The following is a 57,671-nucleotide window of genomic DNA, read 5'->3' on the forward strand; positions in this document are numbered from 1 at the left end:
TGCTTTAGCAAAGCCTTAATAGTTTCTGCAGTAATTAATGGAGTATCCCCGCAAACAACGATTGTAGTTCCCTGAAGATTAGCAAGTGATTCTTCTGCCTGTAAAACTGCATGAGCCGTACCTAATTGCTCAGCTTGTAATGCGTATTCACTTCGATTGCCAAGCTCACTTTTTACAATTTCAGCACCGTGGCCTACGATTGTAACAATCTTCTCTACTCCTACTTTTTCCATGTTATCAATAACATGCTCTACCATTGGCTTACCACATACAGGATGTAATACTTTATATAGACTAGACTTCATACGAGTGCCTTTACCGGCTGCTAAAACAACCGCATAGGTATTTGTCATTTGATATTTCCCTCCAGTGGGCTAATTTCCTCTTTTGACTATATAGGAAATGAGGGTTTTTTTCAAGGAATTCTCTTGACAAATACATGACAAAACAAGTAATATATATATTTTTTATCCTATTCTATTAATAATTAAACAACTTTTTCCACAGCTTTGGATATTAATAGGCGTATAATACATGAAGAAATGAATCTTACATCGGGGAATAATATCAGATAATGATAGGTAAGGGATAATTGTTTTGATAGGTTAAATGATGAAGGCTAGCAGAAGAGCTTTATTGTAGTTAAAAAATAATAACGAGGATTATATTGGCAGCTTTTCAACAATATTAAAAAGCTGCCTATCTAATTTCGACAGATAATTTTACGTCATAAGCTTCCTTTAGGAGATAAACACCTTAATGATTCAGCATCTTATCATAATGCTTCTGCCGTTGCTTCTTCTACTTCAGGAACTGCATCATCGCTTAAATGATAGGCATACAACACCGCATCCTGGATTTTAGATCGAGTGCCCACGTTAATGGGATGAGCTATATCTCGAAATTCTCCTTCAGGTGTTCGCTTACTTGGCATGGCTACAAACAATCCTGCATTTCCCTCAATAACTCTAATGTCATGGACTACAAACTCATTGTCCAGTGTGATGGAAGCGATCGCTCTCATACGACCATCGGTTAATACTTTGCGTAATCTTACATCTGTGACTTCCATGTAATTTCTCCTTCCCCCTAGTTGCAAATATCTATATTAACTTACTATTCCACAAAAATTTAAAATTTCCTTCTTAGTTTGGGAATATTTTTAATATTTTATAGATTATAATAATATTTATGTAATACGGCCAGTTCTGTTTATTCATACAAAAAAACACATGGTTTCCGAGGAAAACATGTGTTTTACTATTAAACAACTGCTATTACTTCAATTTCTACTTTTACATCCTTAGGTAGGCGTGCTACTTCTACTGCTGAGCGAGCTGGTTTATGTTCACCAAAATGTTTTTCATAAGCTAGGTTAAACTCTGCAAAGTCATTCATATCCTTCAAAAATACTAAGGTTTTGACTACTTGAGTCAAGGAGGACCCAGCTTCTGTTAAAACAGCATCTAGATTAGCAAATACTTGCTCAGTCTGTTCTGTAATAGATCCCTCTACTACCTTACCTTCAGGTGTTAAAGGAATTTGTCCAGAACTATAAAACATCCCGTTTACTACCATACCTTGTACATATGGACCAATTGCAGCCGGTGCATTATTTGTTGATACTATTTTCATCATTGTTGTCTCCCCTCTAAAAAATAATTTCCCTCTGTTAAAGCGATGGTTCCGTCTTTTTCATTTACTTCATGCAATTTAACTAAGGACAAGTAGTCCTTAACTAGTTGATCTCCTTCATGCTCCGCCTCTACTAGAACGGCAATCCCTGCAAGCTCACAATTAAATTCTTCTAACAGGCTCTTCATCCCGTTAATTGTCCCACCGACTTTCATAAAGTCATCGGTAATAAGAACGCGTTGCCCTTTTTCCATGCTTCTCTTAGATAGAACCATTGTTTGAATCCTTCTAGCAGAACCAGAAACATAATTGATGCTGACAGTCGGTCCTTCCGTAACCTTACTATCTCTTCTAACTACGACTACAGGCACGTTTAAGTGTCTAGCTATAGCATGTGCGATAGGAATACCTTTAGTTGCGACTGTCATAATAGCATCGATTTTTTCGTTCGCAAATGCAGATGCAAAGACTTTTCCTATCTTATTCATAAGAGCAGGTTCGCCTAATAAATCTGTCATGTATAAATAACCGCCTGGTAGAAGGCGCTCTGCTTTCGACAACTGAACCATCAGTTCTTGAGCAACCTTTTTCACATCTTCTTCGGTCATCGTAGGGATAAATTTTACTCCGCCTGCTGCACCGGGTATGGTGACTAGCAAACCTTTACCTCTTTCCTCAAATGTTTCTTTAACTATCGTCAAGTCTTCGCTAATAGAAGACTTGGCAGATTGGTATAAGGAAGCAAAAAAAGTCAAAGGGATTAATTTATGAGGATGTTCCATTAAATATTGAGTCATATCAACTAGTCGTTCGCTTCTTTTCCATTTCATCTTATCACCTCTAATCACGAATGTTTTATAGAAAACTTAACACAATTATACGTGTTTAAGCAAGAAATTCTCTATCTCCCATTAGTCTTACTGCATAAACTTCGTCGCAAAATCCTCTTAGTCCGTTATATACTCTCTGAACTCTAGATTCTTGGTTAACAAGACCAAAGACGGTTGGACCGCTTCCACTCATCAATACTGCATCTGCACCAAAACGTTGCATTTGCTCCTTTAGGTTTGCCACCTCAGGATAGAGCTTTAAGGTGACATCCTCTAAAACATTACCTAAGGAGTTACACATTAATTCATAATCTTTTTCCTGTATAGCCTTCAACATCTGCGTCGTTTTAGGATGAACAATCTGATCCACTTTTAGGTTTCCATATACATCAGCTGTTGATACACCTAGTGTCGGCTTAGCTAATATCACCCAACAGTTAGCTGGCGTTGGAAGCTCTTGAATCTTTTCTCCTCGGCCTGTTGCCAAAGCAGTTCCTCCATATACACAAAATGCTACGTCTGATCCTATTTTTGTTCCGATTTGAGCTAGCTCGTCCAATGTAAGGTTTAACTCCCAAAGTATATTTAAACCCTTCAAGGTAGCTGCTGCATCGCTGCTACCACCAGCAAGACCAGCTGCTACTGGTATATTCTTTTCAATTTTAATAGAGACACCAGATTTCACCTTATACATTTCCTTCAGTACCTTTGCCGCTTGATAGGCAAGGTTACGATGATCATTTGGAACAAAGCGGTCTACTGAAATAATATGTATGATTCCATCGTCTCTCAATTCAAGCCCAATTCGGTCTGCCAAATCAACCGTGGTCATAATCATTTCCACTTCATGAAAACCATCGGGGCGTTTATGTAATACATCGAGTGTTAAATTTATCTTAGCAGGTGCTTTTACGTAGTACATCCCATCTGCTCCTTTTCCTACTTATGCTGTTCCCTATTTTACCATAGTACTACCTTTTTGAAAAAAATGAGAACAATCAAAAAGAAAAGGCTAATAATTCGCCTTTTCTTTGCTAGTTGTACGTTATTTTTGGATATCGTGCTCGGTAAGATTTATTTACTTTGGTTGTTCATTTGTTGTTCAGCCATTTCAATTGCGCGTTTCACCATATTACCTGCATCACGGGATTTAATCCCACCCCAGCCTTCAGTTTTAACTACATCATAAAATCCAAGATCTTTTGCAATCTCTTCTTTTAATTCTTTAGACATAATTCCTCTTCTAGCCATATTGGTGAATCCTCCTAATAACAACTAGCAATATTAGTATGTCCGATATAAAGAAAAAAACTCCCTTCCCATTCAATCGAATGAGGAAAGAAGTTTTTGTCATATAAAAATGTAAAAATAAAAGTTCTAAACAATCATTTTACTACAATTGAATTATTTGCTTCGTCATAAATAGTGATTTCTACTGCTTCTGTCAAAATGTCTGCATAACTATAAGATACACGTTCAAAAGAATTTTCATCTTGATCCAAATCGATTACGAATACAGCATGATATGTTTCTCTTAGTACACCTGCTCGTTCGATTGTCTTCTTACGTCCTCCGTTTGCTTTTAACTGCAAACGTTTCCCTAAATGATGATCTAATGACTTTTTAATATCAGCTAAAGTTTTTGGCATTCCGCTTACACCTCACTGATTACAATATTAACACATATCCATTTTTTTGTCAAACAAAACATTTTATCAACATAAGCATACTCTTGTCAACGTTTTTATTATTAGTTTAGGATACTTTTATTTATTAACATTACTAATATTGTAACAAGTAAATTTAATGGAAATTAGGATATAGTTCATCTGCCAATCGCCCAAATTCTTCAATACTTAATGTTTCTCCTCTGCGAGTAGGGTTAACCCCCACTTTTTCTAACGCTTGCACGATTAATTCCTTTTTTTCCTTGCCATTTGGCAGAGAAGATTGAAGGTTATTAATAATCGTTTTTCTGCGTTGAACAAAGGAGCCTCTTGAAACTTTAAACAAGAAGTCCTCATCAATAACTTGGACTGGCGGTGTTTCATGGCGAGTTAGCTTTATGACCGCAGAATCAACGTTAGGCTGTGGCATAAATACTGCCTTTGGAACAGTCATCGCTACTTCTGCTTTCATGTAATATTGAATGGCAATTGATAAGGATCCGTATGCTTTGGTACCCGGTGAAGCGGTAATTCGATCTGCCACCTCCTTTTGCATCATCACAACCATTCCCCGAATAGGTAAGCGATCCATTAACAGCTTTAGTAAAATAGGGGTTGTTACATAGTATGGCAAATTAGCTACAACCATGACATCCTTATAATCAGACAGTTTCTCTTCAAACATTTGTAGCACATTTGCTTCAAGAATATCCCCATGAATGATTTCTACGTTATTATATGGTGACAGTGTGTCATCTAAGACTGGTAAAAGACGTTGGTCTATCTCAAATGCAACTACTTTTCCTGCCTCTCTTGCCAAGTGCTCTGTTAAGGCACCAATACCAGGTCCTATTTCAATAGCTGCTGATTCTTTCGTTAAATTAGCATGACTTACAATATTTCTAAGAATATTAGGGTCTATTAAGAAATTTTGCCCTAAGCTCTTCTTAAATGAAAATCCATATTTTTTAAGTATCTCTTGTGTGCGAACCGGGGTCGCTATATCTTTTTGTGTCATTCCTTGTTGTCCTCCAAATCGAGTTGCAGAATAGCTGCTTCAAGCTGCTCCCTGTGTATTTGAAAAATAGATAGCCTTTTTTGTAGCTGCTTTCCATTGGTATAGCCAATTTTTAAAAAATCACCCAGTCTTGTTCTCCGTTCCTTGGCTTTGGGGTGCCCAATTAACCTTCCTTCTATTAACACCTCTAAAGGTATTGAAATATGAGTTTCCGAGTCAGTTTTTGGGGTATAAATATCACTAAGAGCTTGTTGAATATCTTCATCCTTGGCATGTTCAATTCCCAGGCTCTTACCGTTTTTCGCTATCGTTTTTTCCTTCGATAAAAAAGCGTGCTTCACACCAGGTATTTGCTCTTCTATAATTGCACGAATTCTTCTTCCAGGATAATCTGGGTCAGTAAATACTATGACTCCTCTTTTTTCCTGTGCGTGCTGAATTTTCATTAGTGTCTCTTTAGAAATGGCTGACCCATTGGTTTCTATAGTATCAGCATCTACTGCTCTTTTTATAGCAGTCGTATCATCTTTTCCTTCTACGACAATAATTTCATTTATACGCAAGCATTTTCCCTCTTTTCTGCTTCTATGCTAGCCTCTATCATAACGCAAAAAAGCTCTCCCTATCAACGAGAGGGAAAGCTATACGGAAAATTTATATACATATGTTATTGCAAGCTAGCACATAGTACACCCGATAATTCATACTATGCTAACCACTTACATTCCAATTTGTATTATTTTAAAACTTTTACACGTACTTTTTTGCGACCAAAATCATAGGCTTGCGATTTGGAAGCCATAAATAGATCTATTTTGTTTCCTTTTATAGCTCCACCAGTATCTCCAGCTATTGCATAACCATAGCCTTCAACCCACACCTTAGATCCAAGTGGAATGACACTAGGATCTACCGCCACAACTTTCACGTCTGGATTTGCTTTTAGGTTAATACCAGTAGCAGTTACTCCTGTACAGCCATTACAGCTAGCCGTGTATGCTGTAGCTGTAACATAAAACTCGCTTCCTCCAGATGGGGCTGCTGAGGTATTAGTACCACGCGATACGTTGGCACTGACAGTCATCACTTTAGTTCCCACAGAAACAACCTTTTTCTTAGGCTCTTTTGTTACCTTTTCACTTACTATGTTACGAGAAACTTCCACTCCGTTTTCTTTAATAACCTCATAAGTGCGCGCAATAGATCCTTTTTCGCCTGTTTCAACTACTTTTTCTTTTCCTTTTAGAAGAGAATCGTCTTTCTTTGTAACTACTGCAAAGTTTGTTTCTTCCTCAACTACATCGGTGACCTTTTCTACTCTCACTATTTGTATTGCAGAATTAGGAAGTATAATTTCATCCATTTTCTGTTCTACACGGTCCAATTCATTCAATGGAATCTTATGTTTTTTTAAAAAGTCAGCGACCGTAGTCGAAGTGGACCATAATTTTTTCTCTTCCTTGCCATCTATAAGCGTTACTTCATATGCTTTCTCAATTGCAATTCGATTATCGGGTCCCACCTCTGCATCTGCAGCAGGGGTAATCGCATCATGTTCGGTGTATGGAACATTTGCCTTTGCTAGTACTTCTGAAACTAAATCATCAGTAGTCTGGACAGTTTGAATTTTACCATCTACCGTAATTTCTATTTGTCTTGCCTGCTCCCACTCAATCTCTAAATTATTTTTGATTGAAGTGTTCACTGAGGGATGTAAAAAATCATCGTTAGTGATTACTAGATTATTTTCATCTAGCAGCTCACCAACTGTATTGGCATGTGTTGTTATTTCTTGTTGTTCTCCGTTAACTGTTAAAGCAACAGTTTTCTTTGTTCCTTCGTATAAAACGAACGAAACTACTGCAAAAAACAATAGTAAAGATGCTATCGTTACTAGTGTTTTCTTGCTCCTCAATGAATGAAAGAACAGGTTTTTCATGGTTTTATCTTGCATGAAAAACGCCTCCTTGTTCACTCGTGTGATTATATAGAGTACTTTTAAGCTTGTCAACACTTTAGGTTTTTACCAATTTTTACATAACTGTGCGTATACCAATTGAAAATTACAGATAAATTTTAGTCTTCGATGTGGAAAAACCTCTTGGCATTACGGGTTGTTGCTTCAGCTACTTCTTCAACCGAGATACCCTTCAATCGTGCAATTTCTTCCGCTACTAGGGCAACAAGTGCCGGTTCATTTCTTTTACCTCTATGTGGATGTGGGGCCAAATAAGGAGCATCCGTTTCGATTAACAAATGATCTAAAGAAATTTCAGTTGCCACCTCTTTTGGCTTTTTGGCATTTTTAAATGTTACTGGCCCACCAAGTGAAATCATAAAGTTCATATCAATACATTGTTTAGCTGTTTCTACACTTCCACCGAAGCAGTGCATAATCCCACCTGTAAGATGAGCCTCCTCCTCCTTAAGAATTCTTACTACATCTTCTGTTGCTTCGCGATTATGTATGATGATTGGCAAGTTTACCTTTTGTGCTAAACGTATTTGCTTGCGGAAGATAGTCTGCTGAATTTCTTTTGGAGACTTGTCCCAATAATAATCTAGCCCTGTTTCACCAATACCTACTACTTTTTTATGAGCAGATAACTCTTCAATCCATTGTAAATCATCCTCAGTACAATCGATTGCGTCCACGGGATGCCAGCCGATTACTGCGTAGATAAACGGATATTTTTCTGCTAACTCCATTGCACGTTCAATTGTTTTACGATCAAAACCAATTACGACCATTTTGTTCACATTTGCCTCCAAGGCTCTTTGAATTACTTCCTGAAGATCTTCGTCATATTGGTCTGCGTTTAAATGGACATGTGTATCTATTAGCATATTCATTCTCCTATCTGAGCTTCATTTTACTTTTTTATTTGTTTACAATCATCACAATACTATTACATTTACATTAAATGAGTCATTTTTTCAATTATTTTGATTAATTTCACCTTATAAAATGACAAGTTTCCCAAAAATATTCAATTAAAAATAGTATTTATCGAATACTATTTAGATGTTTTAGGAACTTAATCGATTTAATATTATTAACCAAATTGACTTAAATAATTTTAAATAGGAAAGGTTTTCTTTAGGTAAATTTCGATTAAATAATGTGTTAATTAACTTTAAAACAATACCATAAATAGGGTATTTGTCATTAATAATGACTCGTTTTTATGCTTTATATAGGTAACTACTCTTTGGAGAATAATTTTATATTGCTTTATTAATGACATTAATTTAATAGATATAAAAATGTCCAATCTCTCATCTAATTTCCTCCTGATAACGCATTCCTTCATGATCAACTTTAATACACAAAATTCCTAAATCATTTATACCTTCCACCATAATCAAACTGTTTATCTCCGTATATTGAAGTCCTCAGGTCAGATTAAATCTGGGTTTTTAACACACCTACTGTGCTTTTAAGATTTCTTCTAAAAATAGATATTCATTTTTAAAAAAACATAGTTTTTTTAGATAGTCAAAAAAACTATATCAGTAATTAACTTGTTCATATGATACAGAAGTGAGGTTGCAAATTAAGCATTTTTTACAACCAAGCTAGTAAATAGGAAAGGAGATTTTATATGAGTCACTGGAAATGTAAACATTGTAGTTACGAAAGTAATTATCCAGTAAGGAACTGCCAACGTTGTAACGGCTTTAATTCTGAGGATAGCGCCCAGGAAAAGAATCACTGGCATTATAATAATGACTTTAGTGAAGCAACGGTCTTAGAAGATTTTGATCAGGTCTCATCTGTAGACCAAGAATCCGATGAACTAATCTGGATTAAGGATTCATGCAACATTACTGTTCAGACAACAGATACTCAAGCATCGGTATCCCTTCAAGTAGGCTTACAACTTGCAATTGCTCTAGTAGTAAGTATTGCAATTGGGGATTCTGATCAGGGTCAGGCTGTTGCAAATGACATTTTTCAACAATTTAATGACGAACAAACCAATAGACAAAAAATCATTATTGATAACTCAAATGACGTTAACATTGTAACTACTGATACAGACTTGGCCGTGAATATTCAGGCAATGCTACAAGTATTGGTTTCATTAGTAGTTAGATTAGATGTTCTTTAAATTTAATATAAAATGAAAAGAGGTGAAAATATGAATAAATGGAGAGCATTAGATCATTGCAATGACACCAGAAATAACAATGCGGATGTTCAGCAAAACGGTGAACAAATCGTTTCCAATAAGCAACAATCATATGAATGGATTATTGTAAGGGATTCAGAAGGTGTTGAAATTCAAACAACAGATACCCAAGCAGCTTTGTCGTTACAATTAGGAATTCAAGCTGCAATTGCAGCAGTTATTAGCGTTACTCTAGGAGATACAGATCAAGCTAGAGCAGTTGCTCAAGATATGAAACAATTTATAAAAACTAAACAACGAAACGTTCAAAAAACGATTGTCGAGGGGTCAAGAAATATAACAGTTACAACCACTGATACCGACTTGGCAGTGAACATTCAGGCAATGCTTCAAATCCTTCTTGCTTTAGTAGCTAGGTTAGATATTCTATAATAAATTCGGAATAAATCGAAGAGTCTAGAAAAACTTAAATATAATTATAGTACGCTCAAAATGGATTCGAGCGATTATATGTTTAAAATATTTTCTATTTAACCTCCAGCTAAGATTTTTAATGAGTCTAAAAATTAGTAGGTTTGGAAAACGAAAAACATCCCTCGTCTCCTCTTAATTCATAGTTGCATATAATAATACAAATGATATTACAAGAAGGAGTGATGGACGTGAGCGATTTACCTAAAAAAAATGCAATTCCTGAAAAGGTCATTGATTTAATAGTAAGTGATACACTGCGTAAAAATGGCGTAAATCTAGATGATGTTAAAGGAAAATTATCCACAGAGCAAAAGCAGTTACTTAAAGAGCTTGTGGAAGAACTAACCATGCAAGTTGATCAATTTGTTGATCAACCGACATCCCATAAAAAGGATGCTAAATGAATTAAATTCAATTTCCGCTGAAGAACGATATTAAAGAAATATGGAAGAGAATAACGTATATTTGATTTCCGCTATAGGCGGAAGCTTTTAAGTAGGGAGAGCGGATAAGCCATCACTACAAGCTCACGCATGTTTGTGAAGGCTTTCTGTCTCACTCATCCCACTGGAATCGTCACCTGCAGTTTCAACAATTAATGTCCAAGTTGTACTGACAATTAATATTTAAGGTAATACCTCAAATAGATATTTACTAAAGCGCCTTTAACAAAGGCGTTTTATTTTTGAATACTGCTACACAATTGACACTACAGCTTTTCCACCTTTCACCAAGGAGAAGCTTTCAAAGTAAAAATTCTCTTTATTAGTACAAAAAAACTGCCGCTCATGCGACAGTTTTTTGGATAAACAATTATTTTACTTGTGCACCATTTTCTAATTTTTCATCTACAGTTGCTAGAGTTAAAAATCCATCTTTTTCACCAGCCAAAATCATACCTTGAGATAGCTCTCCTCTAAGTTTAACTGGTTTTAAATTAGCCACTACAATTACCTTCTTACCGATAAGTTCCTCCGGCTTATAATGCTTTGCAATCCCAGATACTACTTGGCGCTTCTCATAACCTAAATCTAATTGTAATTTAAGTAGCTTGTCTGCTTTAGGGATTGCTTCACATTCTAAAACAGTTGCTACACGTAGATCAACTTTAAAGAAATCGTCAATTGAGATTTCCTCTGTTTGCTCTTCTTCTGGTTCTTCCTTCACCTCTTCTTGTGAAGTCATAACAGAACCTCGCATTTTCTCACGAATATAAGCAACTTCCTCATCTACGTCTAAGCGAGGGAAAATCGGTACTCCTGTACTTATTACTTGTGTACCTTCAGGAATAACATTAAATTTCCCTAACTTATCCCATTCTAGATACATTTCTGTTAATCCCAGCTGCTCCATAATTTCTTTTGGGCTGTTAGGCATAAATGGTTGAATCAATGTAGCTATTTGGCGAAGGCTTTCTGCTAGGTTAGTCATGACACTAGCTAGCTGCGCTTTAGTCGCCTCATCCTTTGCAAGCACCCATGGTTGTGTCTCATCAATATATTTGTTAGTGCGAGATACTAGAGACCAAAGCTCTCCCAATACAATACTAAATTGCATTTTTTCCATATTTGATTCATATTTTTCAATTGCTTCTTTAGCAAATTGTTGTAATGTACTATCAAATTCAGTAGGTTCGCCTTGGTTTACAGGAATCTGACCACCAAAATACTTATTAATCATAGAAACTGTTCTATTCAATAGATTCCCTAAGTCGTTTGCAAGGTCAAAATTTGTACGTTCTACAAAGGATTCTGGAGAGAATACACCATCTTGACCAAATGGAAGCTCACGAAGTAAGAAATAGCGAGTAGCGTCTAAGCCATATTTCTCTACTAGCATCTCTGGGTATACAACGTTTCCTTTAGATTTAGACATCTTACCGTCCTTCATCATGATAAACCCATGTGCAAAAACCTTTTTAGGTAGAGGTAAGTCTAAAGCCATTAAGAATATTGGCCAATAGATTGTATGGAAACGTACAATATCCTTCCCTACTACATGTACATCTGCAGGCCAGTACTTTTTGAATAGAGAATCATCATCTGACATATAACCTAGTGAAGTAATATAATTAGTTAAAGCATCCACCCATACGTAAATAACATGCTTCGCATCCCCTGGAACATGGATTCCCCAATCAAAGGAAGTCCTGGAGACTGATAGGTCCTCTAGGCCTGGCTTGATGAAATTATTAATCATTTCATTTTTTCTAGACTCTGGCTCGATAAATTCCACATTATTTTCGTAGTAATCTAGCAAGCGATCCGCATACTTCTTCATATTAAAGAAATAGGATTCTTCCTTTACTTTATGAACAGGTCTACCACAATCAGGACAGTTTCCTTCATCTAATTGAGTTTCTGTGAAAAAAGATTCACAAGGAGTACAATATAAACCCTCATATTCACCTTTATAAATATCTCCGTTATCTAGGAACTTTTTAAAAATTTTCTCTACCGCTTGAGTATGGCGTTTTTCCGTAGTTTGAATAAAGTCATCGTAAGATATATTCATAGTCGCCCATGTTTTCTTAGAAGCTTCCGCAATTTCATCTACGTAAGCTTGTGGTTCCATTCCAGCTTCCTGGGCTTTTTCCTGTATCTTCTGTCCATGCTCGTCCATACCTGTTAAGAAACGTACATCATAACCTCGTAAGCGTTTATATCTTGCCATTGCATCGGAAGCTACAGTTGTATAAGCCGTTCCAATATGGAATTTACCACTCGGATAGTAAATTGGTGTCGTTATATAAAAAGTTTTGTCTTGTGCATTCAATGATTGCTGCCTCCAATGCTGAATCTTCTATAATATTCATTTTATCTAAATGGGTTATGGGTTTCAATCTATTCATCTAAGCATTTTTGTCGAATTATATTTATTCCACATATTATTTCCAAAAATATCAATATTATTCCTAAGAATGATATAATTCATCTTTTTTAGAGGAATATTATGTAAGCGTAGTCATATTTTTATCATCAAATCTAATGAAAACAGAAGAATAATTATTGACCAATATGGTAGTACTTGGTATGATTAAGTACATAAAAGAGGTTAATGTCGAATTTTGGCGAAAAATATACACTCTTGAGAGGAGAAACTTTAATAATGAAATCTACAGGTATTGTTCGTAAAGTTGATGAATTAGGACGCGTAGTTATTCCTATCGAACTTCGTCGTACACTAGGTATAGCTGAAAAAGATGCGCTTGAAATATATGTTGACGATGATAAAATCATCTTAAAAAAATATATGCCAAATATGACTTGTGCAGTTACTGGTGAAGTATCAGATGAAAACCTTCGTCTTGTTGGTGGTAAACTGATTCTTAGCCCAGAAGGTGCAGAACAGTTAATCAAAGAAATTCAAAGCAGCTTAAAATAATTACTTAATTAAAACATCCGTTCATAACTTATGGCGGATGTTTTATTATGTTACGTGATAGCTTTGATAAACTTCTCTTTTAGATAGTCCTCTTTGAATAGCCACCTCTTTAATAGCTTCTTTCGATTTTAATTGTTTTTCATTCATTAAATGTTCCACGTGTTCCTCAATACTTAAATTAATCCACCATGCCTCTTCTTCTAGTACTTCTTCTGTATCATTGCCTTCTAGCACAATGCAAAATTCACCACGAATTTCATTAGACTCGGCCCATTCTAATGCTTCCTCTACCGTTCCTCTTAAAAATTCCTCAAACTTTTTAGTAAGTTCTCTAGCTAACACAATGCGACGTGACCCTTCCATGATCGCTTGTATATCTTTTAATGTATCCTTCAGGCGATGTGGAGCTTCATACAATAGTATCGTCTCTTGTCTCTTTTGGAGCAATGTAATTTCTTTTTTTCGTTCCTTTTTATTTCTGCTAAGAAATCCATAAAAAAAGAATGGCTGAGTTGACATACCCGAAGCTATTAGTGCACTCAATGCAGCGTTGGCTCCTGGCACCGGGACAACCGCAAATCCTTCATCTATAGCTTTTGCTGCTATATCTGCTCCTGGATCTGAAATACAAGGTAAACCAGCATCACTGACTAAAGCTACTTGTTTTCCTTCTCTCAGTATTTCTAATATTTTTTCTCCGCCAACTTGTTGGTTATGGTCATGATAACTCATTAAAGGGGTAGATATCTCAAAATAATTACACAGTTTTTTTGAGTTTCTTGTGTCCTCTGCTGCTATGTAATCTACCTCTTTCAAAATACGAATAGCCCGCATAGTCATATCTTCTAAATTGCCAATTGGAGTTGCCACTAAATACAAACAGCTACTCTGTTCGTGCTCAGTAGATTTTTGTGATTTCATTTCCTTACTCTCCTCTCATATAGGCTATTTTTTGCTTTCTAGTTAACTGTTTAAAAGCATACTCCGCCTGCATAGCCTCTTGCTTTGTATCAAAGGTTTCCTTATATACGCACTGAACTGGAATTCTTGCTCGTGTGTATTTGGCTCCTTTTCCCTCATTATGAGTTTTAATCCGCTTCGTTAAATCATTCGTATAACCGGCATAATAGGAACCGTCTTTACATTGTAATACATAAAAGGTATGAATTTTATTTGTCTCCATAGAGCATCTCTTTTATTTCATCTGTGTACTTTCCATCATCTTCGTACACATATAAAGGAGGAAGAATCTTCAAATCAGGCTTACCGTCCTTTATTCCTTCTATTAATAATGTATTTGCTTCCTTCCCCTTCTTTGGATACACAAAGCGAATACGTTTTGGTTCTAACCGATTGGCCCTCATTGCAGTAACAATGTCCAACAATCTACCTGGTCGATGTACAAATGCTGCTTTTCCGCCCTGCTTTAGCAGCTCACTCGCAGATTGCACAGCCTCTTCCAAGGTTAGATGAATTTCATGCCTAGCAATGGCCAAATGTTCCTTTAGGTTTTTTTCACTTGCTTCATGAGCAGGAAAGTAAGGGGGATTACAGGTAACCACATCGTATTTCTCTGAACCTAATTTTCCTGCGATACCAATAACATTGTCTTGTATAATACGAATTTGATCGGTTAGTTGGTTGTATTTGGTACTTCTAATTGCCATATCGGCTAATCTTTCTTGCAACTCAATACCTATTATTTCTGACTTTGACCGAGCACTTAGGAATAGAGGGATTGCACCATTCCCTGTACACAAATCAACTATTTTTCCCTTTTTAATCGGCACGTATGTAAATCGAGCCAGTAATACTGCATCCAGGGAAAAGGAGAAAACAGAAGGGCTTTGTATGATTCGTAATTCCTCTGCCAATAAATAATCTAGCCTTTCATCATCCTTGAGCCATTGTTCCATAAATCCTACCTCCATAAAAACAAAAGACTGACATCCACCTTATGGAGTGGCATCAGTCAATTGATTAGACATTTTGTTTATTTAAAAAAGATAAGCAAAATAAACAATCTTCCTCCTTACGAGGACTTCCAAAGTGAACATGACATACATGGTACCCTTCCTGATATAGCCTAGCTAAGTTATCATAGCCTTCTCCTATATCAGCTTTGTTCAATCGATTTTCTCGTATCTTTTCGTCCATTGCTTCTTTTTCATGTATCTCATCTAGCCTTTGTCTTAAACGATTATTTTCTTCTTGTAACGCTTGTCGTTCTTCTATCATAATCGCTACAAACTCTTTCAACGCGCGAAACTGGAGTTGCGTGGACTCTAATTGTTTTTCAAATTCTATAATTGTATCCAAAAAATTACGGTCCATCACCTATTCACCTCATTGCCCCGTCCACTGAACTGGGTTTTTAGCATAGTTTACAATCTCATCTAACGTATAATCTAACACACGTAAAGGATCGCCCAACTCAATACGTAAAATTCTTTCTAAAATATTCATGCTGACAACTTTTCCATATCCATCTGGTGTCTCAATTCTATCACCAATGTCAGGCATTTGCTCTCTTGCCGTCTCGTATTCATCATTTTCATACTTTAAGCAACACATTAAGCGGCCGCATAAACCTGAAATTTTAGAAGGATTTAGAGATAGATTTTGATCCTTTGCCATCTTAATAGACACTGGTTCGAAATCTCCTAGAAAGGTTGAACAGCAGAGCATTCTTCCACAAGGCCCTATGCCGCCTAACATTTTAGCTTCATCTCGAACTCCAATTTGTCGAAGTTCAATTCGTGTTCTGAAGACTGAAGCAAGATCTTTTACTAAATCACGAAAATCTACTCGTCCTTCAGCTGTAAAATAGAAGATTATTTTGTTGCGATCGAATGTATATTCAACATCAACAAGCTTCATCTCTAATTCTCTTTGTAGTATCTTTTCAGTCCCCAGAGCTAATGCCTGAGCTGATTCTAAACGATTTTCTTCCACCTGGATTCGATCCTTTTCTGTGGAAGGGCGTACTACTTGTTTTAAAGGTAAAACTACATCATTTTCTCCTACTTGCTTAATAGGTACGACAACTTTTCCGTACTCTACCCCGCGAGCAGTTTCTACGATGACATAATCATCCTTTTCTAAATCATAATCCACTGGATCAAAATAATATATTTTACCCGCTTTTTTAAAGCGGACTCCTACAACTTTATACAAAACTATACCCCTCCTGCAGGTTAAGCATTAGCTGCTCCATCATCAGTGTCCGGTTCATATTCCTATGCAAATTCTGTTTTGCATCTAAAATTAGTTCTAACTGTTTAGACAATTGCTCGTATGTCTTATACAATGCTACCTGTTTCCAAAAAGAAATCATATCTGGATAAGTACAAACTGCGAGTGGAGTTGCTTTTATAGCTACTATATCACGATAAGCAAATAGTAGTAAATCTAATACTTGTTCTGCTTGTTCCTTTTCTTTTAGAAGTGGGCCAAAATCTTCTTGAATACACATTAATGCATCTTGAACACTTTTTTCACTTGCTTCCACCAATTTTAACACTGATTTCCTTGCAAGTCCAAATTGCTCGTCTTTCGCTAAATTTAGACCTTCTTCTACCTCATTCGTCATTCTACTTACAGTGGAAGCCATAGAATCTGTGATTCCTTCCTCTATTAACTTCTGCTTTAATATCGATTGAGGCATAGTAGCCAAGCCGATATGCTGACATCTTGAACGTATAGTTGGAAGCAAAGCATGCATCTTATCTGTCAATAAAATTGCTGTAATCTCACTTTGTGGCTCCTCTAAAAATTTTAGCAGCGTATTAGAGGAACTAATGTTTAATCGGTCTGCTTCATGGATCACATAAACTTTTCTTCCGCTTTCTAAAGAGGTTTTACTCATCTCATGTATCAGATCATCTATTTGATTTCTTTTTATATTTTGTCCATCTGGCTCTATCTGACTAAGATTTAAATGATTATGCGATTTTAGCCTTTTACAGCTTCGACATGTTTCACATGGAACATTTCCTGTCGAATTCTCGCAAAACATCAGTTGTACAAAAAACTGCATAACCTTTGTTTTTCCTGTACCCTTGGCCCCTTCAATTATATAAGCATGTCCAATACGATTTTTAGCTACAATAGATTGAATATGTTTTATAGCTACTGGTTGCATTCTTTCTATGTTTTGTATTGACCATTCTTCTACCATGCTCAATCTTGTTCCACCTTTCTCATAAAAACGTAAGCTCCTGAAGCTAGACACCGAATAAATAAATTGCAAAAAAGCATATACTTCCTATCTTCTAAAAAATCCCGTGTCTCGCTTTGTGCGAAAACACGGGAGCTTCTACGTATACAAATTAATAAGTAAGCCTTTAATTTCACCTATTTTATCCAACAATTCAATGGAACTCTTTTCTTGGCTTAGAATTTCTTCCGCTAGCTCTACTAATTTCTCATCAATTGTCTCTACTATTTTTAGCTTTCTACCTTCACCAAATCTATTCCACGTATGAGACTGTTTTAGCCCCATACCGAAATCTACTGCTTCTTCCAAAAACTTTTTAATTAGCATTTTAAACTTTGCCATATCACGTAGGTTTCTTGACCGAGCTAGACGATCACCAGCTGTTGTAATATCACCTAACAGCCTAGTCAGAGCTTCAGTTTGCATTCTTTGGTCATGCTTCGTTACCATTTGCCCAAATTTTGCCGAATTCGTATTATTCTGTATAGAATCTTTACGTATTTTATCTATCCCTACTCGTAAATCTTGATTAATTTTCAACGTTTTCTGTCCTTTCCTTCATTATTAAAAATGATGGAATTGTTCAATTGGGAGTACGAATACCGTTGCTCCACCGACCTCTACTTCAACCGGATACGGTATATATGAGTCTGCGTTTCCTCCCATAGGAGAAACCGGAGCAACCATCTGCTCCCGGGCACGACAATTATCTCTTATTAGTTCTAACGCAGAAGGTACCAAGGAGTCATCTGTACCGATTAAAAATGTAGTATTCCCAGATCTTAGAAATCCACCTGTACTAGCAAGTTTTGTCGCTCGAAACTTTGCTTTCGTTAACGCATTCGATAATCTATTACTATCTTGGTCCTGCACTACAGCTACTATTAATTTCATCGCTACTCACTCCTACTTTTATTTTCTGTTTATTTTATTATAGCATTTATTACCTAAAAATTCCTAATTCCATTTTTACCATTTTATAAGCCTCTTCCAACACCTCTTCCAATGATTTAGAGGCATCTATCACTTGTATTCTCTCAGGATATTGTTCCACTAATGATAGGTACCCTTCTCTCACTTTTTGATGGAAATAAAGACTTTCCACGTCTAATCTATTTTTCTCTCTGGTGCTATGAGCATTAATTCGCTTCAGTCCAAGACTCGGCTCAATATCAAATAGAAGCGTCTTGTCTGGCATCGTTTGTCCAATTGCAAATTGGTTAATGGATAATATCTCCTCTACTCCAATTCCTCTTGCATAGCCTTGATATGCAAGTGAGCTATCGATAAAACGATCACAAATAACAATTTTTCCAGCCTCTAGGGAAGGTTGAATTTTTTCCACTAGATGCTGTCTTCTAGCCGCTGCATACAACAAAGCTTCCGTGCGGCTATCCATCATTGTATGCTCGTTATCTAAAATTATGCTACGAATTTTCTCGGAGATTTTAATACCACCAGGCTCTCTTGTCATGACAACATCGTAGCCCTCTTTCACTAATCTTTCCCCAAGTAATTGCATAACAGTTGTTTTCCCTGCACCTTCAGGACCTTCACTTGATATAAAATACCCTTTTTTCTGCACTATTAATCCTCCACTACATATATTAGCTTTTCTGCAAGCCTATGCTCTCCTTGAAAGAAAGCACCTTTATCAATCCAATCTTCTAGCTCTGTTAACATAGAGATCGTAATTTTCTCCCCTGGTATAACTAATGGAATACCAGGTGGGTATGGAATGATGATTCCTTTTGCAATTCTACCTATTGACCGAGCATAGGGAATCCATTCTCCTTGCTTACAGTTTAACAAACCTATATTCATTTCAATCGTAGATACTGTTTTCAAAGAACTTTTTGATATTGCCTTAGGAACTATCGGCTCCTCTTTTTGAAGCTCATCTACTGCCATTTTTATACGCTTTCTTACTTCTGCAAAAGGATAATCTTGCTCTTTTTTCAATAATGGTAATATTATTAAAACCTGATATGTATCAGCAAGCTCAACGTAAATGTGCTGATCTTGTAACGCCCTTTGAACTTGAAATCCAGAATAATCTCCCACACGCATTAACAGTTTCAATGGATCATCTACCTCTATAATCTCCACTTGTTTAATCGATTGTAATGCCTGTTTAAATAGCTCTCTTTTATATAGTAGCTGCTTGAAATCCATTTCATTGTATCTTTGCACATAGCTCCTAGCATCGTCTAGTGAAGCCATCAGTAGATAGGAAGGGCTGCTTGATTGAAGCATCCTTAAATACTTATTTACTCGGGGCGCTTCAATAATTGAAGAGTTTATATGCAAAAAAGATCCCATCGTCATAGCCGGCAATGTCTTATGAGCCGATTGAACAACTATGTCTGCACCATATTGAAGAGCGGATTGTGGTAGTCCTTTGTAAACTAGGAAATGGGCACCATGTGCTTCATCCACTAATACTGGAAGGTTTCTTGCATGGCAGTAGTCTATAATTTTTTTAATCTCCTCCGAAGCCATTCCATAATAGCTTGGGTAAGTAAGTATTACACCTTTTGCCTGTGGAAATTCTTCCATGGCAATCTGAATAGATTTTGCCGATACATAAGTGGCTGTTTTTGTACGATCATCCCATTCCGGTGAGACAAAAATTGGTTCAACGCCTACTAATTCAATTGCATGAAAAATAGACTTATGGGCGTTTCTTTGAACAATTATTTGTTCTCCATACTGACAGGTAGCATATAGCATCGCTAAGTTTCCAACTGTTGTTCCATTCACAAGAAAATAGCTTTTTTTTGCTCCATAAGTCGATGCCAGTAATTCTTCTGCTTCTTTAATAGCTTCTTCAGGATGATGATAGTCATCTAAACCATTTAATTCGGTCAAGTCGTAGGACAGTGCACCTTTAATAGGAGCTGGAAGATTAGATAAGAGTCCATGTTTATGACCAGGAACATGAAAGGATATATTTTTTTGATTATGAAATTTTTCTAATGCTTCTACTAATGGACGTTTTTCATGCATTTTTTTTACCCCACGAAATTTTATTATCTTTCTATTATACATGAAATAGGAGTAGATGTTTTGAACCTATTTTTGGCCTAAAAAGATGGATATTATAATATATATTTATTTTCCGGGAAATTTTTTGAAGGGTGTCATTTTCTTTTAATGACTTTGAATGATCTTTGATTATAAGATAATAGTAGGATTTTTTTGAGCGAGAGTCCTCCCTTTGACCACAAGAGTCTTGAGGATAATCCTTGTTTCTTTATTCATGTCTTACTTGCTTATTTTCTATTTAATAGTAATAGAACACTTCATATGTAAGAAATGCATATGAAATAAAAGGAAGGTGTCATTTACTCTATAAAGAATTGATTATTTTATCTATCTGGCTGTATTTAAAGATACTTACTCTAATTATATATTCCTTTGGTCTTTCTCTTTGTAATTAACTTAACCAAAACAAAAGTCACTTGGTGACGACTTTCTATGTACCAGCGACGTCCTACTCTTGCAGGGGAACCCCCAACTACCATCGGCGCGGCTGCGAAACCAGATGGGCGGCAGATTTCTTCGTCAGCCGCAATCGATCGGTTCTCGCGTATGCTATACGCTCCGAGCCTCTCTTCCTTGCTTCCTCGAACTCTTTGCCCCTCTGCTTTCTCGCACACTTGCTTAGTTAGGAATGGTTAGGTGCCTTCGGCACTTCTAATTTCTTTATAGAACAAACAAAAAAGCCGTCACCAATTTCTCGGTAACGACTTTTTCCAGTGCCCAGCGACGTCCTACTCTTGCAGGGGGACCCCCAACTACCATCGGCTCGGCTGCGAAACCAGATGGACGGCAGATTTCTTTGTCAGCCGCAGTCGATCGGTTCTCGCGTATGCTATACGCTCCGAGCCTCTCTTCCTTGCTTCCTCGAACTCTTTGCCCCTCTGCTTTCTCGCACACTTGCTTAGATAATGATGATTGCCTTCGGCCTTTTTCTCTTAATACAAAAAAGCCGCCACCGATTACTCGGTAACGACTTCCTATAGTGCCCAGCGACGTCCTACTCTTGCAGGGGGAGACCCCCAACTACCATCGGCGCTGAAGAGCTTAACTTCCGTGTTCGGTATGGGAACGGGTGTGACCTCTTCGCCATCATCACTAGACTTTTCGGCTTTCAATCCACTGCGCATTGCGTTGTCAACTTCGCTCGTTCAGTCAGTCACGTACGTAAGTACGCTCCTTCCTTCGCTCACTCGTTTCCTAGCACTGCTTGTGTTTTGAAATCCTCTTGAGTTGTTCACTCAAAACTGGATAAAAGACATCATTAATGGAAACAAACAATTTGGTTAAGTCCTCGATCGATTAGTATTCGTCAGCTGCACGTGTCGCCACGCTTCCACCCCGAACCTATCTACCTCATCGTCTTTGAGGGATCTTACTTACTTGCGTAATGGGAAATCTCATCTTGAGGGGGGCTTCGTGCTTAGATGCTTTCAGCACTTATCCCGTCCACACATAGCTACCCAGCGATGCCCTTGGCAGAACAACTGGTACACCAGCGGTGTGTCCATCCCGGTCCTCTCGTACTAAGGACAGCTCCTCTCAAATTTCCTACGCCCACGACGGATAGGGACCGAACTGTCTCACGACGTTCTGAACCCAGCTCGCGTACCGCTTTAATGGGCGAACAGCCCAACCCTTGGGACCGACTACAGCCCCAGGATGCGATGAGCCGACATCGAGGTGCCAAACCTCCCCGTCGATGTGGACTCTTGGGGGAGATAAGCCTGTTATCCCCGGGGTAGCTTTTATCCGTTGAGCGATGGCCCTTCCATGCGGAACCACCGGATCACTAAGCCCGTCTTTCGACCCTGCTCGACTTGTAGGTCTCGCAGTCAAGCTCCCTTCTGCCTTTACACTCTTCGAATGATTTCCAACCATTCTGAGGGAACCTTTGGGCGCCTCCGTTACACTTTAGGAGGCGACCGCCCCAGTCAAACTGCCCGCCTGACACTGTCTCCTACCCGGGTTACGGGTATGGGTTAGAATTTCAATACAACCAGGGTAGTATCCCACCGACGCCTCCTCCGAAGCTGGCGCTCCGGGCTCTAAGGCTCCTACCTATCCTGTACAAGTTGCACCAAAATTCAATATCAAGCTACAGTAAAGCTCCACGGGGTCTTTCCGTCCTGTCGCGGGTAACCTGCATCTTCACAGGTACTATAATTTCACCGAGTCTCTCGTTGAGACAGTGCCCAGATCGTTACGCCTTTCGTGCGGGTCGGAACTTACCCGACAAGGAATTTCGCTACCTTAGGACCGTTATAGTTACGGCCGCCGTTTACTGGGGCTTCAATTCGCACCTTCGCTTGCGCTAAGCACTCCTCTTAACCTTCCAGCACCGGGCAGGCGTCAGCCCCTATACTTCACCTTACGGTTTTGCAGAGACCTGTGTTTTTGCTAAACAGTCGCCTGGGCCTATTCACTGCGGCTCTTCTAGGCTATACACCCAAAAGAGCACCCCTTCTCCCGAAGTTACGGGGTCATTTTGCCGAGTTCCTTAACGAGAGTTCTCTCGCTCACCTTAGGATTCTCTCCTCGACTACCTGTGTCGGTTTGCGGTACGGGCACCTCCCACCTCGTTAGAGGCTTTTCTTGGCAGTGTGAAATCAGGAACTTCGGACTAAGTCCTCGCCATCACAGCTCAATGTTACAGAGTGCGGATTTGCCTACACTCACACCTCACTGCTTGGACGTGCATAACCAACAGCACGCTTACCCTATCCTACTGCGTCCCCCCATCACTCAAACGGTGGGGTGGTGGTACAGGAATATCAACCTGTTGTCCATCGTCTACGCCTATCGGCCTCGACTTAGGTCCCGACTAACCCTGAGCGGACGAGCCTTCCTCAGGAAACCTTAGTCATACGGTGGATGGGATTCTCACCCATCTTTCGCTACTCATACCGGCATTCTCACTTCTAAGCGCTCCACCAGTCCTTCCGGTCTGACTTCAACGCCCTTAGAACGCTCTCCTACCACTGATACCAAAGGTATCAATCCACAGCTTCGGTGATTTGTTTAGCCCCGATACATTTTCGGCGCAGCGTCACTCGACCAGTGAGCTATTACGCACTCTTTAAATGATGGCTGCTTCTAAGCCAACATCCTGGTTGTCTAAGCAACGCCACATCCTTTTCCACTTAACAAATACTTTGGGACCTTAGCTGGTGGTCTGGGCTGTTTCCCTCTTGACTACGGATCTTATCACTCGCAGTCTGACTCCCAAACATAAATCATTGGCATTCGGAGTTTGTCTGAATTCGGTAACCCGGGATGGGCCCCTAGTCCAAACAGTGCTCTACCTCCAAGATTCTAACGTTTGAGGCTAGCCCTAAAGCTATTTCGGAGAGAACCAGCTATCTCCAGGTTCGATTGGAATTTCTCCGCTACCCACACCTCATCCCCGCACTTTTCAACGTGCGTGGGTTCGGACCTCCAGTAAGTGTTACCTTACCTTCATCCTGGACATGGGTAGATCACCTGGTTTCGGGTCTACGACCACATACTCATTCGCCCTATTCAGACTCGCTTTCGCTGCGGCTCCGTCTTCTCAACTTAACCTCGCATGTAATCGTAACTCGCCGGTTCATTCTACAAAAGGCACGCCATCACCCGTTAACGGGCTTTGACTATTTGTAGGCACACGGTTTCAGGGTCTATTTCACTCCCCTTCCGGGGTGCTTTTCACCTTTCCCTCACGGTACTGGTTCACTATCGGTCACTAGGTAGTATTTAGCCTTGGGAGATGGTCCTCCCGGATTCCGACGGAATTTCACGTGTTCCGCCGTACTCAGGATACACTCTGGAGGGAATGAATTTTGGACTACGGGGCTTTTACCCTATCCTGCGGACCTTTCCAGGTCGCTTCATCTAACTCATTCTTTTGTAACTCCGTATAGAGTGTCCTACAACCCCAAGAGGCAAGCCTCTTGGTTTGGGCTCTTCCCGTTTCGCTCGCCGCTACTCAGGGAATCGAATTTTCTTTCTCTTCCTCCAGGTACTTAGATGTTTCAGTTCCCTGGGTGTGTCTCAGATGCGCTATGTATTCACGCAAATGTACTGCCCCATTACGGGCAGTGGGTTTCCCCATTCGGAAATCTCCGGATCGAAGCTCACTTACAGCTCCCCGAAGCATATCGGTGTTAGTGCCGTCCTTCGTCGACTCCTAGTGCCAAGGCATCCACCGTGCGCCCTTATTAACTTAACCTAAAAGTTAAAAGTACTACACTTGCAATCACGTAAGTGATCACAATTTGAATATCTTGCGTTTGTTTCTTTTTTGATGTCGTTTTATCCAGTTTTCAAAGAACAAAGGGCTTGTTCCTTTGCGACGAGTAATCGCAGGAGCAAGTATAAATGCTCATCATAAAAATGAACACTCAAAACTGAACTGCAAAACGTTAAGATACAGATAAAGATCTGTATTCCGAATATATCCTTAGAAAGGAGGTGATCCAGCCGCACCTTCCGATACGGCTACCTTGTTACGACTTCACCCCAATCATCTGTCCCACCTTCGGCGGCTGGCTCCCAAAAGGGTTACCCCACCGACTTCGGGTGTTACAAACTCTCGTGGTGTGACGGGCGGTGTGTACAAGGCCCGGGAACGTATTCACCGTGGCATGCTGATCCACGATTACTAGCGATTCCGGCTTCATGTAGGCGAGTTGCAGCCTACAATCCGAACTGAGAACGGTTTTATGGGATTAGCTCACCCTCGCGGGGTTGCGACCCTCTGTACCGTCCATTGTAGCACGTGTGTAGCCCAGGTCATAAGGGGCATGATGATTTGACGTCATCCCCACCTTCCTCCGGTTTATCACCGGCAGTCACCTTAGAGTGCCCAACTGAATGCTGGCAACTAAGATCAAGGGTTGCGCTCGTTGCGGGACTTAACCCAACATCTCACGACACGAGCTGACGACAACCATGCACCACCTGTCACCGCTGTCCCCGAAGGGAAAAGCCTATCTCTAGGCCGGTCAGCGGGATGTCAAGACCTGGTAAGGTTCTTCGCGTTGCTTCGAATTAAACCACATGCTCCACCGCTTGTGCGGGCCCCCGTCAATTCCTTTGAGTTTCAGTCTTGCGACCGTACTCCCCAGGCGGAGTGCTTAATGCGTTAGCTGCAGCACTAAGGGGCGGAAACCCCCTAACACTTAGCACTCATCGTTTACGGCGTGGACTACCAGGGTATCTAATCCTGTTTGCTCCCCACGCTTTCGCGCCTCAGCGTCAGTTACAGACCAGAAAGCCGCCTTCGCCACTGGTGTTCCTCCAAATCTCTACGCATTTCACCGCTACACTTGGAATTCCGCTTTCCTCTTCTGCACTCAAGTCCCCCAGTTTCCAATGACCCTCCACGGTTGAGCCGTGGGCTTTCACATCAGACTTAAAGGACCGCCTGCGCGCGCTTTACGCCCAATAATTCCGGACAACGCTTGCCACCTACGTATTACCGCGGCTGCTGGCACGTAGTTAGCCGTGGCTTTCTAATGAGGTACCGTCAAGGTACGAGCAGTTACTCTCGTACTTGTTCTTCCCTCACAACAGAGTTTTACGATCCGAAAACCTTCTTCACTCACGCGGCGTTGCTCCATCAGACTTTCGTCCATTGTGGAAGATTCCCTACTGCTGCCTCCCGTAGGAGTCTGGGCCGTGTCTCAGTCCCAGTGTGGCCGATCACCCTCTCAGGTCGGCTACGCATCGTCGCCTTGGTGAGCCGTTACCTCACCAACTAGCTAATGCGCCGCGGGCCCATCCTGTAGTGACAGCCGAAACCGTCTTTTAACATTCCCCCATGTGAGGAAATGGATTATTCGGTATTAGCCCCGGTTTCCCGGAGTTATCCCAATCTACAGGGCAGGTTGCCCACGTGTTACTCACCCGTCCGCCGCTAAATCAGAAGAAGCAAGCTTCTTCATCATTCGCTCGACTTGCATGTATTAGGCACGCCGCCAGCGTTCGTCCTGAGCCAGGATCAAACTCTCCATAATAGAGAACTTAAAAAGCTCACTTGCACACGAAGTGCTGGCATCGACGTCGCCACACGGATGTGGCGCTTTTAGTCGATGTTCTTTGCTGGCATCATCATTAAATGATGTCAAAAATTGTTTTGTGTCAATACAACCGAAGTTGTTTGACGCTATATTTCTTAACGTTTTGCATGTTCAGTTTTCAATGTTCATCATGTCAGCCAAACTTGTTTACCTCTTGGCGACTTCTACTATATTACTCTCGTTTTAAATATAAGTCAACACTTTTTGATAACTTTTTTATATTTTTTTATAGCAGTATAGAAATAGTCACTACAGAGGCTACCCCTGGTACTCCCAACACTGCTACTACAGCTCCTGTGAAGAGGTTTATAGGAACCACATATCCTGCCATACCAAGTAATAAATGAACTCCAAACAATAATAATATAGAAAACCCTAAACGAAATAAAAATATACTTAGACTTTCAAATAAATTAGAGAAAGAGCTTTTGAATACTAAAAACAACAATAATACTAGCGAACACACAATAATGGTTAACTTCATGTACAATCCCTCCATAAAATCAATATCCTTATTGTATGAAGCTAGTACTACTAATATTCTATTTTATAATCACATTCCTAATCTTTGCTTCTTTATATAGATAGAAATGTATACTCTCTGCTATTTTTCTTTTGGCCACCGCATTAAGATCATAGTCATTCAAATAATCTTCTATTAGCTGTGCTTGCTGCCAATCTTCTTTGGTGGCTTTAATGAGGGTTACAAATTGTTGATCAAATTCTTTTTTTAATTTTCCCTTTTTAAAAAACACGTACCCCTACACTCTCCTTATAATTCCCGACGTCCTTCTAGAGCTTTAGACAGAGTAACTTCATCTGCATACTCTAAATCTCCCCCTACAGGTAGCCCGTGTGCAATTCTCGTTGTTTTAATACCAGAAGGTTTTACAAGACGAGATATATACATAGCTGTGGCTTCTCCTTCTATTGTAGGGTTGGTTGCTAGAATCAGTTCTTCTACTTGTGTGTCCTGTAATCTTTTTAATAAAGACGGAACATTAATATCCTCTGGACCTATTCCATCCATAGGAGAGATAGCTCCATGAAGTACATGGTATAAACCATTGTAATCTCTCATTTTTTCCATTGCTATTACGTCTTTAGTATCTTGTACTACACAAATCATTGATACATCACGTTGTTTGTCTTGGCATATATGACAAGGGTCTATGTCCGTGATATGTCCACAAATAGAGCAATAGCTTAAGTTTCTTTTGGCATCTACTAGTGCTTTTGCAAAGTCTAGTACTGTATCTTCCTTCATAGTTAACACAAAAAATGCCAGACGGGCCGCAGTTTTCGGCCCGATTCCTGGCAATTTCATAAAGCTTTCTATTAGCTTTGATATCGGTTCAGGATAATGCATTATTTTTCCTCCTAGAACATGCCAGGAAGGTTCAACCCTTTCGTGAATTGACCCATAGTGGCATTAGCTGTTTCTTCCGCTTTTTTCATTGCTTCATTTGTAGCAATTACGATTAAATCTTGTAGCATTTCCACATCATCAGGGTCTACTACTGCTGAATCTAGAGCTACCTCTAATACTTCTTTTTGTCCTGAGACGATAACCTTTACCATTCCTCCGCCAGCAACTGCTTCAAAGCGTTGGGTTGCCAGTTCCTCTTGAGCCTCAGCCATTTTCTTTTGCATTTTTTGCATTTGTTTCATCATACCTTGCATATTTCCCATTCCACGCATAATTATTTTCCTCCTTAGTCATCATGTACTTCTACAAATTCTTTTCCAAATAGTTTTTCTGCTTCCACGATTAAAGGATCTTCCGTGATTTCTTCCATTCCTTGTAACAGTTCCATCACTTCAGATGATTCAGAGGAAGCTTCCTGCGTAGACTCTATAGAGTCCTTTTTTAATCCATTTTGCCGAATAAATTCTTCTCTAATCTTTAACCAACTTTCTTCCGGTACATATACAACCTCATACATCGTTCCGGTTAAGCTTGAAATAAGTTGTGGAAAAGAGGTAGAGAAAGTTTTATTCTCCATTGCCATTTGACAATGTATATCATATTTAAATTTTAACACAAATGCACTGGAAGATGCTGCAACTGGTTCTGCATCATTTAACAAAGCAGCATGTGATTTTTGAAGCTGTTGTAATATATTCGCCCATTGTGATTTAATAGTTTGAATATCTGACTTTGTTGCTGTTTTTAAAATCTCTTGTATTCGACCACTTGACACCTTCACGCCAGAGGCTTTTTGTCTTGTTCTCTTTGGTTGCTCCTGCTGTGTCCCTTGATTGGTTCCAAGTGCAAACGTACCTTGGCTCAGTTGTTGCTGCAACTGCTGAAGCTGCCCTTCTAGTAACTGAACTTTCTTTTCCAACTCAGCACTATTTGCATTCCCCACAGCAGCCTCTTGTGGCACCTGCGCTAAACGGATAACTGCCGTTTCTAAATACACTTTTGCATGATTGGAAAATCGCATTTCTTGTTGAGTGTTTGTGAGAATAGAAATACTCTTATATAGTGTCTCCACAGGAAATTTAGTAGCCAGCTCTCTAAACCGCTCATCGCCCGTAGCAATTTCTAATAGTTCCGCTTGGTCTGGAGCAACCTGAAGTACCAACAAATCTCTATAGAATGTGATAAAATCCTCCGTTAATCGAACAGGATCCTTTCCATCCTCTACAAGCTTTTCGATACCACTTAAAGCCTGTGCTACATCTCTCTCACTTAGAGCATCAGCCAACTGATAAAAAACATCCTGGCCAATAGAACCCGTTACAAGCAAGGCATCTTCTATTGTCATCATTTTTCCACTGAAAGATACTACTTGATCTAGCATACTGAGTGCATCACGCATACCGCCAGCTGCCACTTGTGCGATAATTTTCAGTACATTCACATCATATTCTATCCCTGCATCGGTCAGCACTTCTACCATCCTGGAAACGATATCAGCAGATGTAATCCTTTTAAAATCAAATCTTTGACATCTTGAAATAATGGTGAGTGGTATTTTATGTGGTTCTGTTGTTGCAAGTATAAAAACAACATGAGCTGGTGGCTCTTCTAATGTTTTTAACAAAGCATTAAAGGCACTCGTAGAGAGCATATGCACTTCATCAATAATATAAACTTTGTAGCGCGCATTAGAAGGAGCAAAACGTACTTTTTCAATAATGTCACGCATTTCTTCCACACGAGAGTTGGAAGCAGCATCAAACTCAATTACATCTGTATTGGAACCCTCTGTGATACTTTTGCAAGTTGCACATTTATTGCATGGTTCCTTGTCAGGCCCATTCTCACAGTTCAACGCTTTAGCAAAAATTTTCGCAGCACTTGTTTTACCTGTACCTCTTGGTCCTGAAAATAAATATGCATGAGTAGTTTTATTGTAAATGAGGGCATTTTGAAGGGTTTGTTTGATATGAGTTTGACCGGACATTTCCGCAAACGACTGAGGTCGATATGCGCGGTAGAAAGCTTGATACGACAACAAGTTCCCCTCCCTCTTCTTTTTAGATAAAGTATGTAAATATTATAACATAAAGAAAACTTGACTTCGCCTTACAAGTACATATAAGTATAAATAAAAAAACTCATTCCTCCGAGGATGAATGAGTTTGATAATAATTAAATTAAAGCCGTGCACCTTCCTTCGATTGATACACATAAGCGGCACCTTTGTCGTTAACTCGGCCTAGGCAACCCCGCGGCACATGAGAATGCACCACTTAATGCTGCTTCCTTCCGGACCTGACATGGTTCATGGGCTCCCATTGCGCAGGACCCAGACGTCAACATCACGTGCAAATACCAGACCTAACATGTAAACAACCTCGAGAAGGAGTTCAGTCTCGCTAGAGCGGATTGCGAGTTACAAGACACCGCTACCTTCCCACCTAGCACGGCAATAACTAGTATACGCATTTTAAACTTAAAAATCAATGGTTACGATCTGATTTCTTTCTTTATACTTTCTATACTAAAAAAATATTATTAAATTTTTTTCAAATATGTTGACTTTGATTTTTATCCGTGATAAATTAATTCTTGTACTTCGGAGGAATACCCAAGTCTGGCTGAAGGGATCGGTCTTGAAAACCGACAGGCGGGTCATACCGCGCGGGGGTTCGAATCCCTCTTCCTCCTCCATTTTTTAACAACACACACGCATAAATTTGAGATTGAATTCGTTGCTCTTGTAACGAATTTTTCTTAGCCATATGTGTTCAGAATATTAAGAAGTTGACTATAAAAGTCAATTTCTTTTTTTATTTTACAAATTGACTCATAATAATGTCGTCTACATATTCATTTGGTCCAAATTTTACGTGTTTATGCCTTCTTCCCTCCTCTTTAAAGCCTAGCTTTGTGTATAAATGAATTGCTCTTTCATTATTAGAAAACACCTCTAACGATATCTTCTCTATATGTTCCTGTTTCCTAGCCCATTCTAACAATTTTTTAATTAGACAAGTGCCTATACCTTTATTGGCAAAGGTTTCTTGAATACTTATTCCAAAAAGACCCTGATGACTGAATCTTTTACGTGAGGATAGATGAAAATCAAGGATTCCAATTATTTGATTCTCCTGTTCTGCTACTAACATTAAGCCTCTCTCACTACAATTCACAATTTTTTCTCTCTGCTCCACCACCGACACCGTAAATTCTTCAACTGTGGTAGCCATGAAACTAGGGTTTTCCTTTAATATTCTTTTGATATGTTTTATTATTTGTTCTGCATCATTAACCATCGCTTTTCTAATATTTATTTCTATGCTCATTTTATATTCCCCCTTTCTAATCTATTCTCTCTCCTATTTAAAATCCCTTTTAGAAAGCAAAAAGCTTCTGCAATAAATGCAGAAGCTTTTCTATTATTTACGTAAAGTAATCGTCTGTGTTTGCTCCATGAAATGGCCAATTCTTTCAAGAATTACTTCAACATCTTCTGGATTCTCTACGATATCATAGTCATTGATGTTGAGACGAAGTACTGGACAGCCATTAAATCCATCAATCCACTTTTCGTATCTGCCATGCATCTCTTCCCAATAAGCGATTGGAGTTTGTTGTTCCATTGGGCGACCTCTTTCATGAATACGGTCTATAATATCATCCAAAGATCCTTCTAAATAGATGAGAAGGTTCGGATGTGGAAAGTATGGAGTCATAACCATCGCTTCGAAAAGACTTGTATATGTCTCATGGTCTACCGGGTCCATTGTTCCTTTTTCTTTATGCATTTGTGCAAAAATCCCTGTGTCTTCATAAATGGAACGGTCCTGAATAAAACCTCCGCCATACTCAAACATTCTCTTTTGTTCCTTAAAACGCTCTGCTAGGAAATAGATTTGTAAATGAAAGCTCCATTTAGAGAAATCCTCATAGAAACGATCTAAATAAGGGTTAGTGTCTACTTTTTCAAAAGAGGTTTTAAAGTGTAGTGCTTCAGCAAGCATCTTAGTCATAGTAGATTTACCTACTCCTACAGTTCCTGCTATTGTTATTACAGCATTGGAAGGTATGCCATACTTTTCTCTTAAATTCATGTTATAAACTCCTTCTATGTAGTGTTTCATCTACTTTTTCTAAAATTATCTGTAAATCTTGGTTATTTTGAACAAAGTCCATTTCATCTCCATTGAAGCGGATAACCGGTATTTCTGGATGCTTTAATTCAAAATCATCTATAAACATTCGGTAATCGGAAGAAAGCTGCTCCAGATAGGTTGTACTAATTTTCTTTTCAAACTCTCTCCCACGCAAATCAATACGGTCTACTAACACATCTATGCTAGCATCCAGATAAATAACTAAATTAGGAACTGGCATATCCTTCGTTAAAATATGATAAATTGCCTCATATTTTTCATATTCCTCCTTACTTAGGGAGCGTTTAGCAAAGATAAGATTTTTAAAAATATGATAATCCGCTACAACAGCGGTGTCTTTCGATAAGTATTTTTTTTCAATATCGCTTAATTGCTTATAGCGATTGCATAGAAAGAACATCTCTGTTTGAAAGCTCCACTCTGCTATATCTTCATAGAATTTATTTAAAAAGGGGTTTTCATCCACGATCTCTTTTAACAATTCAAATTGATAAGTATTACCAATTGCTTTAGCCAGTGAGGTCTTACCAACACCTATTGGACCCTCTACCGTTATAAATGGAATAGACATATCTCTAACCTCACTCTAAATTTTCAAGTCGTACCCTCTATTTTAGCATAGGGATATAACGAAAAATAGAGGATATTTGTCTTTCCAGAGAAAGACAAATATCCCCTATTTTTTCTTAATACGAAATGTAGCATTTAGAAGATACCAGTTTTGAGGGAAGTCAAAGCCACTATGCCAATAGGAAATCCCCAATAAATTTAATTCCTTTAACAGATTAAATTTTGCTTGAATAGATCTTGCATCCTCGAACCACACTTCATGCTCTTTCCCGTCTCTCCAGTAATTAAAAAACGGTGCCTGTGCCTCTTCATCATATTCAATAGCAGCATTTCGATCTCTGGCTAATTGAATAGCCTGCTGTGGACTTATCGCCCTAGCAAAAGGATTACCTGGTTTATAAGGCAAAGTCCAATCATAGCCATATAAATTTTGACCCATCATTACCTTTTGAGAAGGTATCTCTGTAATTGCATATTCTAATACATCTCTTACAGGACCTATTGGAGAAACTGCCATTGGAGGGCCACCGCTATACCCCCACTCATAGGTCATAATAACAACAAAATCTAAAACCTCGCCAAGGGCTTTATAGTCATGTCCCTCATACCATTTACCAGGTTGATTGGCACTAGTTTTCGGAGCAAGGCTAGCAGAAAAAATAAAACTAGGGGCAAACTCACGGAATTCTTTTAAGAATTGTACATACTTCTCACGATCATTGGGATTTATATATTCAAAATCAGTGTGTAGATGATTTGTACCCCTTTTATTTGCCTCCTTCACGGATTCTTCAAATACCTTTTGTTTAACTTCTTCATTTGTAAAAATTGTATTGGCAAGCGTGTCACTAAATGCTCCTTCTTCAATGTTGGTCAATACAATAACCGTCTCAACATTGTTTTCTTCTGCTATCTCCGACAAGCTTCCCCAATTCATTGGAGTTAACGATCCGTCTCTTTTAACGTCAAAAGCAAAGGGCATCATATAAGTTAGTTCTGCAGCTACATTTCTTACTTTTTCAATCACTGTTTCCGAGGGGACATCGGTATACCATTCAACATATAAATTAGATTCAATAGAGGGTCTGTTTGGATCTGGCGTGGAGGGTAGAACAATCGCCTGACCTACAACCAATACATCTTGATCCGGTAAACCATTAATAGAGGCAAGAGTAGCCGCACTCGTTCCAAAACGCTTGGCAATAGAGTATAAACTATCACCAGTTTTCACTACATAATTCATACCATCACTCCTTCAAACTAAATTATGCAAGGGACATACAAAACATGCTAAAATACGCGTAAGGAGTTGACTCCAAATGGACGAGTATTATATGAATTTAGCAATTGAAGAAGCAAAGAAAGCAGCTACAATAGGAGAAGTCCCTATAGGTGCGATTATCGTACATAAAAATGAGGTAATTGCGAGAGGTTACAATTTACGAGAGACAACACAGAATGCGACAACCCATGCTGAGCTACTGGCTATTCAAGAAGCTTGTGCCAAAATCGGGAGTTGGAGACTAGAGGAAACTACTCTTTATGTAACTCTAGAACCTTGTCCTATGTGTGCAGGAGCAATATTGCAATCGCGTATCCCACGAGTCGTTTATGGTGCTCGAGACCTTAAAGCGGGTTGTGTAGACTCATTATATACGCTATTAAATGACAATAGATTTAACCATGTCTGTGAGGTAACAGAGGGAGTTCTTGCAGAGACTTGCGGTAATTTACTAACCACTTTTTTTCGAGAGCTACGAATGAAAAAAAAGAACCAAAAACGCCAGGAGCTCTGAGCATTTTTGGTTCTAAACAGAAGTTTTTTAAATTGTTTGCCTCGCTTTCCCCATTTGCTTGTCGGAGCAAACATAGGCGCTTGCGCTTTTCTTTTTGTCTAGCTCCACCGCCTTGCCCCTCGAGGTCAAATGGGATAAAGCTGTGGGGGCTGAGGAACTGCCTCCTCGCTTTCCCCATTTGCTTGTCGGGGCAGACATAGGCGCTTGCGCTTTTCTTAGTTTATTGGATAACTTTTTTGCCACCCATGTAAGGTTGTAGTACCTCTGGGATTTTAACAGAACCATCTGGTTGCTGATAATTTTCTAGGATAGCGGCAACTGTGCGCCCAATTGCTAGTCCACTTCCGTTTAATGTGTGTACAAACTCTGGTTTAGCGCCCGGTTCTCTTCTAAAACGGATTCCTGCACGACGAGCTTGGAAGTCTTCAAAGTTACTGCAAGAAGAAATCTCTTTATACTCCCCATAGCTTGGTAACCATACTTCAATATCATATTTTTTAGCAGCAGTGAAACCAAGGTCGGCAGTGCACATACGTAGCACTCGATATGGAAGACCCAAAAGTTGTAGCACTTTTTCTGCATGTCCTGTTAGAAGCTCCAACTGTTCGTAAGAATCCGCTGGTTTTACAAAACGTACAAGCTCTACTTTATTGAATTGATGCTGACGGATTAGTCCGCGTGTATCTCTACCTGCAGAACCGGCCTCCGAACGGAAACAAGCACTAAATGCAGTAAACGCTTGTGGAAGTTCTGCTCCATCTAAAATCTCATCGCGGTAGAAGTTGGTTACTGGAACCTCAGCAGTTGGGATTAAGAAATAATCCTCCTCGTTAACTAGGAAAGCATCCTCTTCAAACTTTGGAAGCTGACCAGTGCCCGTTAAACTCATACGGTTCGCCATATAAGGTGGAAGCATTTCCTCGTAGCCATGCTCTTCTGAATGAAGATCCATCATGAAATTCCATAGCGCGCGCTCTAATCTTGCCCCTAGACCACGGTAAAATGCAAAACGGCTTCCAGTTACTTTTGCAGCACGCTCAAAATCCACTATTTTTAAATCTGTGGCGATATCCCAGTGAGCTTTTGTATCAAAATCAAATGAAGGGACATCTCCCCACTTACGGATTTCCACATTATCATCCTCGGAGTCACCAACCGGAACGTCATCATGCGGAATATTTGGAATACGCATCATCATGTAGTCAAACTTTTCTTCTACTTGACGTAGCTCTTCATCCAACGCTTTAATCTCATCGCCAACCTCACGCATACGCACAATTAAATCATCAGCATTCTCTTTGTTTCGTTTCATTTGAGAGATTTTTTGAGAAACCTCGTTTCTTTCTGCCTTTAATACTTCTGTTTTTGCTATTAATTCTCTACGCTTTTGGTCTAAAGGAAGAAATTGATCGAACTCAGAGATATCTTCTCCACGCTTCGCAAGTTTAGCTTTCACTTCTTCATAATTATCACGTACAAATTTTACATCTAACATATGAATTCCTCCTCTTAATATTTCGACAATTTTAACCAACCATTAATTAAATAACGACAAAAAAGCCCCCATCCCTAAAAAAAGGGACGAGAGCTACCCGCGTTGCCACCCTGATTGAACTGACACATGATCAGATCCACTTGTCTAATAACGGCTTTTCAACCGGCCACAGCTTACCTATTTTTCAGCTGCGCAACTCAAAGGACGGATTCACAAGGGTCTTTATCAGCTTCCACCAACCGCTGACTCTCTAAAAAAAACTTACTTGTTACTACTTCCTATCATCGTTTTTTAATTCATGAAATTAATCATACTTTACTATAGGTTGACCTGTTTGGCAAGTGATTCCTGAACCATTTGTATAAAATAGGCAGTTATACGATGATCGTTCGTTAATTCAGGATGGAAGGAACATCCTAATATATTGTCCTGTCTAGCCATTACAATTCTATTTTCATGAGTTGCAAGTATTTCTACGCTTTTCCCTACATCCACAATATGGGGAGCTCTTATAAAAACAGCAGGAAAGTCAGCTGCTACTCCTTGGATTTCTAAAATAGTTTCAAAGCTATTCACTTGACGGCCAAAGGAATTTCTTTCGACAGTAGCTTCTAATACACCAATATGATGGGAATCCTGATTATGGATATTCCTTGCCAATAATATAAGGCCCGCACATGTACCGAACATTGGCTTGCCTGATTCTGCAAATTGTTTTAAAGGAATTAGCAAATCAAAGCGATCTATAAGCTTGCGCATTGTCGTACTTTCGCCACCTGGAAAGATTAAACCATCTATATTTTGAAGATCACTTTTTGTTTTGACCAATACTGCCTCTACGCCGCATTCTTCTACCGAACGAATATGTTCCATGACAGCTCCTTGAAGAGCCATTACTCCAATTTTCACTATCTTACCAACCTCGATCTTGCATACGTTCTGCATCTGTTAATCGAGAGATTTCAATTCCCTTCATAGGGATTCCTAAATCCTTTGAAATATCCACTAAAAATTTATAATCGCGATAATGAGTAGTTGCTTCCACAATAGCACGGGCAAATTTCTCTGGACTATCAGATTTGAATATTCCAGATCCGACAAACACTCCATCTGCTCCAAGTTCCATCATAAGCGCAGCATCTGCTGGAGTAGCAACTCCTCCCGCTGCGAAGTTTACTACTGGTAATTTTCCTTTTTGTTTGATTTGCAATAAAATCTCATATGGCGCTCCTAATTTTTTTGCTTCTGTCATTAGTTCATCCTCGTTCATATGCACAATTTTTCTAACCTGTGCATTAACCTTTCGTAAATGGCGAACTGCTTCTACAATGTTACCTGTCCCTGGTTCGCCTTTCGTCCGAAGCATTGATGCCCCTTCACCTATACGTCGAGCTGCCTCTCCCAAATCCTTACACCCACAAACAAATGGCACTGTGAACTCACTTTTACGCAAATGAAATTCTTCATCGGCTGGTGTCAGCACCTCTGATTCGTCAATATAGTCCACACCCATTGCCTCTAAAATTCTTGCCTCCGTTATATGTCCAATGCGAGCTTTTGCCATGACTGGTATCGTTACAGCACCCATTACTTCTTCCATTATGCGTGGATCGGCCATGCGAGCAACTCCCCCTGCTGCACGGATATCAGAGGGTACACGTTCTAATGCCATTACAGCCACAGCACCGGCTGCCTCCGCAATTCGTGCTTGCTCTGCGTTAATAACATCCATTATAACTCCACCTTTTTGCATCTCTGCCATACCTCTTTTTACTATCTCAGTACCTGTCATATGTATTTTCATCTTGAATACCTCCTAACTGTTATAAAATTTAGTATAATGATATATGACCATATGAAAAGCGCCAAAAACACTAAAATGAAAGTGGTCAGATTGGATGATACTATGGATTTCCTCATGTTTCCTTTAGAAAAAAATTCAAACAGCCCATTATATGAACAACTATATAAATTTATAAAAGATGCCATAGTACAAGGCAATATTAAGGAAGGAGATAAGCTTCCCTCTAAAAGAAAGCTTGCTGACTATCTTGATCTTAGCCAAACTACAATTGAGCTTTCTTATAGTCAGCTGCTAGCAGAAGGTTACATAAATTCAGAACCTAGAAGGGGATATTTTGTTCAAAATATTGAGGAGCTTGCTTTGATCGAAATAGAAGATTCTCAAATTGTTAAAGAAGAAAAAACTCCATCCTACCATTTGGATTTTTCTCCGGGAAGGATAGATGAGGATTCCTTTCCTTTTACACTGTGGAGAAAATATGCAAGGGATTTGGTTCATGAAGAAAATAAAGAGCTTCTTCAGCTTGGACATCCTCAGGGAGACTATATACTAAGACAGCAAATATCTTCATACCTTTATCAATCTCGTGGTGTAAAAAGTACACCCGAACAAATTATTTTAGGCTCAGGAACAGAACAGATTATGCCACTACTCATACGCCTCCTTGGAAATGAGGCAGTCTATGGCTATGAAAACCCTGGTTATCCACTCTCTCATCATCTTTTTTTAGAGCATGAGGAAAAATCGGTGCCTGTCCGGGTAGATGATGAGGGATTAGTCGTTCAGGAGTTAGAAAACACTAATGCAACTGTTATGTATGTCACTCCGTCTCATCAATTTCCCACTGGTTCTGTTATGTCAGCTTCACGAAGAAGTCAGCTGCTAGCCTGGGCTTATCAACATGAGAAACGTTATATTATTGAAGATGATTATGACAGTGAATTCAGATATACTGGTAAACCAATTCCTTCTTTACAAGGAATGGACCAAAACGACCGTGTAATTTATTTAAGCACGTTTTCTAAGTCTCTGATGCCTTCCTTAAGGATCGCCTATGCGGTACTTCCAAAACCACTTATAAAGCAATACAAGGCGAAATATTACTATTATTCAGCTACTGTCCCACGAATGGACCAATATATACTTGCAAAGTTTATGGAGGACGGTCACTTCGGGAAGCATCTAAATAAAATGAGAAAAATTTATAAAAGAAAGCTAGAAATTATTACGAAGTCTCTTTTAGAATATGAGCCAGCTGTTACCCTTTCTGGAGAACAGGCAGGAATGCATCTTTTATTGACCATTCATACACAAAAGAAGGAAGAGGAACTGGTTGCCCTTGCTCAACAAGCAAATATTCAAATCTATGGTCTGAATAAGTATATAACCTTTCCCATAGAAGAAACTCACCCAAAATTGGTATTAGGATTCGGTGGATTAGAGTTCTCAAATATTTCGACAACCATACATGAGCTAATGAAGGCAATAAAAATCAAGCATTCTTAATTTCTTTCCTATACAAAAAAGCACTGACAACTCTAATTGAGTTTCAGTGCTTAAGTATAGTAAGAAGGTGGTGCAAGTGTCTAAGTCTAGGTTAACTAGTAACACTTTGCACATGCTTTCTTATTTATTAAAATAATCCGCCTACAAAGTCGGTCGTACTATCCCACAAGCCGCTAAAGAATTTGCCAATACCTTGGAACATTAAACTGAACCAACCAGCTCTTTCTACAGCTTCTGTTGTTACAACATCGACACTTGCTTGGTCACCAATAATATAACCGTAATCAGTGCCTTCTGTTTTTTCAAGGTGTACTGTTCCTACAACTGTATCCTTTTTAACTTCAGCTTCTAACTTGTCTTTTGTTGGAGTAAATACAGGCTTGTACAGATCTTTATCGCTAGATTTAATCATCATAGAAATAGGTTCTTTGACTGCAATTGCAACTTTGTCTTCTTTTCCTTTATTTACTTCTAGAGTTTCATGGTCAGGAATTTTATATCCTGCTGGTATTAGCTCTACTTTAGTAAATTGAGCAAATCCAAAATCAAACAAAGCTCTAGTTGCATCAAATCTAGCCTTATAACTTCCCTTTCCATTAGCATCTACTGCTTTCATCACTACAGCGATTACTCTCATACCATTTCTTTCAGCAGTTCCAGTGAAGGAGTGACCAGCAAAATCTGTTGTTCCTGTTTTCAAACCATCTACGCCTTGATATTCATAAACTAATCCTGGTAGCATCCAGTTCCAGTTACTCATTTCAATAGCATCCGGTGTACCCTCACGGAAGATTTTTTTAGGTATTTTAGTTGTTTCTAAAACTTCTGGGTAGTCTTTCATAAGAAGGTAAGCCAATTTTGCTACTGAGCTAGCAGGCATCACATTCTCGTCTGTTGCCCCTGTACTCTTTGGATGCATCCCTTGTAAATCAGCATTATTTAAACCAGTAGAGTTAACAAACTTATAATTTTCTAAGCCCATTTCTCCAGCTTTTTCATTCATTAGTTTTATAAAATTTTCTTCTGTTCCAGCAATAGTTTCTGCAATAGCAATAGTTGCTGCATTTGCAGAATAGATAGCCATTGCTTCATATAATTCACGAATTGAATAAGTACCATCCTCACGTAGAGGTACATTACTTAAACGACGATCTTGAGAAATTTTATATGTATATTCATTTACTGAATATTGTTGGTCCCATGAGATTTTACCTTCTTCAATTGCTTCGAAAAGAAGATACTCCGTCATCATTTTTGTCATACTCGCAATACCTAAAGCTGCATCTGCATTTTGTTCATAAAGAATTTTTCCGGAATCCGCATCTACTAAGATTGCAGCGTCCACATTTAAATTCAAACTTTCCTCTGCTTTTGTGGTAGCTGGTATTACACCTACTAAAGACACAAGCAACATCGGAAGTACTAGCCACTTTACCATTGTTGTTTTCCAAAATTTCTTCACTACTGTACCTCCACTTTTTCTATTATCACTGCTCATTTTATCATACTTTTTGAACTAGGTGCATAACACTTTAAAAAAGCACCCATTCGGCCTATATATAGACGGTGAATGGGTGCGAAAGTTTCTTTATTAAGAGATAGAATAGTTTGGTGCCTCTTTTGTAATTTGTACATCATGAGGATGACTTTCACGTAGGCCAGCGCCAGTCATGCGTATAAATTGGGCCTTTTCACGTAAGTCCTCTAGAGTGCCTGTACCACAATACCCCATACCTGCACGAACCCCACCAAGAAGTTGGTGAATCGTATCAGATAGTGGCCCTTTGTATGGCAAACGCCCTTCAATTCCTTCTGGTACTAATTTCTTTGCATCCTCTTGGAAGTAACGGTCCTTAGAACCTTTTTCCATAGCACCGATAGAACCCATACCTCGGTATACTTTAAAACGTCTACCTTGGAAGATTTCTGTTTCTCCTGGACTTTCTGTAGTTCCTGCAAGTAAACTACCAAGCATTACTACATGTCCACCAGCAGCTAATGCTTTCACGATATCTCCGGAAAATTTAATACCGCCATCTGCAATGATCGTTTTTCCGGACTTTCTAGCTTCGTTAGCACAGTCATAGATTGCAGTAATTTGTGGTACTCCCACACCTGCCACCACACGAGTTGTACAAATAGAACCTGGACCAATTCCTACTTTTACTACATCTGCCCCTGCTTCAAATAGTGCCTTTGTTGCCTCACCAGTTGCAACATTTCCAGCAACGATATCTAAATCTGGATAAGTTGCTCTTATTTCTTTCACTACTTCAATAACACCTTTAGAATGTCCATGAGCAGTATCAATTACGATTGCATCTACCTGTGCTTCTACTAATTTCTGCACTCGAATCATCGTATCCTTCGTTACTCCAACCGCAGCCCCTACTAGCAAACGACCATGATGGTCTTTTGCTGCATTTGGAAACTCAATTACTTTTTCAATATCTTTAATAGTAATTAGACCTTTTAGAATGCCATTGTCATCCACTATCGGTAATTTTTCAATTTTGTATTGTTGAAGAATCTTTTCAGCCTGCTCTAACGTAGTACCAACAGCAGCAGTTACTAATTTTTCTTTAGTCATTACATCGGATATTTGTAAAGAGTAGTCTTGGATAAAGCGTAAATCACGATTTGTAATAATCCCTACAAGTCTCAATTCTTCTTCATTGTTTACAATTGGCACACCAGAGATTCTGTATTTACCCATCAAATGCTCTGCATCATAAACTTGGTGAGTTGGTGTAAGGTAGAAAGGATCGGTTATAACTCCATTTTCTGAACGTTTAACTGTTTCCACTTGTTCTGCTTGTTCCTCAATGCTCATGTTTTTGTGAATAATGCCCAGTCCACCTTGACGAGCCATAGCAATAGCCATCTTCGCTTCTGTAACTGTATCCATACCAGCACTTACTACAGGAATATTTAGCTTAATTTTTGAAGTTAATTGTACTGATAAGTTAATATCCTTTGGTAGAACCTCTGATTGAGCTGGAACTAATAAAACATCGTCAAACGTTAAACCTTCTTTTTGAAATTTTGATTCCCACATTACGCTGACTTCCTCCTCTGTTTAAATATTATTACAAGGTTATCAGCGGTCACAGGGCATGTCAAGAATCGATAAATAATATATATATTCTGACTTTTATGACGAGTTGTATATTTATTATATTTACAAGAGATATCTTATTTTTCTTTTACTTCGAAGAAGTGGAATGTCCTCTAGCTTTAAAATTAATCTAATTTGAAATTGTATTCTAAATTGTATTTCTGCTTTCTCGCACACTTGCTTAGTTAGAAATGGTTAGGTGCCTTCGGCACTTCTAATTTCTTTATGGAACAAACAAAAAAGCCGTCACCGATTTCTCGGTAACGACTTTTTCCAGTGCCCAGCTACGTCCTACTCTTGCAGGGGGACCCCCAACTACCATCGGCTCGGCTGCGAAACCAGATGGACGGCAGATTTCTTTGTCAGCCGCAGCCGATCGGTTCTCGCGTATGCTATACGCTCCGAGCCTCTCTTCCTTGCTTCCTCGAACTCTTTGCCCCTCTGCTTTCTCGCACACTTTCTTAGTTAGGAATGGTTAGGTGCCTTCGGCACTTCTAATTTCTTTATAGAACAAACAAAAAAGCCGTCACCAATTTCTCGGTAACGACTTTTTCCAGTGCCCAGCGACGTCCTACTCTTGCAGGGGGAGACCCCCAACTACCATCGGCGCTGAAGAGCTTAACTTCCGTGTTCGGTATGGGAACGGGTGTGACCTCTTCGCCATCATCACTAGACTTTTCGGCTTTCAATCCACTGCGCATTGCGTTGTCAACTTCGCTCGTTCAGTCAGTCACGTACGTAAGTACGCTCCTTCCTTTGCTCACTCGTTTCCTAGCACTGCTTGTGTTTTGAAATCCTCTTGAGTTGTTCACTCAAAACTGGATAAAAGACATCATTAATGGAAACAAACAATTTGGTTAAGTCCTCGATCGATTAGTATTCGTCAGCTGCACGTGTCGCCACGCTTCCACCCCGAACCTATCTACCTCATCGTCTTTGAGGGATCTTACTTACTTGCGTAATGGGAAATCTCATCTTGAGGGGGGCTTCGTGCTTAGATGCTTTCAGCACTTATCCCGTCCACACATAGCTACCCAGCGATGCCCTTGGCAGAACAACTGGTACACCAGCGGTGTGTCCATCCCGGTCCTCTCGTACTAAGGACAGCTCCTCTCAAATTTCCTACGCCCACGACGGATAGGGACCGAACTGTCTCACGACGTTCTGAACCCAGCTCGCGTACCGCTTTAATGGGCGAACAGCCCAACCCTTGGGACCGACTACAGCCCCAGGATGCGATGAGCCGACATCGAGGTGCCAAACCTCCCCGTCGATGTGGACTCTTGGGGGAGATAAGCCTGTTATCCCCGGGGTAGCTTTTATCCGTTGAGCGATGGCCCTTCCATGCGGAACCACCGGATCACTAAGCCCGTCTTTCGACCCTGCTCGACTTGTAGGTCTCGCAGTCAAGCTCCCTTCTGCCTTTACACTCTTCGAATGATTTCCAACCATTCTGAGGGAACCTTTGGGCGCCTCCGTTACACTTTAGGAGGCGACCGCCCCAGTCAAACTGCCCGCCTGACACTGTCTCCTACCCGGGTTACGGGTATGGGTTAGAATTTCAATACAACCAGGGTAGTATCCCACCGACGCCTCCTCCGAAGCTGGCGCTCCGGGCTCTAAGGCTCCTACCTATCCTGTACAAGTTGCACCAAAATTCAATATCAAGCTACAGTAAAGCTCCACGGGGTCTTTCCGTCCTGTCGCGGGTAACCTGCATCTTCACAGGTACTATAATTTCACCGAGTCTCTCGTTGAGACAGTGCCCAGATCGTTACGCCTTTCGTGCGGGTCGGAACTTACCCGACAAGGAATTTCGCTACCTTAGGACCGTTATAGTTACGGCCGCCGTTTACTGGGGCTTCAATTCGCACCTTCGCTTGCGCTAAGCACTCCTCTTAACCTTCCAGCACCGGGCAGGCGTCAGCCCCTATACTTCACCTTACGGTTTTGCAGAGACCTGTGTTTTTGCTAAACAGTCGCCTGGGCCTATTCACTGCGGCTCTTCTAGGCTATACACCCAAAAGAGCACCCCTTCTCCCGAAGTTACGGGGTCATTTTGCCGAGTTCCTTAACGAGAGTTCTCTCGCTCACCTTAGGATTCTCTCCTCGACTACCTGTGTCGGTTTGCGGTACGGGCACCTCCCACCTCGTTAGAGGCTTTTCTTGGCAGTGTGAAATCAGGAACTTCGGACTAAGTCCTCGCCATCACAGCTCAATGTTACAGAGTGCGGATTTGCCTACACTCACACCTCACTGCTTGGACGTGCATAACCAACAGCACGCTTACCCTATCCTACTGCGTCCCCCCATCACTCAAACGGTGGGGTGGTGGTACAGGAATATCAACCTGTTGTCCATCGTCTACGCCTATCGGCCTCGACTTAGGTCCCGACTAACCCTGAGCGGACGAGCCTTCCTCAGGAAACCTTAGTCATACGGTGGATGGGATTCTCACCCATCTTTCGCTACTCATACCGGCATTCTCACTTCTAAGCGCTCCACCAGTCCTTCCGGTCTGACTTCAACGCCCTTAGAACGCTCTCCTACCACTGATACCAAAGGTATCAATCCACAGCTTCGGTGATTTGTTTAGCCCCGATACATTTTCGGCGCAGCGTCACTCGACCAGTGAGCTATTACGCACTCTTTAAATGATGGCTGCTTCTAAGCCAACATCCTGGTTGTCTAAGCAACGCCACATCCTTTTCCACTTAACAAATACTTTGGGACCTTAGCTGGTGGTCTGGGCTGTTTCCCTCTTGACTACGGATCTTATCACTCGCAGTCTGACTCCCAAACATAAATCATTGGCATTCGGAGTTTGTCTGAATTCGGTAACCCGGGATGGGCCCCTAGTCCAAACAGTGCTCTACCTCCAAGATTCTAACGTTTGAGGCTAGCCCTAAAGCTATTTCGGAGAGAACCAGCTATCTCCAGGTTCGATTGGAATTTCTCCGCTACCCACACCTCATCCCCGCACTTTTCAACGTGCGTGGGTTCGGACCTCCAGTAAGTGTTACCTTACCTTCATCCTGGACATGGGTAGATCACCTGGTTTCGGGTCTACGACCACATACTCATTCGCCCTATTCAGACTCGCTTTCGCTGCGGCTCCGTCTTCTCAACTTAACCTCGCATGTAATCGTAACTCGCCGGTTCATTCTACAAAAGGCACGCCATCACCCGTTAACGGGCTTTGACTATTTGTAGGCACACGGTTTCAGGGTCTATTTCACTCCCCTTCCGGGGTGCTTTTCACCTTTCCCTCACGGTACTGGTTCACTATCGGTCACTAGGTAGTATTTAGCCTTGGGAGATGGTCCTCCCGGATTCCGACGGAATTTCACGTGTTCCGCCGTACTCAGGATACACTCTGGAGGGAATGAATTTTGGACTACGGGGCTTTTACCCTATCCTGCGGACCTTTCCAGGTCGCTTCATCTAACTCATTCTTTTGTAACTCCGTATAGAGTGTCCTACAACCCCAAGAGGCAAGCCTCTTGGTTTGGGCTCTTCCCGTTTCGCTCGCCGCTACTCAGGGAATCGAATTTTCTTTCTCTTCCTCCAGGTACTTAGATGTTTCAGTTCCCTGGGTGTGTCTCAGATGCGCTATGTATTCACGCAAATGTACTGCCCCATTACGGGCAGTGGGTTTCCCCATTCGGAAATCTCCGGATCGAAGCTCACTTACAGCTCCCCGAAGCATATCGGTGTTAGTGCCGTCCTTCGTCGACTCCTAGTGCCAAGGCATCCACCGTGCGCCCTTATTAACTTAACCTAAAAGTTAAAAGTACTACACTTGCAATCACGTAAGTGATCACAATTTGAATATCTTGCGTTTGTTTCTTTTTTGATGTCGTTTTATCCAGTTTTCAAAGAACAATTTAAATGCTCATCATAAAAATGAACACTCAAAACTGAACTGCAAAACGTTAAGATACAGATAAAGATCTGTATTCCGAATATATCCTTAGAAAGGAGGTGATCCAGCCGCACCTTCCGATACGGCTACCTTGTTACGACTTCACCCCAATCATCTGTCCCACCTTCGGCGGCTGGCTCCCAAAAGGGTTACCCCACCGACTTCGGGTGTTACAAACTCTCGTGGTGTGACGGGCGGTGTGTACAAGGCCCGGGAACGTATTCACCGTGGCATGCTGATCCACGATTACTAGCGATTCCGGCTTCATGTAGGCGAGTTGCAGCCTACAATCCGAACTGAGAACGGTTTTATGGGATTAGCTCACCCTCGCGGGGTTGCGACCCTCTGTACCGTCCATTGTAGCACGTGTGTAGCCCAGGTCATAAGGGGCATGATGATTTGACGTCATCCCCACCTTCCTCCGGTTTATCACCGGCAGTCACCTTAGAGTGCCCAACTAAATGCTGGCAACTAAGATCAAGGGTTGCGCTCGTTGCGGGACTTAACCCAACATCTCACGACACGAGCTGACGACAACCATGCACCACCTGTCACCGCTGTCCCCGAAGGGAAAAGCCTATCTCTAGGCCGGTCAGCGGGATGTCAAGACCTGGTAAGGTTCTTCGCGTTGCTTCGAATTAAACCACATGCTCCACCGCTTGTGCGGGCCCCCGTCAATTCCTTTGAGTTTCAGTCTTGCGACCGTACTCCCCAGGCGGAGTGCTTAATGCGTTAGCTGCAGCACTAAGGGGCGGAAACCCCCTAACACTTAGCACTCATCGTTTACGGCGTGGACTACCAGGGTATCTAATCCTGTTTGCTCCCCACGCTTTCGCGCCTCAGCGTCAGTTACAGACCAGAAAGCCGCCTTCGCCACTGGTGTTCCTCCAAATCTCTACGCATTTCACCGCTACACTTGGAATTCCGCTTTCCTCTTCTGCACTCAAGTCCCCCAGTTTCCAATGACCCTCCACGGTTGAGCCGTGGGCTTTCACATCAGACTTAAAGGACCGCCTGCGCGCGCTTTACGCCCAATAATTCCGGACAACGCTTGCCACCTACGTATTACCGCGGCTGCTGGCACGTAGTTAGCCGTGGCTTTCTAATGAGGTACCGTCAAGGTACGAGCAGTTACTCTCGTACTTGTTCTTCCCTCACAACAGAGTTTTACGATCCGAAAACCTTCTTCACTCACGCGGCGTTGCTCCATCAGACTTTCGTCCATTGTGGAAGATTCCCTACTGCTGCCTCCCGTAGGAGTCTGGGCCGTGTCTCAGTCCCAGTGTGGCCGATCACCCTCTCAGGTCGGCTACGCATCGTCGCCTTGGTGAGCCGTTACCTCACCAACTAGCTAATGCGCCGCGGGCCCATCCTGTAGTGACAGCCGAAACCGTCTTTTAACATTCCCCCATGTGAGGAAATGGATTATTCGGTATTAGCCCCGGTTTCCCGGAGTTATCCCAATCTACAGGGCAGGTTGCCCACGTGTTACTCACCCGTCCGCCGCTAAATCAGAAGAAGCAAGCTTCTTCATCATTCGCTCGACTTGCATGTATTAGGCACGCCGCCAGCGTTCGTCCTGAGCCAGGATCAAACTCTCCATAATAGAGAACTTAAAAAGCTCATTTTGTTTTGCTGGCATCATCATTAAATGATGTCAAAAATTGTTTTGCGTCAATACAACCGAAGTTGTTTGATGCTATATGTCTTAACGTTTTGCATGTTCAGTTTTCAATGTTCATGTGTTTTTTTCGTCTTGTTTTGACGACTTCTCTATATTATCAAGGTTTCAAAGATAAGTCAACACTTTAATCAAATAAAACTTAAAACTATTTTAAGAAAGAGATATTCTTTAAATAGTTTTAAGTTTTTAGTCATGTTTCCTAATGAATCTATATAATTATCGACTACTTTTATAATGCTTGGTAAGTCTTTCTGGTTCTCAAAGTTTTACTTCTATACTTACATATAGATAACTCTAAAAAGATTATTAATCAATTATACTTTCTATATGTAACGATCGTTTAGCTGCTAAGTCTAAGATTTGGCCAGTTTCAGACAATCGTATCATAGGTCTCATCGGAGAATCTCTATGGATAAAGATAATCTCTCCTAGCTCTCCATCTGATAATCTCACTCGAGTGGATATTGGTAAATCGCATACAAGAGAGATGAGTGCATTAACTGCTTCAATATTGTATTTTCCAAACTCTTCTTCCTTAATCATTTCCAATACTTTAAAAGAAGAGGCTCTTGCTCGATATATTCTCTCAGAGGTCATTGCATGGTATACATCTGCGACTGCAATTATTTGAGCAACCAAAGAGATATTTTCCATTTTTTCTCCCTTAGGATAACCACTACCGTCTAGACGTTCATGGTGTTGGAAGATTCCTAATTTTGTCTCTGGCTTTAACAGCGGACTATCTTTGATAGCTTGAAAGCTAAAAATAGTATGTTTTTTAATTTCTGAGAATTCATTTTCTGTAAGAGGAGTCTTCTTTTCTCTAATCTTCTGATCAATCTTAGCCATTCCTACATCAGCTAAAAGGCCTGCGGTAGCTATTTGATTGATTTGTCCAGAAGTGTATTGAAGTTTCCTTGCAATTGCTCCAGATAGCATCCCCACTGCCAACGAATGATGTGCTATGTATTTATCAATGGATGAATAACTATTTAGAAGAGAAAATATTTGTTTTTCTTGCATCGCTCGATCTATTAAAGGCATTACTATATGCCTTAACTTTGCAACATCCACCTTCACTCCAGCTTCCCAGGAAGAAAATTCTTTATAGAAGTTACTTACAGATTCATTATATAACGTTTTAAAGTTAGTTTTATTAAGGGATAGAGAATTACTTTTTTCTACAATAACACGTTCCTTGTTATTAAGTTCTAGAATTTCTTCTTCTGACCTATTAAAGATATTTTCAATTGACACAGGTACTTTAGTAACGTTGAAGGCTCTTAGTACTTCTAAATGCTCTCTTGTCAGCCTTGTATCTTTACGCATAATTGGGTATTTAGTGTTCACAAAAAGATCTTCGGCAACGATACTACCAATTCTAATTTCATCTAAATTTTGTAAAGTATATTCCATTTTATACCCTGCTTTTCTTTTATTTTCCTTAATTATACTAAATTTTTTTCAATTTTGTATATGTAAAAAAATCACCCTTAAACTAAGTTTAAGGGTGATTTAGTAATTATTCTTCTATTGAGGTAGAATCATCTTCATTGTTAGAAGCTACTTCTTCTACAATTTCATCGTCTGTTTCTTCTTCCTCATCTTCTTTTGCAACTTTAGCAACGGTAGCTATTAACTCATTATTTGATAATCTCATCAGGCGCACTCCTTGAGTGCTTCTTCCTGTAATTGAAATGTCATTAACATCCATACGGATTAACATTCCATTTATCGTGATTAACATTAAGTCTTCTAAACCTTCCACTGCCTTCACAGCACATAAAGGTCCATTTTTCTCAGTGATTTGGCATGTTTTCACACCCATCCCACCTCTAGTTTGTAATCGATATTCTGATTCTGGGGTACGTTTTCCATATCCCTTCTCAGTTACTACTAGGATTTCTTGACCAGGTTCAATAATTTCCATACCGACAACGTAATCGTCATCCTTCAAGCGAATTCCTCTTACTCCACCAGCTGTACGACCCATAGAACGAATATCAGTTTCTTCAAATCTTACAAGCTTGCCTTGTCGTGTACCAATTATAATTTGTTTTTTACCGTCTGTTAAACGAACTGCAATGAGTTCGTCCTCATCACGTAAAGAGATAGCTATTAAGCCATTAGCACGAATATGAGCAAAACCTGACACTGGTGTACGTTTTGTTACACCATGCTTAGTTGTGAAGATAAAATAGCTATCTTCCTCAAACGTTGCCATTGGAATCATAGCAGTAACATGCTCGTCTTTTTCAATTCCTAATAGATTAATGAGTGGTAGACCTTTAGCTGTGCGTCCATACTCTGGTATCTCAAATCCTCTTGCACGATAAACCTTACCTTTATTAGTAAAGAATAGAATTGTGTCATGAGTTGATGTATTCAATAAATGTTCTACGAAGTCATTTTCATTGGTGCCCATTCCTTGAACTCCACGACCACCACGTTTTTGACTCTTGTACGTATTTGCAGGCAAACGTTTAATATACCCTTTATTTGTTAAAGTAAGCACAGAGTTTTCAACCGGTATTAAATCTTCGTCCTCAAATACCTCTACTCCACCAGCTACAATTTCTGTTCTACGATCATCAGAGTATCGATCTCTAATTTCAGTAATTTCTTCACGAATAATTTCTATCACTCGATATTCATTAGCTAAAATGAATTTAAGTTCTTCAATTAGTTCTACTAAAGCTTTATATTCTTCCTCAATCTTATCGCGCTCTAATCCTGTCAAACGTTGTAAACGCATATCTAGAATAGCTTGTGCTTGGCGTTCTGATAAATTAAATTGTTCAGTTAAGCCTCTTTTAGCTTCCTCACCTGTTTGAGATGAACGGATCAATTTAATAATTTCATCGATATGATCTAAAGCAATACGTAAACCTTCTAAGATATGTGCTCGATCTTCCGCTTTATTCAATTCAAATTGTGTACGTCGGCGAATAACCACTTTTTGATGTTCTAAGTAATAGTAAAGCATTTCTTTAATGTTAAGTACTTTAGGTTGGTTATCTACTAAAGCTAACATATTGATACCAAAGCTGGATTGAAGAGCTGTTTGTTTATATAAGTTGTTAAGTAAAACGTGAGAGTTAGCGTCTTTGCGTACCTCAATTACAATACGCATACCATTACGATCTGACTCGTCGGCCAAATGAGTAATTCCATCAATCTTTTTATCGCGTACTAGTTCAGCGATTTTCTCTATTAAACGAGCTTTGTTAACTTGATAAGGTATTTCTTTAACAATGATAACTTCTTTTCCACTAGGTTTTTGCTCAATTTCCACTTTTGCTCGGATTAAAATAGAGCCCTTACCAGTTTCATAAGCACGACGAATACCGCTTCGACCCAAAATAATCCCGCCCGTTGGGAAATCAGGACCAGGAATAATATTCATCAATTCCTCTATAGTAATAGCAGGATTTTCAGATAAAGCTAAAACACCATTAATAACTTCTCCCAAATTGTGAGAAGGAATATTTGTAGCCATTCCTACTGCAATACCTGAAGCACCGTTTACTAGTAAATTAGGATATCTACTTGGTAAGACAACAGGCTCTCTTTCTTGTCCATCATAATTATCTTTATAATCAATTGTATTTTTATTTATATCTCTCAATAACTCTAAAGCAATTTTGGACATACGCGATTCCGTATAACGCATCGCAGCTGCTCCATCTCCATCTACGGATCCAAAGTTACCATGACCATCTACGAGCATATAACGATAACTAAAATCTTGTGCCATACGTACCATTGCTTCGTATATAGATGAGTCACCATGAGGATGGTATTTCCCCATAACATCCCCAACGATACGAGCAGATTTCTTATGAGGCTTATCTGGTGTATTTCCTAACTCTTGCATCCCATATAAAATTCGACGATGTACGGGCTTTAATCCATCACGAACATCTGGTAAAGCACGGGACACAATTACACTCATCGCATAGTCAAGAAAGGATGTTCTCATTTCTGTACTAATATTGATCCCTTTGACACCTTTATTCGGTATTTCTGACATCCTAAAGACCTCCAGTTAAACACATTCTTAAATATCTAAATTTTTCACATAAACAGCATTATCTTCAATAAATTGACGTCTTGGCTCTACTTCTTCCCCCATTAATTGTGTGAAGACTTCGTCTGCCTCCATCGCATTGTCAAGGTTGACCTGAAGTAATGTACGATTGTCAGGATCCATAGTAGTTTCCCATAATTGAGTAGCATCCATTTCTCCTAGACCTTTATATCGTTGAATATTTGGTTTTGAAGTTTTCGGCAATCTATCTATAATTTCTTTCAATTGCTCATCATTATAACAATACTCCACATGTTTACCTTGTTTCACTTGGTATAGAGGCGGCTGTGCAGCATATACATAACCTGCTTCAATCAATGGTCTCATAAATCGGAAGAAAAATGTAAGTAATAATGTTCGGATGTGTGCTCCGTCTACATCGGCATCCGTCATGATTATAATTTTATGATAACGTGCTTTTTCCAATATAAATTCTTCACCGATACCTGTACCAAGCGCTGTTATCATTGTACGGATTTCTGCATTACCTAGGATTCTATCTAATCTAGCTTTTTCTACATTTAGGATTTTACCTCTTAAAGGTAGAATGGCTTGGAAATGTCGATCACGACCAGACTTAGCAGAGCCTCCTGCAGAGTCACCCTCTACAATATATAATTCACTTTCAGCTGGAACTCGGGAAGAACAGTCCGCTAGTTTACCAGGTAGACTTGAAACCTCTAGTGCAGATTTGCGACGGGTTAACTCACGTGCTTTTTTCGCAGCAACACGAGCACGTGCAGCCATCAGCCCCTTGTCGACAATTTTTCGAGCAATTTGAGGATTTTCTAATAAAAATCTATCGAAACCTTCAGCAAATAAACTATTTGTTATAGTACTTACCTCTGAGTTACCTAGCTTCGTTTTTGTTTGGCCTTCAAATTGAGGATCTGGATGTTTTACCGATACGATAGCTGTTAAACCTTCTCGTACATCATCTCCAGATAAATTAGTATCTGCCTCTTTTAGCAATCCATTTTTTCTTGCATAGTCATTGATAACGCGTGTAAGCGCAGTTTTAAAGCCAGACTCATGTGTTCCGCCTTCATACGTATTAATATTATTTGCGAAAGAAAGAATATTAGATGAATATCCGCCATTGTATTGCATAGCAATTTCTATAGATATTCCATCTTTTTCTCCCTCTACAAATATTGCTTCTTCCGTAATAGGCTCTTTTGATTTATTTAAATCTTCTACGTAAGACTTAATACCGCCTTCATATAGATACTTAACTGATTTTTCTTGGCCATCTCTTTCATCTGCAATCGTAATAGATAATCCTCGGTTCAAATAAGCCAATTCTCTTACACGGTGAGCTAGAATATCATACTCATACACTGTAGTTTCAGTAAAAATCTCTGGGTCTGCTTTAAATCTTGTAGTAGTTCCTGTTTCTGATGCATCTCCAATGATTTCAAGAGAAGAAACAACAGCACCACGTTCAAATTTAATACTATGCATTTTTCCATCACGTTTTACATATACTTCTGTATGTTCGGACAAGGCATTTACAACTGAAGCACCAACACCATGAAGTCCTCCTGAGACTTTATAGCCTCCGCCGCCAAATTTACCGCCGGCATGGAGCACTGTCATGATTACTTCAACTGCTGGTTTTCCCATTTTTTCTTGATTGTCTACTGGGATACCACGGCCATTGTCTTCTACTCGAATCCAATTTTCTTTTTCAATCGTCACTATAATGTGATCACAATACCAAGCAAGAGCTTCGTCAATACTATTATCAACAATTTCCCATACAAGATGGTGAAGACCCTTAGAGCTAGTAGTACCTATATACATCCCTGGACGTTTTCTTACTGCCTCTAAACCTTCTAATACTTGTATCTGATCAGCATCATAAGATGGTTGTAATTCTTTTTCTTCCATTGCCAACTTGCTCACCCACTCTTTCATCACTTCAATAATGGTGAATCTTTACTTTATAACTGCTCCTTGCTCCACGTGGAACATTCTCGCCTGTTGAATAGTATCATGGGCAATTCCTTCTACACTTGTAGTCGTAACAAAGGTTTGAACATCGCCATGAATAGTCGTCAATAGATGAGATTGTCTGTAGTCATCTAATTCCGATAATACGTCATCCAGCAATAAAACAGGAGCTTCACCTACCTCCTGTTTTATCAATTCGATTTCAGCTAATTTAAGAGATAAAGCCGTGGTTCGTTGTTGTCCCTGTGATCCGTATGTTTGGACATCATAGTTATTCACAAAAAATTGGAGGTCATCACGATGTGGTCCATATAATGTAACTCCCCGATCTAACTCTCTTTTTTGACTATCAAATAACTTCTTTTCCATGCTGGCCTTCATAGCATCTTCAGACCAATCCGCTTTGATACCTATAGTAGAGTCATATACAACTGTGAGTTTTTCTAACCCTCTAGAAATACCGAAATGTATCGGTTCCGCCCACTTTTGAAGCAAATCCATAAATTGAAATCTTTTTTGGATAACTTTTACCGCTGCATCTATATATTGTTCTGTATATACGTCGAACATGACATCCGTTAACTTAGGTTTTCCTTGATTTTGTTTTAATATATGGTTTCTTTGTTTCAATATCTTTTGGAATTGAAGCAAATCATGTAAATATCTTGGAGATATTTGTCCAATTTCCATATCTAAAAATCGTCTTCTAACTAGCGGACTTCCTTTTACTAAAAATAAATCTTCTGGAGCAAACATCACTACGTTCAATTGACCAATATAGTCACTGAGTCTGCTTTGTTCTAAATGATTAACTTTAGCCTTTTTACCTTTTTTAGACAAGATCAATTCCAAAGGGATTCGCCCATATTTTTTTTGAATATCACCTTTTATTTTACCATACTCTGCTTCCCAACGTATCAATTCTTTGTCATTGGAAGTTCTATGAGATTTTGCCATAGATAAAACGTAAAGGGATTCCATTAAATTCGTCTTTCCTTGAGCATTTTCTCCAATAAGAACATTAATCTTCGAGGAAAAATCCAGCTCGATTGAATCGTAGTTACGGAAGTCATTTAATTCGAGTCGTTCAATATACATATTACTCTCCGTTCTCAGGTCCAATCATTAGAAATTTTCCTACTCCTGGAATATTCACTACGTCTTTGTTTCTTAATTTTCTTCCTCTTCTTTGATCTACTTCTCCATTTATATATACTGGATTTTCGCTCAAAAACCATTTGGCCATTCCACCTGAATCTATAGCGTCTGTCATTTTAAGTAATTGACCAAGCGTAATATATTCCGAGTCAAATCGAATCTCTTCCACTAATCATCCAACCTCTTCTCATTTTCTTTATCCCTTCATTTTACTCTAATAAAGTAAATAAGTAAAAAAGATAGCCACAATTAGTGACTATCTCTGCTTATATTGTTTTTTTAAAGATAAAAAAGTTTTCTCTTATCGGAGCAAACAAGGGTGCTTACATGTTTCTTAGTAAGTTCTTACCGGTAATATCAGTTGTAAAATAGAATCGTCATGGACAGACTTCAATACAAATGGTCTCATTGCGCCTGAGAATAGAATTTTTACGTCTTGTCCATCGATTGCCTTTAAAGCATCCATCATATATTTAGCACTGAAAGATATTTTAAGTTCTTCACCATCAATTGTTTCTGCTTGAATTTCTTCTTCAACTTTACCTATTTCGGGAGAGTTGAAAGAAACTTCTACTGAGCTTTGATCGATTGTGGAAAAGCGAACTACGTTGTTTCTTTCTTCACGAGCCAACAATGAAGCTCGGTCAATTGCTTGTAACAATGATTTACTATTTACGACAATGGTGGTTTTATATTCACTTGGGATTAAACGAGATGTGTCAGGATAATTTCCTTCTAACAATCTAGAATAGAACAATACATCTTCAGTTTTAAATAAGATTTGTTGTTGTGTCATAACAATAGCTACTTCTGAAGAAGTTTCTTCTAAAATTTTGTTCAGTTCATTTAAGCTTTTCCCTGGAATAACCACACTGTATGCTTCTTCAGGTAAATCTTTTAAAGCTGTTTTTCTTTTAGCAAGGCGATGGCTGTCTGTTGCAACACAGTGTAATTCTCCATCGTTAACCTGCCAGTTTACACCGGTTAAAACAGGACGGTTCTCAGATGTGGAAACGGCAAAAACAGTTTCTTTAATTATTGACTTTAACAAATCAGACGGAATAAAGAATTGATGTTCCTCTTCTAATTGTGGAAGCAAAGGATATTCACTAGCGTCTAGACCAATTAAGTTAAATTCTGATTTACCTGAGCGAATATATGTTTGAAATTGATTTGTTACTTCAATTTCAACATCATTGGTAGGTAATTTACGTACAATCTCATTAAATACTCTAGCTTGTAATACAATAGATCCTATTTCTATTACTTTTATTATTTGTTCTCCGTTTTTCTCCACTGGTATGAAAGTTTGAATTGTAATATCTGAGTCACTACCAGTTATATATAATCCTTCTTTTGTTACTTCTAATTTTAGGCCAGTTAATATTGGAATAGTTGTTTTAGAACTAACTGCTTTCATAACATCATTTAGTCCATTCAATAAACTATCTCTCATTACATCGAATTTCATTTTTATACCTCACTTATATAATTATTATTTATTAAAAGATTAATAGATATAGTAATAGGGCCTGTGGATATGTTGATAACTACATATTTCGCTATAATCCGCCACATATCCCCATGTGTATAAGTTGTTCTTAAGTATAGCACCTAAAATACAACTTATCCACAATGTGATTATCTTCCGAGGATAGATTTAATTTGCTTTACATCGTCCTGCAAATTCATATCTACCTTTAGCATTGTGGAAATCTTCTCATGAGCATGGATCACAGTTGTGTGATCTCTTCCCCCAAATTCTTCTCCAATTTTAGGTAAAGAGAAGTCGGTTAATTCTCTAGAGAGATACATTGCTACTTGACGAGGAAAAGCTATAGATTTTGTACGCTTTTTAGCAGTAAAATCCTCTAAGCGAATATGGAAATGTTCTCCTACAACCTTTTGAATATCTAATATAGTAATGATTCTTGGACGTGCGTTTGGCAATATATCTTTTAATGCTTCAGCAGCTAAATCTATATTTATATCTTTATTGACAAGTGAAGAATAGGCCACCACACGTATTAGGGCGCCTTCTAGTTCACGTATATTTGAGTCTATCTGATTTGCAATGTAGGCCATTACTTCATCGGAAATATCTAAGCCGTCCGCGCGGGCTTTTTTACGTAAAATTGCAATTCTCGTTTCTAGATCTGGAGGAGCTATATCAGTTATTAATCCCCACTCAAAACGAGATCGCAAACGGTCCTCTAATGTCGGTATTTCTTTTGGTGGACGGTCACTTGAAATAACAATTTGCTTCGATTCTTCATGTAAAGCGTTAAAAGTATGGAAAAATTCTTCCTGAGTTGATTCTTTTCCTGCAAGGAATTGAATATCATCTATAAGAAGCACGTCGACATTTCGGTATTTGTTACGGAAATCAACTGCTTTGTTATCTCTAATGGAGTTGATAAATTCATTTGTAAACTTTTCAGAAGATAAATAAACCACTTTTGCATTCGGATTGTGTTCTTGAACATAATGTCCAATCGCATGCATTAAGT

The 57,671-nt window shown here is 39.5% G+C and carries 51 protein-coding genes, 1 tRNA gene, 6 rRNA genes, 1 other RNA gene and 1 other annotated feature (2 of these 60 running past the window's edge); of the genes, 7 read left to right on the plus strand and 52 right to left on the minus strand.

Going from position 1 to position 57,671, the window contains the following annotated elements; translation table 11 throughout:
• From glmU to D0S48_RS12065, 11 genes are all read right to left on the minus strand, one after another.
• Positions 1-353, minus strand: the beginning of a protein-coding gene (gene glmU / locus D0S48_RS12015; RefSeq protein ID WP_144541532.1) for a bifunctional UDP-N-acetylglucosamine diphosphorylase/glucosamine-1-phosphate N-acetyltransferase GlmU. 1,018 nt of this gene lie to the left of the window's left edge; 353 of the gene's 1,371 nt are visible here — the first part of the coding sequence; its start codon is at positions 351-353; its stop codon lies beyond the left edge, outside the window.
• 422 nt (positions 354-775) lie between these two features.
• Complete coding sequence (gene spoVG / locus D0S48_RS12020) at positions 776-1,072, minus strand: septation regulator SpoVG (protein ID WP_144541534.1); 297 nt, start codon at positions 1,070-1,072, stop codon at positions 776-778.
• 191 nt (positions 1,073-1,263) lie between these two features.
• Positions 1,264-1,635, minus strand: a complete 372-nt coding sequence (locus tag D0S48_RS12025) for a RidA family protein (RefSeq protein WP_144541577.1) — start codon at positions 1,633-1,635, stop codon at positions 1,264-1,266.
• On the minus strand, positions 1,635-2,465 hold the full coding sequence (gene purR, locus D0S48_RS12030; RefSeq protein ID WP_144541536.1) for a pur operon repressor: 831 nt from the start codon (positions 2,463-2,465) through the stop codon (positions 1,635-1,637). The genes D0S48_RS12025 and purR overlap by 1 nt, the downstream gene beginning before the upstream one ends.
• A gap of 55 nt (positions 2,466-2,520) precedes the next feature.
• Complete coding sequence (gene ispE, locus D0S48_RS12035) at positions 2,521-3,387, minus strand: 4-(cytidine 5'-diphospho)-2-C-methyl-D-erythritol kinase (RefSeq protein ID WP_144541538.1); 867 nt, start codon at positions 3,385-3,387, stop codon at positions 2,521-2,523.
• 152 nt (positions 3,388-3,539) lie between these two features.
• A complete protein-coding gene (locus D0S48_RS12040; RefSeq protein WP_144541539.1) occupies positions 3,540-3,716 on the minus strand; it encodes a small, acid-soluble spore protein, alpha/beta type in 177 nt (58 codons plus the stop codon).
• A gap of 134 nt (positions 3,717-3,850) precedes the next feature.
• The gene (gene veg / locus D0S48_RS12045) at positions 3,851-4,114 is read right to left on the minus strand and encodes a biofilm formation stimulator Veg (protein WP_144541541.1); all 264 of its coding nucleotides are present in this window, start codon (positions 4,112-4,114) and stop codon (positions 3,851-3,853) included.
• Between the two features lie 154 nt (positions 4,115-4,268).
• A complete protein-coding gene (gene rsmA, locus D0S48_RS12050) occupies positions 4,269-5,150 on the minus strand; it encodes a 16S rRNA (adenine(1518)-N(6)/adenine(1519)-N(6))-dimethyltransferase RsmA (RefSeq protein ID WP_144541543.1) in 882 nt (293 codons plus the stop codon).
• A complete protein-coding gene (gene rnmV, locus D0S48_RS12055; RefSeq protein ID WP_144541545.1) occupies positions 5,147-5,713 on the minus strand; it encodes a ribonuclease M5 in 567 nt (188 codons plus the stop codon). The genes rsmA and rnmV overlap by 4 nt, the downstream gene beginning before the upstream one ends.
• 173 nt (positions 5,714-5,886) lie before the next feature.
• Positions 5,887-7,104: a resuscitation-promoting factor gene (locus D0S48_RS12060; protein WP_151111855.1), complete on the minus strand. Its 1,218-nt coding sequence runs from the start codon at positions 7,102-7,104 to the stop codon at positions 5,887-5,889.
• Between the two features lie 122 nt (positions 7,105-7,226).
• The gene (locus D0S48_RS12065; RefSeq protein WP_144541549.1) at positions 7,227-7,997 is read right to left on the minus strand and encodes a TatD family hydrolase; all 771 of its coding nucleotides are present in this window, start codon (positions 7,995-7,997) and stop codon (positions 7,227-7,229) included.
• A 758-nt stretch (positions 7,998-8,755) separates the two neighbouring features.
• Between D0S48_RS12065 and D0S48_RS12070 the strand changes: the two genes are divergently transcribed.
• The 3 genes from D0S48_RS12070 to D0S48_RS12080 all read left to right on the plus strand — a co-directional run bounded on the left by D0S48_RS12070 (position 8,756) and on the right by D0S48_RS12080 (position 10,164).
• Positions 8,756-9,265 carry a spore coat protein gene (locus D0S48_RS12070; RefSeq protein ID WP_144541551.1) on the plus strand — a complete coding sequence of 170 codons (510 nt, stop codon included), beginning with the start codon at positions 8,756-8,758 and terminating at the stop codon, positions 9,263-9,265.
• A gap of 30 nt (positions 9,266-9,295) precedes the next feature.
• Positions 9,296-9,718 (plus strand): spore coat protein, encoded by a 423-nt coding sequence (locus D0S48_RS12075; protein WP_151111857.1) that lies wholly within the window; start codon positions 9,296-9,298, stop codon positions 9,716-9,718.
• 230 nt (positions 9,719-9,948) lie between these two features.
• Entirely contained in the window at positions 9,949-10,164 is a 216-nt protein-coding gene (locus tag D0S48_RS12080) for a spore coat protein (RefSeq protein ID WP_225216180.1), read from the plus strand.
• 409 nt (positions 10,165-10,573) lie between these two features.
• Here D0S48_RS12080 and metG read toward each other — a convergent pair whose 3' ends face one another.
• Positions 10,574-12,535, minus strand: a complete 1,962-nt coding sequence (gene metG, locus D0S48_RS12085) for a methionine--tRNA ligase (protein ID WP_151111859.1) — start codon at positions 12,533-12,535, stop codon at positions 10,574-10,576.
• A gap of 333 nt (positions 12,536-12,868) precedes the next feature.
• Here metG and D0S48_RS12090 point away from each other — a divergent pair, with 333 nt between their 5' ends.
• On the plus strand, positions 12,869-13,144 hold the full coding sequence (locus tag D0S48_RS12090) for a transition state genes transcriptional regulator AbrB (RefSeq protein WP_144541581.1): 276 nt from the start codon (positions 12,869-12,871) through the stop codon (positions 13,142-13,144).
• A 45-nt stretch (positions 13,145-13,189) separates the two neighbouring features.
• Here the strand turns inward: D0S48_RS12090 and rsmI are convergent, their stop codons facing one another.
• The 20 genes from rsmI to ffs form a co-directional block, all read right to left on the minus strand.
• Positions 13,190-14,065, minus strand: coding sequence for a 16S rRNA (cytidine(1402)-2'-O)-methyltransferase (gene rsmI, locus D0S48_RS12095; protein ID WP_144541557.1), 876 nt, complete (start codon positions 14,063-14,065; stop codon positions 13,190-13,192).
• Positions 14,066-14,069: 4 nt separating this feature from the next.
• Positions 14,070-14,327 carry a GIY-YIG nuclease family protein gene (locus D0S48_RS12100; protein ID WP_151111862.1) on the minus strand — a complete coding sequence of 86 codons (258 nt, stop codon included), beginning with the start codon at positions 14,325-14,327 and terminating at the stop codon, positions 14,070-14,072.
• Entirely contained in the window at positions 14,314-15,060 is a 747-nt protein-coding gene (locus D0S48_RS12105) for a tRNA1(Val) (adenine(37)-N6)-methyltransferase (RefSeq protein ID WP_151111864.1), read from the minus strand. The genes D0S48_RS12100 and D0S48_RS12105 overlap by 14 nt, the downstream gene beginning before the upstream one ends.
• Positions 15,061-15,124: 64 nt before the next feature.
• On the minus strand, positions 15,125-15,481 hold the full coding sequence (gene yabA / locus D0S48_RS12110) for a DNA replication initiation control protein YabA (protein WP_151111866.1): 357 nt from the start codon (positions 15,479-15,481) through the stop codon (positions 15,125-15,127).
• A 9-nt stretch (positions 15,482-15,490) separates the two neighbouring features.
• Positions 15,491-16,321, minus strand: a complete 831-nt coding sequence (locus tag D0S48_RS12115; RefSeq protein ID WP_151111868.1) for a PSP1 domain-containing protein — start codon at positions 16,319-16,321, stop codon at positions 15,491-15,493.
• Positions 16,314-17,324: a DNA polymerase III subunit delta' gene (gene holB, locus D0S48_RS12120; protein ID WP_144541583.1), complete on the minus strand. Its 1,011-nt coding sequence runs from the start codon at positions 17,322-17,324 to the stop codon at positions 16,314-16,316. The genes D0S48_RS12115 and holB overlap by 8 nt, the downstream gene beginning before the upstream one ends.
• Positions 17,325-17,462: 138 nt before the next feature.
• Positions 17,463-17,903 (minus strand): YaaR family protein, encoded by a 441-nt coding sequence (locus tag D0S48_RS12125; protein ID WP_151111870.1) that lies wholly within the window; start codon positions 17,901-17,903, stop codon positions 17,463-17,465.
• 24 nt (positions 17,904-17,927) lie between these two features.
• Positions 17,928-18,257: a cyclic-di-AMP receptor gene (locus tag D0S48_RS12130; RefSeq protein WP_151111872.1), complete on the minus strand. Its 330-nt coding sequence runs from the start codon at positions 18,255-18,257 to the stop codon at positions 17,928-17,930.
• Between the two features lie 49 nt (positions 18,258-18,306).
• On the minus strand, positions 18,307-18,948 hold the full coding sequence (gene tmk / locus D0S48_RS12135; protein ID WP_151111874.1) for a dTMP kinase: 642 nt from the start codon (positions 18,946-18,948) through the stop codon (positions 18,307-18,309).
• Positions 18,949-18,950: 2 nt separating this feature from the next.
• Positions 18,951-20,372, minus strand: coding sequence for an aminotransferase class I/II-fold pyridoxal phosphate-dependent enzyme (locus D0S48_RS12140; RefSeq protein WP_151111876.1), 1,422 nt, complete (start codon positions 20,370-20,372; stop codon positions 18,951-18,953).
• 699 nt (positions 20,373-21,071) lie between these two features.
• Positions 21,072-21,305 carry a hypothetical protein gene (locus D0S48_RS12150; RefSeq protein WP_151111880.1) on the minus strand — a complete coding sequence of 78 codons (234 nt, stop codon included), beginning with the start codon at positions 21,303-21,305 and terminating at the stop codon, positions 21,072-21,074.
• A gap of 87 nt (positions 21,306-21,392) precedes the next feature.
• Positions 21,393-21,508, minus strand: a 5S ribosomal RNA gene (rrf, locus tag D0S48_RS12155).
• Between the two features lie 179 nt (positions 21,509-21,687).
• Positions 21,688-24,615: ribosomal RNA gene (locus D0S48_RS12160) — 23S ribosomal RNA — on the minus strand.
• Between the two features lie 235 nt (positions 24,616-24,850).
• Positions 24,851-26,404, minus strand: a 16S ribosomal RNA gene (locus D0S48_RS12165).
• The 16S, 23S and 5S rRNA genes sit together here, the layout of an rRNA operon.
• 289 nt (positions 26,405-26,693) lie before the next feature.
• The gene (locus D0S48_RS12170) at positions 26,694-26,951 is read right to left on the minus strand and encodes a pro-sigmaK processing inhibitor BofA family protein (RefSeq protein ID WP_186318286.1); all 258 of its coding nucleotides are present in this window, start codon (positions 26,949-26,951) and stop codon (positions 26,694-26,696) included.
• A 58-nt stretch (positions 26,952-27,009) separates the two neighbouring features.
• On the minus strand, positions 27,010-27,222 hold the full coding sequence (locus D0S48_RS12175; RefSeq protein WP_144541945.1) for a YaaL family protein: 213 nt from the start codon (positions 27,220-27,222) through the stop codon (positions 27,010-27,012).
• Between the two features lie 17 nt (positions 27,223-27,239).
• On the minus strand, positions 27,240-27,836 hold the full coding sequence (recR, locus tag D0S48_RS12180) for a recombination mediator RecR (RefSeq protein WP_144541947.1): 597 nt from the start codon (positions 27,834-27,836) through the stop codon (positions 27,240-27,242).
• Between the two features lie 11 nt (positions 27,837-27,847).
• On the minus strand, positions 27,848-28,168 hold the full coding sequence (locus D0S48_RS12185) for a YbaB/EbfC family nucleoid-associated protein (protein ID WP_144541950.1): 321 nt from the start codon (positions 28,166-28,168) through the stop codon (positions 27,848-27,850).
• Positions 28,169-28,182: 14 nt separating this feature from the next.
• Complete coding sequence (gene dnaX / locus D0S48_RS12190) at positions 28,183-29,934, minus strand: DNA polymerase III subunit gamma/tau (protein WP_151111882.1); 1,752 nt, start codon at positions 29,932-29,934, stop codon at positions 28,183-28,185.
• A gap of 148 nt (positions 29,935-30,082) precedes the next feature.
• Positions 30,083-30,349: signal recognition particle sRNA large type (ffs, locus tag D0S48_RS12195), an RNA gene on the minus strand.
• Between the two features lie 151 nt (positions 30,350-30,500).
• On the opposite strand from ffs, the gene D0S48_RS12200 reads away from it, so the two are divergent.
• Positions 30,501-30,593: transfer RNA gene (locus D0S48_RS12200), tRNA-Ser, on the plus strand.
• Positions 30,594-30,712: 119 nt separating this feature from the next.
• On the opposite strand, the gene D0S48_RS12205 is transcribed toward D0S48_RS12200, so the two are convergent.
• From D0S48_RS12205 to D0S48_RS12220, 4 genes are all read right to left on the minus strand, one after another.
• The gene (locus tag D0S48_RS12205) at positions 30,713-31,228 is read right to left on the minus strand and encodes a GNAT family N-acetyltransferase (RefSeq protein WP_151111884.1); all 516 of its coding nucleotides are present in this window, start codon (positions 31,226-31,228) and stop codon (positions 30,713-30,715) included.
• A gap of 93 nt (positions 31,229-31,321) precedes the next feature.
• Positions 31,322-31,996, minus strand: coding sequence for a deoxynucleoside kinase (locus tag D0S48_RS12210; RefSeq protein WP_151111886.1), 675 nt, complete (start codon positions 31,994-31,996; stop codon positions 31,322-31,324).
• 1 nt (position 31,997) lies between these two features.
• The gene (locus D0S48_RS12215) at positions 31,998-32,630 is read right to left on the minus strand and encodes a deoxynucleoside kinase (protein ID WP_144541958.1); all 633 of its coding nucleotides are present in this window, start codon (positions 32,628-32,630) and stop codon (positions 31,998-32,000) included.
• 105 nt (positions 32,631-32,735) lie between these two features.
• Complete coding sequence (locus D0S48_RS12220) at positions 32,736-33,872, minus strand: glycosyl hydrolase family 18 protein (protein ID WP_151111888.1); 1,137 nt, start codon at positions 33,870-33,872, stop codon at positions 32,736-32,738.
• Between the two features lie 76 nt (positions 33,873-33,948).
• Here D0S48_RS12220 and tadA point away from each other — a divergent pair, with 76 nt between their 5' ends.
• On the plus strand, positions 33,949-34,425 hold the full coding sequence (gene tadA / locus D0S48_RS12225) for a tRNA adenosine(34) deaminase TadA (protein WP_144541962.1): 477 nt from the start codon (positions 33,949-33,951) through the stop codon (positions 34,423-34,425).
• A 220-nt stretch (positions 34,426-34,645) separates the two neighbouring features.
• Here tadA and serS read toward each other — a convergent pair whose 3' ends face one another.
• The 3 genes from serS to pdxS all read right to left on the minus strand — a co-directional run bounded on the left by serS (position 34,646) and on the right by pdxS (position 37,718).
• Complete coding sequence (gene serS / locus D0S48_RS12230; RefSeq protein WP_151111890.1) at positions 34,646-35,920, minus strand: serine--tRNA ligase; 1,275 nt, start codon at positions 35,918-35,920, stop codon at positions 34,646-34,648.
• Between the two features lie 79 nt (positions 35,921-35,999).
• Positions 36,000-36,214, minus strand: a binding site (T-box leader).
• 24 nt (positions 36,215-36,238) lie between these two features.
• Positions 36,239-36,832, minus strand: coding sequence for a pyridoxal 5'-phosphate synthase glutaminase subunit PdxT (gene pdxT / locus D0S48_RS12235; protein WP_151113805.1), 594 nt, complete (start codon positions 36,830-36,832; stop codon positions 36,239-36,241).
• A gap of 1 nt (position 36,833) precedes the next feature.
• Complete coding sequence (pdxS, locus tag D0S48_RS12240) at positions 36,834-37,718, minus strand: pyridoxal 5'-phosphate synthase lyase subunit PdxS (protein WP_191963915.1); 885 nt, start codon at positions 37,716-37,718, stop codon at positions 36,834-36,836.
• 108 nt (positions 37,719-37,826) lie between these two features.
• Here pdxS and D0S48_RS12245 point away from each other — a divergent pair, with 108 nt between their 5' ends.
• Positions 37,827-39,230, plus strand: coding sequence for a MocR-like pyridoxine biosynthesis transcription factor PdxR (locus D0S48_RS12245; protein ID WP_151113807.1), 1,404 nt, complete (start codon positions 37,827-37,829; stop codon positions 39,228-39,230).
• 127 nt (positions 39,231-39,357) lie between these two features.
• Here D0S48_RS12245 and D0S48_RS12250 read toward each other — a convergent pair whose 3' ends face one another.
• From D0S48_RS12250 to dnaA, 13 genes are all read right to left on the minus strand, one after another.
• The gene (locus tag D0S48_RS12250; RefSeq protein WP_370455761.1) at positions 39,358-40,668 is read right to left on the minus strand and encodes a serine hydrolase; all 1,311 of its coding nucleotides are present in this window, start codon (positions 40,666-40,668) and stop codon (positions 39,358-39,360) included.
• A gap of 153 nt (positions 40,669-40,821) precedes the next feature.
• Complete coding sequence (gene guaB / locus D0S48_RS12255; RefSeq protein WP_151111895.1) at positions 40,822-42,288, minus strand: IMP dehydrogenase; 1,467 nt, start codon at positions 42,286-42,288, stop codon at positions 40,822-40,824.
• A 283-nt stretch (positions 42,289-42,571) separates the two neighbouring features.
• Positions 42,572-42,805, minus strand: coding sequence for a hypothetical protein (locus D0S48_RS12260; RefSeq protein WP_151111897.1), 234 nt, complete (start codon positions 42,803-42,805; stop codon positions 42,572-42,574).
• A 101-nt stretch (positions 42,806-42,906) separates the two neighbouring features.
• Positions 42,907-43,022: ribosomal RNA gene (rrf, locus tag D0S48_RS12265) — 5S ribosomal RNA — on the minus strand.
• A 179-nt stretch (positions 43,023-43,201) separates the two neighbouring features.
• Positions 43,202-46,129 (minus strand): 23S ribosomal RNA (locus D0S48_RS12270).
• A 196-nt stretch (positions 46,130-46,325) separates the two neighbouring features.
• Positions 46,326-47,879 (minus strand): 16S ribosomal RNA (locus D0S48_RS12275).
• Positions 47,880-48,263: 384 nt separating this feature from the next.
• Positions 48,264-49,373, minus strand: a complete 1,110-nt coding sequence (locus D0S48_RS12280; RefSeq protein ID WP_151111899.1) for an HD-GYP domain-containing protein — start codon at positions 49,371-49,373, stop codon at positions 48,264-48,266.
• 106 nt (positions 49,374-49,479) lie between these two features.
• Positions 49,480-51,990 (minus strand): DNA gyrase subunit A, encoded by a 2,511-nt coding sequence (gene gyrA, locus D0S48_RS12285; RefSeq protein WP_144540306.1) that lies wholly within the window; start codon positions 51,988-51,990, stop codon positions 49,480-49,482.
• A 27-nt stretch (positions 51,991-52,017) separates the two neighbouring features.
• Positions 52,018-53,940, minus strand: coding sequence for a DNA topoisomerase (ATP-hydrolyzing) subunit B (gene gyrB / locus D0S48_RS12290; RefSeq protein ID WP_151113809.1), 1,923 nt, complete (start codon positions 53,938-53,940; stop codon positions 52,018-52,020).
• Between the two features lie 48 nt (positions 53,941-53,988).
• Positions 53,989-55,101: a DNA replication/repair protein RecF gene (recF, locus tag D0S48_RS12295; RefSeq protein WP_144540304.1), complete on the minus strand. Its 1,113-nt coding sequence runs from the start codon at positions 55,099-55,101 to the stop codon at positions 53,989-53,991.
• A gap of 1 nt (position 55,102) precedes the next feature.
• A complete protein-coding gene (yaaA, locus tag D0S48_RS12300; RefSeq protein ID WP_144540301.1) occupies positions 55,103-55,330 on the minus strand; it encodes a S4 domain-containing protein YaaA in 228 nt (75 codons plus the stop codon).
• 165 nt (positions 55,331-55,495) lie between these two features.
• On the minus strand, positions 55,496-56,632 hold the full coding sequence (gene dnaN, locus D0S48_RS12305; RefSeq protein WP_144540300.1) for a DNA polymerase III subunit beta: 1,137 nt from the start codon (positions 56,630-56,632) through the stop codon (positions 55,496-55,498).
• A gap of 170 nt (positions 56,633-56,802) precedes the next feature.
• A protein-coding gene (gene dnaA / locus D0S48_RS12310; RefSeq protein WP_370455696.1) for a chromosomal replication initiator protein DnaA crosses the window boundary here: on the minus strand, positions 56,803-57,671 show its 3' portion. The gene runs 481 nt beyond the window's last position; the window shows 869 of its 1,350 coding nt (coding positions 482-1,350); its start codon lies beyond the right edge, outside the window — the gene reads right to left on this strand; the stop codon is at positions 56,803-56,805.

This window comes from Psychrobacillus sp. AK 1817, assembly GCF_008807035.1.
Classification (GTDB): Bacteria; Bacillota; Bacilli; order Bacillales_A; family Planococcaceae; genus Psychrobacillus; species Psychrobacillus faecigallinarum.

Coding starts and splice junctions, on each gene's coding strand:
- D0S48_RS12280 (WP_151111899.1), bottom strand. CDS start 49,373: ATGGAATATACTTTACAAAATTTAGATGAAATTAGAATTGGTAGTATC.
- holB (WP_144541583.1), bottom strand. CDS start 17,324: ATGGTAGAAGAATGGTCAATACAAAACATAGAAAGAATGCAACCAGTA.
- D0S48_RS12140 (WP_151111876.1), bottom strand. CDS start 20,372: ATGCATGAAAAACGTCCATTAGTAGAAGCATTAGAAAAATTTCATAAT.
- D0S48_RS12025 (WP_144541577.1), bottom strand. CDS start 1,635: ATGAAAATAGTATCAACAAATAATGCACCGGCTGCAATTGGTCCATAT.
- D0S48_RS12210 (WP_151111886.1), bottom strand. CDS start 31,996: ATGAATTTAAGAGAAAAGTATGGCATACCTTCCAATGCTGTAATAACA.
- rsmI (WP_144541557.1), bottom strand. CDS start 14,065: ATGAAATCACAAAAATCTACTGAGCACGAACAGAGTAGCTGTTTGTAT.
- veg (WP_144541541.1), bottom strand. CDS start 4,114: ATGCCAAAAACTTTAGCTGATATTAAAAAGTCATTAGATCATCATTTA.
- D0S48_RS12170 (WP_186318286.1), bottom strand. CDS start 26,951: ATGAAGTTAACCATTATTGTGTGTTCGCTAGTATTATTGTTGTTTTTA.
- rsmA (WP_144541543.1), bottom strand. CDS start 5,150: ATGACACAAAAAGATATAGCGACCCCGGTTCGCACACAAGAGATACTT.
- gyrA (WP_144540306.1), bottom strand. CDS start 51,990: ATGTCAGAAATACCGAATAAAGGTGTCAAAGGGATCAATATTAGTACA.
- D0S48_RS12215 (WP_144541958.1), bottom strand. CDS start 32,630: ATGTCTATTCCATTTATAACGGTAGAGGGTCCAATAGGTGTTGGTAAG.
- D0S48_RS12245 (WP_151113807.1), top strand. CDS start 37,827: ATGGATTTCCTCATGTTTCCTTTAGAAAAAAATTCAAACAGCCCATTA.
- D0S48_RS12075 (WP_151111857.1), top strand. CDS start 9,296: ATGAATAAATGGAGAGCATTAGATCATTGCAATGACACCAGAAATAAC.
- D0S48_RS12250 (WP_370455761.1), bottom strand. CDS start 40,668: ATGGTAAAGTGGCTAGTACTTCCGATGTTGCTTGTGTCTTTAGTAGGT.
- spoVG (WP_144541534.1), bottom strand. CDS start 1,072: ATGGAAGTCACAGATGTAAGATTACGCAAAGTATTAACCGATGGTCGT.
- D0S48_RS12060 (WP_151111855.1), bottom strand. CDS start 7,104: ATGCAAGATAAAACCATGAAAAACCTGTTCTTTCATTCATTGAGGAGC.
- recF (WP_144540304.1), bottom strand. CDS start 55,101: ATGTATATTGAACGACTCGAATTAAATGACTTCCGTAACTACGATTCA.
- D0S48_RS12040 (WP_144541539.1), bottom strand. CDS start 3,716: ATGGCTAGAAGAGGAATTATGTCTAAAGAATTAAAAGAAGAGATTGCA.
- dnaN (WP_144540300.1), bottom strand. CDS start 56,632: ATGAAATTCGATGTAATGAGAGATAGTTTATTGAATGGACTAAATGAT.
- D0S48_RS12105 (WP_151111864.1), bottom strand. CDS start 15,060: ATGGAACAATGGCTCAAGGATGATGAAAGGCTAGATTATTTATTGGCA.
- serS (WP_151111890.1), bottom strand. CDS start 35,920: ATGTTAGATGTAAAATTTGTACGTGATAATTATGAAGAAGTGAAAGCT.
- ispE (WP_144541538.1), bottom strand. CDS start 3,387: ATGTACTACGTAAAAGCACCTGCTAAGATAAATTTAACACTCGATGTA.
- D0S48_RS12220 (WP_151111888.1), bottom strand. CDS start 33,872: ATGAATTATGTAGTGAAAACTGGTGATAGTTTATACTCTATTGCCAAG.
- gyrB (WP_151113809.1), bottom strand. CDS start 53,940: ATGGAAGAAAAAGAATTACAACCATCTTATGATGCTGATCAGATACAA.
- D0S48_RS12205 (WP_151111884.1), bottom strand. CDS start 31,228: ATGAGCATAGAAATAAATATTAGAAAAGCGATGGTTAATGATGCAGAA.
- purR (WP_144541536.1), bottom strand. CDS start 2,465: ATGAAATGGAAAAGAAGCGAACGACTAGTTGATATGACTCAATATTTA.
- D0S48_RS12100 (WP_151111862.1), bottom strand. CDS start 14,327: ATGGAGACAAATAAAATTCATACCTTTTATGTATTACAATGTAAAGAC.
- D0S48_RS12065 (WP_144541549.1), bottom strand. CDS start 7,997: ATGCTAATAGATACACATGTCCATTTAAACGCAGACCAATATGACGAA.
- D0S48_RS12130 (WP_151111872.1), bottom strand. CDS start 18,257: ATGAAATTAATAGTAGCTGTAGTGCAGGACCAAGATAGTAATAGATTA.
- D0S48_RS12070 (WP_144541551.1), top strand. CDS start 8,756: ATGAGTCACTGGAAATGTAAACATTGTAGTTACGAAAGTAATTATCCA.
- recR (WP_144541947.1), bottom strand. CDS start 27,836: ATGCATTATCCTGAACCGATATCAAAGCTAATAGAAAGCTTTATGAAA.
- D0S48_RS12185 (WP_144541950.1), bottom strand. CDS start 28,168: ATGCGTGGAATGGGAAATATGCAAGGTATGATGAAACAAATGCAAAAA.
- D0S48_RS12090 (WP_144541581.1), top strand. CDS start 12,869: ATGAAATCTACAGGTATTGTTCGTAAAGTTGATGAATTAGGACGCGTA.
- tadA (WP_144541962.1), top strand. CDS start 33,949: ATGGACGAGTATTATATGAATTTAGCAATTGAAGAAGCAAAGAAAGCA.
- guaB (WP_151111895.1), bottom strand. CDS start 42,288: ATGTGGGAATCAAAATTTCAAAAAGAAGGTTTAACGTTTGACGATGTT.